The organism is Georgenia sp. 311 (assembly GCF_006151955.1).
Classification (GTDB): Bacteria; Actinomycetota; Actinomycetes; order Actinomycetales; family Actinomycetaceae; genus Oceanitalea; species Oceanitalea wutianyii.
Map to the genome: position 1 here is coordinate 38,241 of NZ_VDFS01000045.1, position 48,704 is coordinate 86,944.

General features: G+C 73.8%; 41 protein-coding genes, 2 tRNA genes and 1 pseudogene. 31 read left to right on the forward strand and 13 right to left on the reverse strand.

Translation table 11 applies throughout. The features are described 5' to 3' along the window. The first annotated feature begins 167 nt into the window (after nt 1-167). The 6 genes and pseudogenes from FHE66_RS09680 to FHE66_RS15735 form a co-directional block, all read left to right on the forward strand. Nucleotides 168-1,313, forward strand: a complete 1,146-nt coding sequence (locus FHE66_RS09680) for a TadA family conjugal transfer-associated ATPase (protein WP_139072754.1) — start codon at nt 168-170, stop codon at nt 1,311-1,313. Further along, nucleotides 1,310-2,002, forward strand: coding sequence for a type II secretion system F family protein (locus tag FHE66_RS09685; RefSeq protein ID WP_176554729.1), 693 nt, complete (start codon nt 1,310-1,312; stop codon nt 2,000-2,002). Before FHE66_RS09680 ends, FHE66_RS09685 begins: the two co-directional genes overlap by 4 nt. Continuing rightward, nucleotides 1,999-2,547: a type II secretion system F family protein gene (locus tag FHE66_RS09690; RefSeq protein ID WP_139072756.1), complete on the forward strand. Its 549-nt coding sequence runs from the start codon at nt 1,999-2,001 to the stop codon at nt 2,545-2,547. The genes FHE66_RS09685 and FHE66_RS09690 overlap by 4 nt, the downstream gene beginning before the upstream one ends. Nucleotides 2,548-2,686: 139 nt before the next feature. Further along, on the forward strand, nt 2,687-2,896 hold the full coding sequence (locus tag FHE66_RS09695) for a DUF4244 domain-containing protein (protein WP_139072757.1): 210 nt from the start codon (nt 2,687-2,689) through the stop codon (nt 2,894-2,896). 61 nt (nt 2,897-2,957) lie between these two features. Beyond that, nucleotides 2,958-3,287 (forward strand): TadE family type IV pilus minor pilin, encoded by a 330-nt coding sequence (locus FHE66_RS15730; protein WP_255303678.1) that lies wholly within the window; start codon nt 2,958-2,960, stop codon nt 3,285-3,287. Further along, a pseudogene (locus tag FHE66_RS15735) lies at nt 3,284-3,664 on the forward strand (Rv3654c family TadE-like protein); the annotation flags it as partial. The gene FHE66_RS15730 and the pseudogene FHE66_RS15735, both read left to right, overlap by 4 nt. A 70-nt stretch (nt 3,665-3,734) precedes the next feature. Here FHE66_RS15735 and FHE66_RS09710 read toward each other — a convergent pair. Beyond that, entirely contained in the window at nt 3,735-6,146 is a 2,412-nt protein-coding gene (locus FHE66_RS09710) for a DEAD/DEAH box helicase (protein ID WP_139072759.1), read from the reverse strand. A 222-nt stretch (nt 6,147-6,368) separates the two neighbouring features. Between FHE66_RS09710 and FHE66_RS09715 the strand changes: the two genes are divergently transcribed. Continuing rightward, nucleotides 6,369-8,678: a sodium-translocating pyrophosphatase gene (locus FHE66_RS09715; RefSeq protein WP_139072760.1), complete on the forward strand. Its 2,310-nt coding sequence runs from the start codon at nt 6,369-6,371 to the stop codon at nt 8,676-8,678. 64 nt (nt 8,679-8,742) lie between these two features. Here the strand turns inward: FHE66_RS09715 and FHE66_RS09720 are convergent, their stop codons facing one another. The 4 genes from FHE66_RS09720 to FHE66_RS09735 form a co-directional block, all read right to left on the reverse strand. Next, nucleotides 8,743-10,326 (reverse strand): MDR family MFS transporter, encoded by a 1,584-nt coding sequence (locus FHE66_RS09720; RefSeq protein ID WP_139072761.1) that lies wholly within the window; start codon nt 10,324-10,326, stop codon nt 8,743-8,745. Between the two features lie 136 nt (nt 10,327-10,462). Further along, a complete protein-coding gene (locus tag FHE66_RS09725) occupies nt 10,463-10,900 on the reverse strand; it encodes a hypothetical protein (RefSeq protein WP_139072762.1) in 438 nt (145 codons plus the stop codon). Nucleotides 10,901-10,920: 20 nt separating this feature from the next. Beyond that, entirely contained in the window at nt 10,921-11,829 is a 909-nt protein-coding gene (locus FHE66_RS09730; RefSeq protein ID WP_139072763.1) for a 3-methyladenine DNA glycosylase, read from the reverse strand. A gap of 75 nt (nt 11,830-11,904) precedes the next feature. After that, entirely contained in the window at nt 11,905-13,974 is a 2,070-nt protein-coding gene (locus FHE66_RS09735; RefSeq protein WP_176554730.1) for a bifunctional UDP-sugar hydrolase/5'-nucleotidase, read from the reverse strand. A gap of 112 nt (nt 13,975-14,086) precedes the next feature. Here FHE66_RS09735 and FHE66_RS09740 point away from each other — a divergent pair, with 112 nt between their 5' ends. The 11 genes from FHE66_RS09740 to FHE66_RS09785 all read left to right on the forward strand — a co-directional run bounded on the left by FHE66_RS09740 (nt 14,087) and on the right by FHE66_RS09785 (nt 25,809). Continuing rightward, entirely contained in the window at nt 14,087-15,631 is a 1,545-nt protein-coding gene (locus tag FHE66_RS09740) for a methyltransferase (protein WP_139072764.1), read from the forward strand. A 76-nt stretch (nt 15,632-15,707) separates the two neighbouring features. Further along, nucleotides 15,708-16,472 carry a YqjF family protein gene (locus FHE66_RS09745; protein WP_139072765.1) on the forward strand — a complete coding sequence of 255 codons (765 nt, stop codon included), beginning with the start codon at nt 15,708-15,710 and terminating at the stop codon, nt 16,470-16,472. 14 nt (nt 16,473-16,486) lie between these two features. Next, nucleotides 16,487-19,216 carry a type I DNA topoisomerase gene (topA, locus tag FHE66_RS09750; RefSeq protein ID WP_218013681.1) on the forward strand — a complete coding sequence of 910 codons (2,730 nt, stop codon included), beginning with the start codon at nt 16,487-16,489 and terminating at the stop codon, nt 19,214-19,216. A gap of 371 nt (nt 19,217-19,587) precedes the next feature. Beyond that, nucleotides 19,588-20,610 carry a Gfo/Idh/MocA family protein gene (locus FHE66_RS09755; RefSeq protein WP_139072767.1) on the forward strand — a complete coding sequence of 341 codons (1,023 nt, stop codon included), beginning with the start codon at nt 19,588-19,590 and terminating at the stop codon, nt 20,608-20,610. A gap of 201 nt (nt 20,611-20,811) precedes the next feature. After that, a complete protein-coding gene (tmk, locus tag FHE66_RS09760; protein ID WP_139072768.1) occupies nt 20,812-21,435 on the forward strand; it encodes a dTMP kinase in 624 nt (207 codons plus the stop codon). Beyond that, nucleotides 21,432-22,625, forward strand: a complete 1,194-nt coding sequence (locus tag FHE66_RS09765) for a DNA polymerase III subunit delta' (RefSeq protein WP_139072769.1) — start codon at nt 21,432-21,434, stop codon at nt 22,623-22,625. The genes tmk and FHE66_RS09765 overlap by 4 nt, the downstream gene beginning before the upstream one ends. Before the next feature lie 10 nt (nt 22,626-22,635). Next, entirely contained in the window at nt 22,636-24,177 is a 1,542-nt protein-coding gene (locus FHE66_RS09770) for an alpha/beta hydrolase (protein ID WP_230976492.1), read from the forward strand. 57 nt (nt 24,178-24,234) lie between these two features. Beyond that, a tRNA-Thr gene (locus tag FHE66_RS09775) sits at nt 24,235-24,307 on the forward strand. Nucleotides 24,308-24,391: 84 nt separating this feature from the next. Beyond that, nucleotides 24,392-24,565: a hypothetical protein gene (locus tag FHE66_RS15565; protein WP_176554731.1), complete on the forward strand. Its 174-nt coding sequence runs from the start codon at nt 24,392-24,394 to the stop codon at nt 24,563-24,565. An 83-nt stretch (nt 24,566-24,648) separates the two neighbouring features. Further along, nucleotides 24,649-24,993, forward strand: coding sequence for an Lsr2 family protein (locus FHE66_RS09780; RefSeq protein WP_139072771.1), 345 nt, complete (start codon nt 24,649-24,651; stop codon nt 24,991-24,993). Between the two features lie 78 nt (nt 24,994-25,071). Next, entirely contained in the window at nt 25,072-25,809 is a 738-nt protein-coding gene (locus FHE66_RS09785) for a phosphoglyceromutase (protein WP_139072772.1), read from the forward strand. A 72-nt stretch (nt 25,810-25,881) separates the two neighbouring features. On the opposite strand, the gene phoU is transcribed toward FHE66_RS09785, so the two are convergent. Further along, entirely contained in the window at nt 25,882-26,553 is a 672-nt protein-coding gene (gene phoU, locus FHE66_RS09790) for a phosphate signaling complex protein PhoU (RefSeq protein ID WP_139072773.1), read from the reverse strand. Between the two features lie 140 nt (nt 26,554-26,693). Between phoU and FHE66_RS09795 the strand changes: the two genes are divergently transcribed. Genes FHE66_RS09795 through pstS form a run of 3 tightly spaced genes read left to right on the forward strand, consistent with a single transcriptional unit; the run spans nt 26,694 to nt 29,672 of the window. Then, nucleotides 26,694-27,854, forward strand: a complete 1,161-nt coding sequence (locus FHE66_RS09795) for a cell wall metabolism sensor histidine kinase WalK (RefSeq protein WP_255303680.1) — start codon at nt 26,694-26,696, stop codon at nt 27,852-27,854. Then, nucleotides 27,851-28,549 carry a response regulator transcription factor gene (locus FHE66_RS09800; RefSeq protein WP_139072774.1) on the forward strand — a complete coding sequence of 233 codons (699 nt, stop codon included), beginning with the start codon at nt 27,851-27,853 and terminating at the stop codon, nt 28,547-28,549. The genes FHE66_RS09795 and FHE66_RS09800 overlap by 4 nt, the downstream gene beginning before the upstream one ends. Nucleotides 28,550-28,601: 52 nt before the next feature. Beyond that, nucleotides 28,602-29,672, forward strand: a complete 1,071-nt coding sequence (gene pstS / locus FHE66_RS09805) for a phosphate ABC transporter substrate-binding protein PstS (RefSeq protein ID WP_139072775.1) — start codon at nt 28,602-28,604, stop codon at nt 29,670-29,672. A 9-nt stretch (nt 29,673-29,681) separates the two neighbouring features. On the opposite strand, the gene FHE66_RS09810 is transcribed toward pstS, so the two are convergent. Continuing rightward, the gene (locus FHE66_RS09810) at nt 29,682-30,065 is read right to left on the reverse strand and encodes a hypothetical protein (RefSeq protein ID WP_139072776.1); all 384 of its coding nucleotides are present in this window, start codon (nt 30,063-30,065) and stop codon (nt 29,682-29,684) included. A gap of 253 nt (nt 30,066-30,318) precedes the next feature. Between FHE66_RS09810 and FHE66_RS09815 the strand changes: the two genes are divergently transcribed. Continuing rightward, nucleotides 30,319-30,801 (forward strand): CarD family transcriptional regulator, encoded by a 483-nt coding sequence (locus FHE66_RS09815; RefSeq protein ID WP_139072777.1) that lies wholly within the window; start codon nt 30,319-30,321, stop codon nt 30,799-30,801. 5 nt (nt 30,802-30,806) lie between these two features. Then, on the forward strand, nt 30,807-31,535 hold the full coding sequence (ispD, locus tag FHE66_RS09820; protein ID WP_139072778.1) for a 2-C-methyl-D-erythritol 4-phosphate cytidylyltransferase: 729 nt from the start codon (nt 30,807-30,809) through the stop codon (nt 31,533-31,535). Between the two features lie 8 nt (nt 31,536-31,543). Here ispD and ispF read toward each other — a convergent pair whose 3' ends face one another. Together ispF and FHE66_RS09830 are read right to left on the reverse strand one after the other, a co-directional pair. Further along, entirely contained in the window at nt 31,544-32,020 is a 477-nt protein-coding gene (gene ispF, locus FHE66_RS09825; protein WP_139072779.1) for a 2-C-methyl-D-erythritol 2,4-cyclodiphosphate synthase, read from the reverse strand. A gap of 20 nt (nt 32,021-32,040) precedes the next feature. Continuing rightward, nucleotides 32,041-33,405, reverse strand: a complete 1,365-nt coding sequence (locus FHE66_RS09830) for an MFS transporter (protein WP_139072780.1) — start codon at nt 33,403-33,405, stop codon at nt 32,041-32,043. 77 nt (nt 33,406-33,482) lie between these two features. Between FHE66_RS09830 and cysS the strand changes: the two genes are divergently transcribed. From cysS to FHE66_RS09845, 3 genes are all read left to right on the forward strand, one after another. Further along, nucleotides 33,483-34,916, forward strand: coding sequence for a cysteine--tRNA ligase (gene cysS / locus FHE66_RS09835; protein WP_139072781.1), 1,434 nt, complete (start codon nt 33,483-33,485; stop codon nt 34,914-34,916). After that, entirely contained in the window at nt 34,916-35,878 is a 963-nt protein-coding gene (rlmB, locus tag FHE66_RS09840) for a 23S rRNA (guanosine(2251)-2'-O)-methyltransferase RlmB (RefSeq protein WP_139072782.1), read from the forward strand. Before cysS ends, rlmB begins: the two co-directional genes overlap by 1 nt. A gap of 485 nt (nt 35,879-36,363) precedes the next feature. Continuing rightward, complete coding sequence (locus tag FHE66_RS09845) at nt 36,364-37,200, forward strand: DUF559 domain-containing protein (RefSeq protein WP_139072783.1); 837 nt, start codon at nt 36,364-36,366, stop codon at nt 37,198-37,200. Nucleotides 37,201-37,332: 132 nt separating this feature from the next. Here the strand turns inward: FHE66_RS09845 and FHE66_RS09850 are convergent, their stop codons facing one another. From FHE66_RS09850 to FHE66_RS09865, 4 genes are all read right to left on the reverse strand, one after another. After that, the gene (locus FHE66_RS09850) at nt 37,333-38,583 is read right to left on the reverse strand and encodes a DUF4032 domain-containing protein (RefSeq protein WP_139072784.1); all 1,251 of its coding nucleotides are present in this window, start codon (nt 38,581-38,583) and stop codon (nt 37,333-37,335) included. A gap of 67 nt (nt 38,584-38,650) precedes the next feature. Next, entirely contained in the window at nt 38,651-39,778 is a 1,128-nt protein-coding gene (locus FHE66_RS09855; protein ID WP_139072785.1) for an ABC transporter ATP-binding protein, read from the reverse strand. A gap of 179 nt (nt 39,779-39,957) precedes the next feature. Continuing rightward, nucleotides 39,958-40,815 (reverse strand): trehalose-phosphatase, encoded by an 858-nt coding sequence (gene otsB / locus FHE66_RS09860; RefSeq protein WP_139072786.1) that lies wholly within the window; start codon nt 40,813-40,815, stop codon nt 39,958-39,960. After that, nucleotides 40,812-42,233, reverse strand: a complete 1,422-nt coding sequence (locus tag FHE66_RS09865) for a trehalose-6-phosphate synthase (RefSeq protein ID WP_139072787.1) — start codon at nt 42,231-42,233, stop codon at nt 40,812-40,814. The genes otsB and FHE66_RS09865 overlap by 4 nt, the downstream gene beginning before the upstream one ends. Before the next feature lie 78 nt (nt 42,234-42,311). Here FHE66_RS09865 and FHE66_RS09870 point away from each other — a divergent pair, with 78 nt between their 5' ends. The 5 genes from FHE66_RS09870 (at nt 42,312) to FHE66_RS09890 (ending at nt 48,641) form a co-directional block, all read left to right on the forward strand. Beyond that, on the forward strand, nt 42,312-43,922 hold the full coding sequence (locus tag FHE66_RS09870; RefSeq protein ID WP_139072788.1) for a serine/threonine-protein kinase: 1,611 nt from the start codon (nt 42,312-42,314) through the stop codon (nt 43,920-43,922). A gap of 71 nt (nt 43,923-43,993) precedes the next feature. Then, nucleotides 43,994-44,473 (forward strand): hypothetical protein, encoded by a 480-nt coding sequence (locus FHE66_RS09875; RefSeq protein WP_139072789.1) that lies wholly within the window; start codon nt 43,994-43,996, stop codon nt 44,471-44,473. An 87-nt stretch (nt 44,474-44,560) separates the two neighbouring features. Beyond that, nucleotides 44,561-45,328 (forward strand): thioredoxin domain-containing protein, encoded by a 768-nt coding sequence (locus tag FHE66_RS09880; protein ID WP_139072790.1) that lies wholly within the window; start codon nt 44,561-44,563, stop codon nt 45,326-45,328. A gap of 67 nt (nt 45,329-45,395) precedes the next feature. Beyond that, nucleotides 45,396-45,471 (forward strand) — tRNA-Thr (locus FHE66_RS09885). A gap of 347 nt (nt 45,472-45,818) precedes the next feature. Continuing rightward, nucleotides 45,819-48,641 carry an alpha/beta hydrolase-fold protein gene (locus tag FHE66_RS09890; RefSeq protein ID WP_139072791.1) on the forward strand — a complete coding sequence of 941 codons (2,823 nt, stop codon included), beginning with the start codon at nt 45,819-45,821 and terminating at the stop codon, nt 48,639-48,641. The last annotated feature ends 63 nt before the right edge of the window (nt 48,642-48,704 follow it).

A 48,704-nucleotide genomic window follows, 5' to 3' on the forward strand; every position in this document is an offset into this window, starting at 1 on the left:
CTGCCCGGCGACGTCGCGGAGGCCACCGGGCTGCCGCTCGGCGCGGTGATGCGGCCCGAGCGGGCCTTCACGGCGGGCGTCGAGCGCGGGCTGTCGCCCGGCGACCAGCGCCGCGGCCCGCTCCTGGCCACGGCGCGGCGCCTCCTGCGTCCGCTTGGACTGGCCTCGTGACCACCGTCCCCGAGCTGCGCGCCGCCCTCGCCCGGGCCCCGACGCGCGGCGTGACCGTGGGCAGCGCGGTGGCGGCCAGCGCGCCGGTGGCCGCGCAGGGCTGGCGGGCGCTGCTCGACCTCGAGGCCAGGGCTCGCGCCGAGCTCGTCGGCGCCGGCCCGCTGCAGGACCTCCTCGAGGACCACAGCGTCACCGACGTCCTGGTCAACGGTCCCGGCGGCGTGTGGGTCGACCGCGGTCGCGGTCTCGTTCGCACCGGGCTCGACCTCGGGCAGGAGACCGACGTGCGGGCCCTGGCCGGCCGCCTCGCCGCGGCGTGCGGGCAGCGGCTGGACGAGGCGTGCCCCGTCGTCGACGGCGCCCTGCCCGACGGCACCCGGCTCCACGCCGTCCTGCCGCCGCTGTCCGCCGACGGCACGCTCATCAGCCTGCGCACCCAGCGCGGCCGGGCGCTGTCCGTCGGCGAGCTCGTCGCGGGTGGGACCGTCGCCCCGGCGCTCGCCGACGTGCTGCGCGGACTCGTCGCCACCCGGGCGAACGCCCTCGTCAGCGGGGCCGCCGGGGCCGGCAAGACGACGCTGCTCGCCGCCCTGCTGTCCACCGTGGGACCGCACGAGCGGATCGTGTGCATCGAGGAGGCCGTGGAGCTGCGGCCGGACCACCCGCACGTCGTCCACCTCCAGGTGCGCCGGCCGAACGTCCAGGGCGTCGGCGGGGTCGACATGGCCGACCTCGTCCGGGCGGCGATGCGGATGCGGCCCGACCGGCTCGTCCTCGGGGAGTGCCGCGGGGCGGAGGTCCGCGAGGTACTCGGCGCCCTCAACACCGGCCACGACGGCGGCTGGGCCACCGTCCACGCCAACGCCCCGGCCGACGTCCCCGCCCGGCTCCTCGCGCTCGGGTCGCTCGCCGGGCTGGGGGAGCACGCCGTGGCGGTCCAGGCGGTCAGCGCCCTCGACGCCGTCCTCCACGTCAGCCGCACCGACGGCGCCCGGCGGCTCACGGAGATCGGCGTCCTCACCCGGCGGGACGGTGACCTCGTGTGCGACACGGCGCTGCGGGTCACTCCCCGGGGCGAGGTCCGCGAGGGCCCGGCGTGGCCGGCGCTCGCCGACCGGCTCGACCGCCGGGAGCCGCCGTGAGTCCCGCCCTGGCGCTCCTCCTCACCGCGCTCGCCGTCCTCGCCCGCGTGCCGGGCCGTCCCCCGCCCGGGCGGACCCGCCCCGTGGGCCCGGTCCGGCTGCGGCGGGTGCGGCGGCGACGCCCGCCCGACCTCGCCGTCGTCGTCACCGAGGTGGCGAGCAGGCTGCGTGCCGGTGCCCCGCCGGCGGAGGCCTGGGCGCACGCCGTCGACCGTGCCCTGGGACCGAGCGGGGAGCCGGGCGACGCGCTCGTCCGGCTCGAGCGCCGGTGCGCGCGCGACCCGCGCACCGCGGGCGCCGTGCGCACCGTGGTCGCCGCCGACCGGCTCACCGAGGAGCTGGGCGCGCCGCTCGCCACCGTGCTCGACCGCTGCGCCGCGACGCTCACCGAGGCCGAGCAGGCCCGCGACGCCCGGCGGGTCGCGCTCGCCGGACCTCGCTCGACGGCCCGCATCCTCGCCGGCCTGCCGTTCCTGGGCCTGCTGCTCGGCGTGGGGCTCGGCGCCGACCCGTGGGGAGCGGCGCTGGACGGCGGCTGGGGGACGGCGAGCGTGCTCCTCGGGCTCGGCCTGCTCCTCGCGGGCCGCCGCTGGACGCGGGCGCTCGTCGGCGCCGCGGAACGGCCGTCCGGCGCGGGTGGGCGACGCGCGGCCCGCCGTGCGCGACTCCCTGCCGGGTCCCTGCCGTGAGCCCGGTGCTCCTCGTGGTCCTCGCGCTGCTCGCGGCGGCCGGGTGGGCGGCGCCCCGCCCTGGTCCTCAGCGCCCGGGGCACCGCCGCCCGCGACGGGTGGTGGCGGCCGAGGAGTGCGACCCGGCCGTCCTGCTCGACCTCCTCGACGTCGCCCTCGCCGCCGGGACGTCGGTCCCCGGCGCCCTCGAGGCCCTCGGGTCCGCGGTCGCGCCCGACCCCGCGGCCGGGCCCCTGCGCGCGGCGGGTGCCTCGCTGCGGCTCGGCGGCGGCTGGCGGGAGGCGTGGGAGCCGTGCCCGCCGCAGCTCCTCCCGCTCGCCGAGGCCCTGGAGCCGGCCTGGAGCGACGGCGTCGACCCCTGCCCGCTCGTACGGCAGGCGGCGGCGACGATCCGCTCCCGGCGCCGCCGGGACTCCCAGGAGGCTGCCGAGCGGCTCGCCTCCCGGCTCGTCCTGCCGCTCGGGCTGTGCTTCCTGCCCGCGTTCGTGCTGCTGGCGATGGCGCCGGTGCTGCTCTCCGGAGTCGGGGCGCTCCTCGGTCCGTGACGGCGCCGTTGGCCCACAGCGCGGCGCCGGGCCACCGCCGCCCACAGCAGCGGGTCCGGGCCCGGCGGGCCCCGCGCCGCGGGACACACAGTGGGCCCGAGCCGGCTGGCAGGCAGCCGACCGACGAAGGGAGACCATCATGCGTTGGGCACGAACCGCGCGACGGGCGCTGGAGACCCGCTGGCGCACGCTGCGGCGTACGGCCGAGGCAGGCATGGCGACGGCCGAGTACGCGATCGCCACCCTGGCGGCCGCGGGCTTCGCCGGGCTGCTCCTGCTCATCCTGCGCAGCAACGAGGTGCGCGGCTTCCTCCTCGGCATCATCCGCCAGGCCCTGCAGGTGGGGTGAGATGCGCGCCGGTGCGGGGCGGCGTCCGCACCGACCGCGCGCCCGGGAGGAGCGCGGCTCGGTGACCGCCGAGCTCGCGCTCCTCCTCCCCGCGGTCGTCGTCGTCCTGCTCGTGTGCCTCACCCTCGGGGCCGCGGTCCTCGGTCAGGTGAGGTGCGCGGACGCGGCGCGGGCGGCCGCCCGGGCGGCGGCGATCGGGGAGCCGGCCGCCGTCGTGGCGGCCGTGGCGCGCGAGCTCGCCGGGCCGGAGGCCGACGTCACGGTGGCCGAGGACGGCGGTTGGGTGGAGGTCCGGGTGAGCCGGCAGGTCGCCTCGGACGTCCCCGGCCTCAGCGGGCTGCGCGCGGCGGCTGTGGCGCGGGCGTGGGTCGAGCCGGGGACCGGCCGGTGAGCGCACGCCGGGGCCGGGGCCGGGGCCGGGGCCACCGGGTCCGCCCGAGGACCGCCGGGCGGCTGCGGGACGAGCGCGGGTCGGGGACGGTGCTCGGCCTGGGACTCGTCGCCGTCGTCCTCGTGCTCGTCGTCGGGGCGGCGTCCCTCGGCCGGGTGGTCGCCGCCCGCGGGACGGCGCAGGTGGCGGCCGATCTCGCCGCGATCGCCGCCGCGCAGCGGTGGCACGGCCCGGGCGGGGGCGACCCGTGCGCGCTCGCGGCCGAGGTCGTCGCCGCGCACGGTGCCCGGCTGGAGCGCTGCGACCTCGGCGGGCAGGACGTCACGGTCGTGGCCGCGCGGGAGGTCGGGCCCGGGCTCACCGCGCGCGCGGTCGCCCGCGCCGGCCCTGCCGGGCGGAGCACGAAGGCAGGTCCGCCCCGGGCGCCCGGGACGCGGTCGCCGATGGTCAGTCGGGGCAGGCGGCGACGAGGAAGCGCAGCACGCGCACCGCCGCGGCCTTGTCGAGCGGGGAGTTGCCGTTGCCGCACTTGGGCGACTGCACGCAGCTGGGGCAGCCGTCGGCGCACGCGCAGCCGGCCACCGCCCCGAGCGTCGCGCGCAGCCACTCACCGGCGGCCCGGAAGCCCCGCTCGGCGAAGCCCGCGCCGCCCGGGTAGGCGTCGTGGACGAACACCGTCGGCAGGTAGGTGTCGGCGTGCAGCGCGGTGGACAGGCCGCCGAGGTCCCACCGGTCGCACGTGGCGACGATGGGCAGCAGGCCGATCGCCGCGTGCTCGGCGGCGTGCAGCGCGCCGGGCAGCACGTCGGGACCCACCCCCACCGCGGCGAGCGCCTCGGCGTCCACCGCCCACCACACCGCGCTCGTGTGCAGCACCCGCTCGGGCAGGTCGAGCGGGTAGGAGCCGACGATGTCCAGCCCCGGTACCCGGCGCCGGTCGTAGCCGGTCACCCGCGAGGTCACCTCGACCGCGCCGCGGGACCAGCGGACGGTGGCCCCGCCCGGGTGGGACCACTCGGCGTGCTCCTGCTCGTCGATGATCCGCACCGTCGTCGAGCTGCGCGGCTTGGTCCGGTAGGAGACCTCCGGCTCGGCGTGGACGAGGGCGACGTCGTCGGCGAGCGAGTCGACGACGAACGTGCGGCCCTGGTGGACGTACACCGCCCCGGGGTGGACGGTCGCGTCGGCGCGCGAGCCGTCGACCGTCCCGAGCACCGTCCCCGTCCCGCTCTCGACGACCTGCACCGGCTGCCCGCCACCGCCGCGCAGGTCGGTGAGGGAGGAGGGGGACTCGGGACGGGCGAGGTTCCAGAACCAGCCTCTGGGGCGGCGGCGCAGGAGGTCCACCGAGACGAGGTGGCGCAGCAGCGCGTCGTCGGTGAGCCCGAAGCGCGGCAGGTCCGCCTCGGTGAGCGGCACCTCGGCGGCAGCCGCGCACAGGTGCGGGGCGAGCACGTACGGGTTGGCCGGGTCGAACGTCGTCACCTCCACGGACTGCCCGAACACCGCCTCCGGGTGGTGGACGAGGTAGGCGTCCAGCGGGTCCTCCGAGGCGACGAGCACCGCCAGCCCGTCGCGCCCCGCGCGCCCCGAGCGGCCCGCCTGCTGCCACATCGACACGCGCGTGCCCGGCCAGCCGGTCATCACCACGGCGTCCAGGCCCGAGACGTCCACGCCCAGCTCCAGCGCGTTCGTCGTCGCGAGCGCGAGGAGGTCCCCCTCGCGCAGGGCGCGCTCGAGCTCGCGGCGCTCCTCGGGCAGGTACCCGCCCCGGTAGGCCGCCACCCGGTCGGCCAGCCCGGTCCCCACGAGCTGGTGCTGGACCTGCTCGGCGACCGCCTCGGCGCCGTAACGCGAACGGACGAACGCCAGGGTGCGCGCCCCCGAGCGCACGAACCGGGCGACGAGCGCCGCGGCCTCGCTCGCGGCGCTCCGGCGCGGCCCGGCGTCGTCGATCTCGGCCTGGTCCTCGGGCAGGTCCACGCCCTCACCGGGCCACTCGCGGCCCTCGCGGGTGAGGCCCGGCTGCCACAGCGCGATCGTGCGGGTCCCGCTCGGGGCCGTGTCCTCGACGACCGCGCTCACCTCCGCCGGGTCCACCCCGATGAGCCGCGCGCCGGTCGCCGCCGGGTCGCCCGTCGTCGCCGAGGCGAGCACGACCGTCGGACGCGCGCCGTAGTGCTCGGCCACCCGCAGCAGGCGTCGCAGCACGGCCGCGACGTGCGCGCCGAGCACCCCGCGGTAGGCGTGGCACTCGTCGACGACGACGAAGCGCAGCCCGCGCATGAGGCGCTGCCAGCGCCGGTGGCTCGGCAGCATCGAGAAGTGGAGGAAGTCGGGGTTGCTCAGCACGATGTCGGCGTGGTCACGGGCCCAGTCGCGCTCGGTGAGCGGGGTGTCGCCGTCGCACGTCGTCGCCCGCACGCCGCGCAGGCCGGCGGCGGTCAGCAGCCGCTCCAGGCCGGCGAGCTGGTCGGCCGCCAGCGCCTTCGTGGGGGAGAGGTACAGGGTGGTCGGGCGCCGGGTGTAGCCGGTGATCCGGCCGGCGTCGGGTCCCGCGGCCGCCTCGGCGCCCTGGCGCACGGCGCTGATCGCCGGTAGCCAGGCCGCGAGCGACTTGCCCGAGCCGGTCGCCGTCGCGATGACCGTGTGCCGTCCGGACCAGACCGACTCCGCCGCGGTCACCTGGTGCTCCCACGGCGCCTCGACCCCCAGACGCCGGTAGCCCGCCACGAGGTCGGGATCGGCCCACGCCGGCCACGGCGCGGTCCGCCCCGGTCGCGCCGGCACCCGTTCGACGTGCAGCAGCCTCCCGTCGTCCCCGCCGAGCCGGCGCAGGAGGGGAAGGAGGTCGGTCACCTCCCCATCATCGCCGACCGGGGAGGAGGTGCGCGTCCCGGCGCGGTACCGGAGAAGGAGCCGTCCTCGTCCGAGAGCGGGATTCTGTGCGCGCGGTGCGGAAGGGGGTCGGCAGGCCGTGCCGGGATGCGTAGACTCCCGCTGTCACTGGCGACCAACGGGTCGCACGAACGTCACCGTCGCGACCGTCGTCGTGCGCCGGTGCGCTGCCGAGGAGGGCGGATGCTCGTCGAGCTGAGTACGTCAAGTCTCGTGATCGCGGGGGTGATCGCGGGGATAGCGGTCCTCGCCCTGGGCGTCGCCGTCGTCCTGCGCCGCCAGGTGCTCGCCGCGGACGAGGGCTCCCCGCGGATGCGGGAGATCGCCCAGGCGATCCAGGAGGGCGCCAGCGCCTACCTCAACCGCCAGTTCCGCACCCTGGCGATCTTCGTCGTCGTCGTCTGCGCGCTGCTCTTCCTCCTGCCGGGTGACGGCGGGATCAAGGTCGGCCGCGCCGTCGCCTTCGTCCTCGGCGCCGGGTTCTCGGCCGCGATCGGCTACCTCGGCATGTGGCTCGCCACGCGCGCCAACCTGCGGGTCGCCGCCTCCGCGCAGCACCCCGACGGCCGCCGCGAGGGCGCCCGCATCGCCTTCCGCACCGGCGGCGTCGTCGGGATGTGCGTCGTCGGCCTCGGTCTGCTCGGTGCCGCCGGCGTCGTCCTCGTCTTCCGCGGCGACGCGCCCGCCGTGCTCGAGGGCTTCGGCTTCGGCGCCGCCCTCCTCGCGATGTTCATGCGCGTGGGCGGCGGCATCTTCACCAAGGCCGCCGACGTCGGCGCCGACCTCGTCGGCAAGGTCGAGCAGGGCATCCCCGAGGACGACCCCCGCAACGCCGCGACCATCGCCGACAACGTCGGTGACAACGTCGGTGACTGCGCCGGCATGGCGGCCGACCTCTTCGAGTCCTACGCCGTCACGCTCGTCGCCTCCCTCATCCTCGGCAAGGCCGTCTTCGGCGAGCAGGGCATGATCTTCCCGCTCATCGTCGCCGCCATCGGCGCGATCGTCGCCGTGCTCGGCGTCGCCATCACCCGGGTGAAGGGCGACGAGGACGGCCTCACCGCGATCTACCGCGGCTTCTACCTCTCCGCCCTCGCCGGCGTCGCGCTCGCCGCCGTCGCCGCGTTCGTCTACCTGCCGTCCACCTTCGGGGCGATCGACGGCGTGAGCGCCGAGCTCCTCGACCACACCGGGGACCCGCGGGTCATCGCCGCCGCCGCCGTCGCCATCGGCGTCGTGCTCGCCGGCGTCATCCTCTGGCTCACCGGCTACTTCACCGGCACCACCTCCAAGCCCACGCTCCACGTCGCGAGCACCTCGCGCACCGGCGCGGCCACCGTCGTCCTCTCGGGCATCGGGGTCGGCTTCGAGTCCGCCGTGTACACCGCCGGCATCATCGCCGCCGCCATCTGCGGGGTCTTCCTCCTCGCCGGCGGCTCGGTGTGGCTCTCCCTGTTCCTCGTCGCGCTCGCCGGGTGCGGCCTGCTCACGACGGTCGGCGTCATCGTCGCCATGGACACCTTCGGGCCGGTCTCCGACAACGCCCAGGGCATCGCCGAGATGTCCGCCGAGGTCAGTGCCGAGGGGGCGCAGATCCTCACCGACCTCGACGCCGCCGGGAACACGACCAAGGCCATCACCAAGGGCATCGCGATCGCCACCGCGGTCCTCGCCGCGACGGCGCTCTTCGGCTCCTACGCCGACGCCGTGGCCACCTCGCTCCAGGAGATCACCGACTCCGGCACCGAGCTCGCCGGCGGCATCGTCACCTCGATGCTCAGCTACGAGATCATCTCCCCGGTGACGCTCGTCGGTGTCATCCTCGGCGCGGCCACGGTGTTCCTCTTCTCCGGCCTCGCGATCGACGCCGTCACCCGCGCGGCCGGCGCCATCGTCTTCGAGGTGCGCCGCCAGTTCCGCGAGCACCCGGGCATCATGACCGGCGAGGTGCGCCCCGAGTACGGCCGCGTCGTGGACATCTGCACCCGCGACTCCCTGCGTGAGCTCGCCACCCCCGGCCTGCTCGCGGCGTTCGCGCCGATCGCCGTCGGCTTCGGCCTGGGCGTCGGACCGCTCGCCGGCTTCCTCGGCGGCGCGATCGGGGCCGGTGTCCTCATGGCCGTGTTCCTCGCGAACGCCGGCGGCACGTGGGACAACGCGAAGAAGATCGTCGAGGACGGGCGCTACGGCGGCAAGGGCTCCGAGGCGCACGCCGCCGTCGTCATCGGCGACACCGTCGGTGACCCGTTCAAGGACACCGCCGGCCCGGCGATCAACCCGCTCATCAAGGTGATGAACCTCGTCGCGGTGCTCATCGCCCCGGCGGTCGTCCACATGAGCGTGCCCGCCGACGCCAACCACGTCCTGCGCATCGGCGTGGCGAGCCTCGCCGCGGCCATCGCCTTCGGCGCCGTCATCGCCTCGCGGGTGCGCGCCGCGAAGGTCGACGCGGAGAACGAGAACCGCGCACGGGTCGCCGCCAAGGCCGGCTGACCCGTCGCTCGCTGCCCCCACACCGGCGTGGGGGCAGCGTCGTGCCCGGGTGCGCCGCCGCCGCTCAGTCCTGCACGGCGGCGCCGCGGGCGACGAGACCGGCCTTGTCCGAGAGCTTGACCTGCTTCATGAGGAAGGCGATGGCGAAGCCGACGACGCCGAGGGGCACGAGGTACCAGAACGCCGGGGCGAGGGCGTCGGTGTAGGCGTTGACGACCAGCTCGTGCAGCGCCGAGGGCAGGCGGTCGACGGCCTCGGGCGTGAGGGAGTCCGCGCCGAAGCCCGGCGGGATGTCGCCCGGGGGCACGTCCTCCACCGCCCGGGACAGCCGGGTCGTGAGGTTCGTCGTGAACACCGTGGAGAACACGCTGGTCCCGACCGCAGCGCCGATCTCGCGCAGGAAGTTGTTCGTCGACGTCGCCACGCCCACCATCTCGGGGGGCACCGCGTTCTGCACCGCGATGACGATGGTCTGCATGACGAGGCCGATGCCGAAGCCGAGGACGAAGATCATCGCGCCGAAGGTCACCATCGAGATGTCGGCCGTCAGCCGGGTGAGCAGCGCCAGACCGACGGTCGCGATCGCCATCCCGAGGATCGGGTAGAGCTTGTACCGCCCGGTGCGGGTGATGAGGAGGCCGGAGCCGATGGCCGTGATCATGAGCCCCACCGTCATGGGGAGCATGAGGAGCCCGGCATCGGTGGCGTCGTAGCCGCGCGCCATCTGGAGGAACGTCGGCAGGAACGACAGGGCCGCGAACATCGTGATGCCGAGCAGCAGGGCGATCGAGACGGAGACCGAGAACGTCCGGCTGCGGAACAGGCTCAGCGGGATGAGCGGGTCGCTCGCCCTCCTCTCCACGACGATGAACGCCGCCAGCGCCACCACGGTGGCCACCGCGAGGCCGAGCAGCACGGGGTTGCCCCAGTCGTACCGGCCGTCGTCGGAGATCGTGCTCCAGCTCGTGAGGAGGACGATCCCGGCGGTGGTCGTGGCGATGAGGACCGCCCCGGCCAGGTCGAAGCGCGTGGTCGCCCGGCGCGCGGGCAGCTTGAGCCGGAAGAACGCGACGGCGAAGGCGATGATGCCGATCGGGACGTTGAGCCAGAAGCACCACCGCCAGCCGGGACCGTCGGTGAACCAGCCGCCGAGCAGCGGCCCGGCGACGGTCGCGACCCCGAAGACCGCCCCCATGGGGCCCATGTACTTGCCGCGGTCCCGGGCCGAGACGATGTCGGCGATGATCGCCTGGCTGAGGATGACGAGGCCGCCGGCGCCCAGGCCCTGGAGCGATCGCCACGTCACGAGCTCAGCGAACGAGGACGACAGGGCGGACCCGGTCGAGCCGATGACGAAGATCGCGACGGCGACGAGGAAGGGCTTGCGGCGTCCCCACAGGTCGCCGATCTTGCCGTAGATCGGCATGACGATGGCGATGGCGAGGAGGTAGCCGGTGATGATCCAGCCCTCGTGCTGGACGGCGCCGAGGTCGCCGACGATCGTCGGCAGCGCCGTGCTCACGACCGACTGGTCGAGCGCGGACAGCAGCATCGCCGCCATGAGCGCGCTGAAGATGACGAAGATCGTCCGCTGGGTGAGGACGAGCTCCTGCCCGTCCGTCCCGTTCGAGCTCGTGGTGCGGCTCATACCCGATTCCTCACTGGTGCGGGGGGTACCTGCCCTCACTCCGAGTGTCGGCCCGGCGGCGCCAGGGCGCAACGGGTGTCGGGGACGGTGCGGGACCCGACCGGCGCGGCGTCGTGCCGGCGGAGTCCGCGGCGGGTCAGTGGGTGTCGCGCGGCGCCAGGGTGGGGGTCGCGCAGCGGGTGAAGACCGGCTCGCTGCCCGCGTGGTAGGAGAACTCCCGCCCCTGCGCCGCGAGCACCAGCCGGGATCCGGGGACCTGGGCCATCGTGTAGCTCATCCCCGGCTGCGGGCAGCCGAGCGAGCCGTCGGGCCAGGTGACGTCCTGGAGGCTGACCACGACCACCTCGGCCGGGTCCACGCCCAGGTGCTCGGCGAGGTCCGCCACGGCCGCCGCGACGCCGGGCGCGTCAGTCGCCGGCGACGTCGGCGTGGCGCCCCCGGTGGGCAGCTCGAGCGACGTCGGCGTGGGCGTCGGCGTGGGCGTCGCGCTCGGCCCGGCCGGTGACGCCTCCCCGCACGCCCCGAGGACGACGACGAGCGCCACCACCGCCGCCACCCTGACGCCGGCCCGCATCTGCCGTACCCTGCACGTCCTCACAGCCCCAGCCCCTCCCCGACGTCGACGAGCCGTTCGCGCAGCGGCCGGGCTCGCTCGGCGAACCCCCGCTGGGCCGCCACGTACTCCGCGCGCCCGTCGGCGGTCTCGACCGCGACCGGCGTGAGGCCGAGTGCGGTGACGTCGTAGGGGGAGGCGCGCATGTCGAGCACGCGGATGTCGCGGGCCAGCTCGAACGCGTCGAGCAGCAGGTCGCCCGGGCAGGCCGGGCTCAGGGTGAGCGCCGCGTGCAGGAGGTCCATGTTCGCGTGCAGGCAGCCGGGCTGCTCGAGCCCGGCCTGGCTCTCCCGGGTGGGCTGCAGCCGGTTGAAGGGCCGCGCCGCAGGGGTGAAGAAGCGGAAGGCGTCGAAGTGGGTGCACCGCACGGGGTGGGACTCCACGACGGCGTCGGTGCCCTCGGCGCCCAGCCGCAGCGGCAGGTCGTGGCGGCGCTCGGCCGGCGGCTGGCGGTAGACCATCGCCCACTCGTGCAGTCCCAGGCAGCCCAGGTGCGCGGGCCGGGAGGCGGTCGCGCGCAGCACGGTGAGCAGGCGGCTCAGCGCGGGCCCCCGGTCGGCGACGAACCGGGCGGCGTCGACCTCGACGGCGCCGTCGTCGGTCGTGCGGTACCAGCGCCAGGCGGCCCGGGCGTCGAGCCGGGCGAGGTCCTCGGGCGTCGCGCCGTCGGGCGACAGGCGCACCCCGGTGCCGGGGTGCCACCGCTCCAGGCGCCCGGCGCGGAGCGTGTAGTAGTCGAAGAGGAAGTCCTCGACGGGGTGGCACTGCCCGCGGGACTGGCGCTCGCGGTGGGCGGCGGTGAGGTCGCGGGCACGACTGCGGTGCGCGGCCTCCCGCGCCGACCACTCCGCCGCCCGCAGGACCTGCGGCCCCGCCACCACCGTGCTCATTGCCCCAGCGTACGGACCGGTGGCGAGGGACGGCGACGGGCGGGGCCGCCGCAGCAGCCCCGCCCGTCGCTCGTCTCAGGCCGAGCTGTCCATCCGGCGTCGCTGGACCAGCGCTGCCGCCCCGGCCAGGACCGCGAGCACGGCCAGCCCGGCGAGCGCCGTCACCGGCGCACCCGTGCTCGGCAGCCGTCCCTCGCCCGCGCCACCGGCGGGCGGGGTGGTCGCCCCGGTGCCCGGCTGGGCCGTCGAGTCGGTCGGCGGCTGCGGCGTCGTCGGGTCGTCCACCGGGACCTCGACCGGCTCCTCGGCGGGAGGCTCGACCGGCTCCGGGGCGGCCACCGGCTCGGTGACGAGCCGCCAGTTCTCCACGAAGAACTCGCTCGGGTCGATGACGCCCCGCTCCTGGGCCCACTCGATGAGCAGCTGGCGGATCTCCTGCTGCTCGTCGTAGACCACCGGCGCCTGCGCGACGTGCGGGAACGCGCCGCCGCCGCTCTGCCGGTAGTTGTTCACCGCGAGGACGAACAGGTCGTCATCGCCCACCGGCGTGCCGTCCGGGTAGGACAGCCCGCCGATCCGCTCCCCGACGGGCTGGGAGATGTCGATGTGGTAGTCCAGGCCCGAGATCGCGTCGTAGTTGTAGTCCGGGACGCCCTCGGGGCGGTCGTCGTAGACGGCGTTGGTGCCCGTCTCCGGGTCGAACGGCGCGCCCTCCTCGACCTGGTTGAAGTACCGGGCGGAGTACTCGAGGTAGTCGCGCAGCTGGGCGCCGGTGAGCTCGACGGCGCGCAGCGTGTTCTCGTAGATGTACAGGCCGGCGATGTCACGGATCGTCACCTCGCCCTGCGGGAAGACGGCCGTCCGGGAGAACGGTGACGCCTGGGAGATCACGGTCCGCGCCGAGCGCTGGTCCGCGGTGAGGGCGGCCTCGACCGTCGTCTGCTGGACGTGGTTGATGAAGTCGATGATCGCGGTGTCCTCGTAGCGCGAGGTGCTCGCCGGGAGCTCGGTCACCGACTCGGCGACGGGGGTGTTGACGTAGTCGACCGTCGTCGCGTGCTCCGGCGCCAGCAGCGCCGACAGGCCGGGGTCCTCGGCGTGCTCGAGCCCGGTGTGGGGGACCGCGGTGGGCGCGTTGCCCTCCGACCAGTCGACCTGCCAGCCGCCGTCGGCGTCCGGGACGAGGTTGAGCGTCGTCTCGGTGACCGACCGTGCCCAGAAGTTCGGCTGGGTCATGAGGACCTGCTCACCCGCGGTGTTCGTGAAGACCCGCTCGGGGACGTTCTGGTGGCTGTGCCCGGCGACGATGACGTCGATCCCCGGGACCTGCCGGGCGATGTTGCCGGTGACGTCCTCGTGGAGGGCCGCGCGGTCGTAGGCGGCGTCGGGCACGGTGCCGTCGCCCGTGTGGGCGATGACGACGACGACGTCGGCGAGGTCGTCGACGACCGGAACCCACCGCTCGGCGGCGGTGAGCATGTCCTGGAACTCCAGCACGCCGTCGACGTACTGCTTGTCCCAGATCCGTACGCCCGGGGTGACCATGCCGATGACACCGATGGTCACCTGCTCACCGTCGATGGTCCGCTCGATGAGCTCGTACGGCTGGTGGTAGGGGTCCTCGGTGCCCGCCTCGAGCACGTTGGCGCCGAGCAGCGGGAAGTCGAGGTCCTCCTCGTAGGCGGAGAGCAGGTCGAGCCCGTAGTTGTACTCGTGGTTGCCCACCGTCTGGACGTCGTAGTCCAGGTAGTTGAAGGCCGCGGCCATCGGGTGGGTCATGTCGTCGTCGAGCACGGCCTGACGGCCGGCACCCATCCCGTAGTAGTAGGTGAGGGGAGTGCCCTGGATCGCGTCGCCGTTGTCGACGAGGACGACGGACTCCTCGCCCTTCTCGGCGCGGACCTGCGCGACGGCGGTGGCCAGGCGGGTGAGCCCCAGGGAGTCGGGACGCGAGGCGCTCGCGTCCGGGAACGGCTGGTTGCGGAAGTAGTCCCAGTCGTAGACGTGCCCGTGCACGTCGGTCGTGGCGAGGAGGGTGACCTCGAGCTGCTCGGGGTCGCTCGGCAGACCGGCGGCGGGTGACGCCGCGGCTGCCAGCAGCAGGGCCGCCGTGGTCACGGCGGGCAGTGCTCTGCGAGTGCGCATGTGGTCCTTCCGGATGGTGTCGGTGGTGGACGGAGGCGCCGCTCCGCAGCCGTGCCCCCTGCCCGAGGCTAGCGGCGACATGTGATGCCGAACACCCCCGTAGGCTCCTCGTATGACCGCGAGCCCGCCCCCGCCCCGCCTGCCCGCCGACCTCGCCGCCGGGCTGCGCGCCGACCTCGCCGCCGGCTACACGCGCGACGCGGTGGAGGACGCGCTCGGCCCGGTCGCCACGGCGGCGCTCAGCCGTGAGGAGCCCGTGCCGGCGCGGCGCGCGACGGCCCGGTCCGCGGCGCCGGCCGCCGTCCTCGCCCGGCTCCTCGTGCTCGGGCTGCCGGTGCGGCGGGCGGCGCTGGACGCCGCGCTGCCGCGCACCGGCACGGCGGGCGCCGTCGCCGCCGGACTTGTGGTCGCCGCAGGCCAGGGGCCCGACGACGAGGTCCGCGGCCTCGTCGACCTGCGCCCCTACGAGGTGTCCGACGACGCCGGCGAGACCCGCTGGTGGGTGGCCTCGGACCTCGGGGAACTCGCCACCGGGCACAGCCTGCGCGCCGACCACGTCCTGGGGATCGGCGGCGCCTCCCTCACCCTGGCCCGCACGACCGTGCGCGACCACCGCCCGCGGGTGCTCGACCTCGGCACCGGCTGCGGCATCCAGGCGCTGCACGCCCACCGGCACGCCGACCACGTCGTGGCGACCGACGTCTCACGGCGGGCCCTGGACTTCGCCGCCTTCAACGCCGCGCTCGCCGGGACCGCCTTCGACCTGCGGGAGGGGTCGCTGCTCGAGCCGGTCCGCGGCGAGCGGTTCGACCTCGTCGTGTCCAACCCGCCGTTCGTCATCACGCCGCCGGCCGCCCACGCCGCCGGGCTGCCGGTCATGGAGTACCGGGACGGTGCGAAGCCCGGCGACTCGCTCGTCGGCGACCTCGTCGCCGGGCTCGGGGACCACCTCGCGCCCGGCGGCGTCGCCCAGCTGCTCGGCAACTGGGAGCACCACTCCGGCGAGGGGTGGCGCGAGCGGGTGGGTGGCTGGCTCGCCGCGGCCGGGACCGACGGCTGGGTGGTCCAGCGCGAGGTTCAGGACCCCGCCGAGTACGCCCACACGTGGCTGCGCGACGGCGGCCTGCGTCCCGGCAGCCCGCTGTTCGACGCCGCCCTCGAGGCATGGCTCGACGACTTCGAGGCCCGCGGCGTCGAGGCCGTCGGGTTCGGCTACGTCCTCCTGCGCCGCCCTGCCGCGGCCTCGACCACGCCGTGGCGCCGGCTCGAGGAGGTCGACGCCCCGGTCCACCGCCCGCTCGGCGGTCACGTCACGGCGGTCCTCCTCGCCCAGGAGTGGCTCGCCACCCACGACGACGCCGCGCTCGCCGCCACCCACCTCGTCGTCGCCGACGACGTCACCGAGGAGCGCTACCTGCGCCCCGGCGAGCAGGACCCGCGGGTGCTCCAGCTGCGCCAGGGCGAGGGGTTCGGGCGGACCTACCGCCCCGGCACGCTCGTCGCCGGTGCCGTCGGTGCGTGCGACGGCGAGCTCACCCTCGGCCAGATCGTCGGGGGGCTCGCGGCGCTGCTCGACCAGCCCGCCGACGCCGTCGCCGCCGAGGTGCTGCCCGCCGCCCGGGACCTCCTCCTCGACGGCTTCCTGCGCCTCGCCTGACCCTGGCGCGCGGCCGCCCGGCACCTCAACGCCCGCCCGCCGGGCCGGGCGCGCAGGGCGGGGGTAGGTTCCCCGCATGGAGCGCGTCCCCCGGGCCGTCAACCTCCAGGGCTGGCACGGCCTCACCTTCCTCCACTGGAGCTACCCGCCCGCGGTCGTCCAGGCCCTGCTACCGCCGGACCTGCGGGTCGAGACGGCGCAGGGTCGCGCCTGGGTCGGGGTGACCCCCTTCGAGATGCGCGACGTTCGGGTGCCCGGGCTGCCGCCGGTCCCGCACCTGTCCTCCTTCCCCGAGGTCAACTGCCGCACGTACGTGCGTCACCCGAACGGCACGAGCGGCATCTGGTTCTTCTCCCTCGACACGCCCCGGCTGTGGATCATCGCCGCGCTGCGCGCCCTCGGCCTGCCCTACGCCTGGGCGCGGGCGGAGGTGAACGTCACCCACCGGCCGCCGGTGCACCGCGTCACCTACCGCAGCCGCCGCGTCCTGCCGCACGGGCCGGCGGAGCTGTGCGCCGTCGTCGACGTCGGCGCGCGCGTCCACCGGCCCGACCCGCTCACGGTCTTCCTCACCGCCCGCTACTGGGCCTTCACCCGCCGCGCCGGGCGGCTGTGGCAGGTCCCGGTGGACCACAGGGACTGGCCGCTGCACGAGGCCCGCACCGTCGTCGTGGACGGCGACTCCCTCCTCACCGCGGCCGGGCTGCCGGCGCCCGACGACCCGCCGCTCGTCCACTTCTCACCCGGTGTGGACACCCGGCTGGGGCCTCCGCGGCCGAGCGGGCGGCAGTGCCTCCCCTGTCCATCAGGTACCGTCACCACGACATTCCCCATCGCATGAAGGAAGGTAGGGCGGTGGCAGGTTCCCGCAAGCTCGTGATCGTCGAGTCGCCCGCGAAGGCACGCACCATCGGCGGTTATCTCGGGCCGGAGTTCGACGTGGAGGCGAGCGTCGGACACATTCGCGACCTCCCCCAGCCCTCCGAGCTGCCCGCCGACATGAAGAAGGGCCCCTTCGGCAAGTTCGCCATCGACGTCGAGGGCGACTTCGAGCCGTACTACGTCGTCGACTCGGACAAGAAGAAGAAGGTCGCCGAGCTCAAGCGCGCCCTCAAGGACGCCGACGAGCTCTACCTCGCCACCGATGAGGACCGCGAGGGGGAGGCCATCGCCTGGCACCTCCTGGACGAGCTCAAGCCCAAGGTCCCCGTCAAGCGGATGGTCTTCCACGAGATCACCAAGGAGGCCATCCAGCGGGCGCTGCAGAACACCCGCGACCTCGACGAGCGCCTCGTCGACGCCCAGGAGGCGCGCCGCATCCTCGACCGGCTCGTCGGCTACGAGGTCTCCCCGCTCCTGTGGCGCAAGGTCCGCCCGCGCATCTCCGCCGGCCGCGTCCAGTCGGTCGCCACCCGGATGGTCGTCGAGCGCGAGCGTGAGCGCATGGCGTTCCGCTCCGCCTCCTACTGGGACGTCAAGGGCACCTTCACCGGCGGGGACGCCGACGACGCCGACGGTCGCCGCTCCTTCGACGCGCGCCTCGTCACCCTCGACGGCGCGAAGGTCGCCACCGGCCGCGACTTCGGCGACGACGGGCAGCTCACCGCCGCCGCGCGCAAGGCGCAGGCGGTCCACCTCGACGAGGCCACCGCGACGGCGCTCGCCACGGCGCTGCAGGACGCGCAGGCGCGCGTCGTCTCCATGGAGACCAAGCCCTACACGCGCCGTCCGGCTGCCCCGTTCACCACCTCCACGCTCCAGCAGGAGGCCAGCCGCAAGCTGCGGATGGGGGCCCGGGAGACCATGCGCACCGCGCAGGGCCTCTACGAGAACGGCTTCATCACCTACATGCGAACGGACTCGTCGGCGCTGTCGCAGCAGGCGATCGCCGCCGCCCGCGCGCAGGCGACCGAGCTGTACGGCGCGGACTACGTGCCGGCCAAGCCGCGGTTCTACGCCCAGAAGTCCAAGGGCGCCCAGGAGGCGCACGAGGCCATCCGCCCCGCGGGTGACTCCTTCCGCACCCCGGCACAGGTCGCCGGCCAGCTCACCGGGGCCCAGTTCCGGCTCTACGAGCTCATCTGGAAGCGCACCGTCGCCTCGCAGATGGCCGACGCCCGCGGCTCGACGGCCACCGTGCGCCTGAGCGCCGACGCCGCGCTCGCCGACGGCACGCGCACGGCCGAGCTCACCGCGTCGGGCACCGTCATCACCTTCCGTGGCTTCCTCGCCGCCTACGAGGAGGGCCGCGACGCCGAGCGGTACGCCGAGTCCGGCGGCCAGGACAAGGAGACCCGGCTGCCCCGCCTCGGCGAGGGCGACCTCGTCGACACCGAGTCCGTCGTCGCCGACGGGCACGAGACCACCCCGCCGCCGCGCTACACCGAGGCCAGCCTCGTCAAGGCGCTGGAGGAGCGGGGGATCGGCCGCCCGTCGACCTACGCCTCGACGATCTCGGTCATCACCGACCGCGGCTACGTCGAGCGTCGCGGCCAGGCGCTCGTGCCGACGTGGCTCGCCTTCTCGGTGACCCGGCTGCTCGAGGAGAACCTCCCGCGCCTGGTCGACTACGACTTCACCGCCTCGATGGAGTCCGACCTCGACGAGATCGCCGCCGGGCAGGAGAACCGCGTCGAGTGGCTCTCCCGCTTCTACCGCGGCGAGGGCGATGTGGAGGGCCTGCGCGGGCTCGTCGAGGGCCTCGGCGACATCGACGCCCGCGCGGTCAACAGCATCGACATCGGCGACGGCATCACGCTGCGCGTGGGCCGCTACGGGCCCTACCTCGAGACCGCGGACGGCGAGGGACGGGCCTCGGTGCCCGACGACGTCGCCCCCGACGAGCTCACCGTCGACAAGGCGCGCGAGCTCCTCGAGGCGAGCGTCGAGGACGGCCGTGAGCTCGGCGTCGACCCCGAGTCGGGGCACATGATCGTCGCGAAGACCGGCCGTTACGGGCCCTACGTCACCGAGCTGCTGCCCGAGGAGGAGACTCCGGCGAAGGGCAGGAAGAAGCCCGCCAAGGCCCGGACGGCCTCGCTGTTCTCCTCGATGCAGCTGGAGACGGTGAGCCTCGAGGACGCGCTGCGGCTGCTGTCGCTGCCGCGGGTGGTCGGGACCGACCCGGAGAGCGGTGAGGAGATCACCGCCCAGAACGGTCGCTACGGTGCCTACCTCAAGAAGGGCACCGACTCCCGCACCCTGCCCGAGGGCGAGGACCAGATCTTCGAGATCACCCTCGAGGAGGCGCTCGAGCTGTACAAGCAGCCCAAGCGCGGACGCGGGGCGACGGCCAAGCCGCCGCTGCGCGAGCTCGGCGAGGACCCGGTGAGCGGCAAGCCCGTCGTCGTCAAGGACGGCCGGTTCGGCCCGTACGTCACCGACGGCACGACGAACGCGACGCTCCGCAAGGACGACGCCGTGGAGACGGTGACGCCCGAGCGCGCCTACGAGCTGCTCGCCGAGAAGCGCGCCAAGGCGCCGGCGAAGAAGGCGACGACGCGCAAGACCCCCGCCAAGAAGCCTGCCGCCAAGAAGCCCGCTGCCAAGAAGCCCGCCGCGAAGGCGACCAAGAAGACCACCTGACCGTCCCACCCACCCGCGACAGCCGACTTTCGCGCGAGAGCCGACTTTCTCGCGAGAGCCGACTTGTGCGCGACAGCCGACTTTCGCGCGACAGCGGACTTTCGCGCGACAGCCGACTTTCTCGCGACAGCGGACTTGTGCACGACAGCCGACTTGTGTGCGAGGGAAGGTTGACGGGAGAGATGGCCGGTCTGTTCGACACGGGTCGATCGTCGTCGGGAGTTGACGATCGCTCCCCTTTTCGGACGCAAGTGGATGATTCGGATGTCGCGAATTCGGGGCAGGTCATCCGTCACGGGTGAATAGGTGGCGCCGACCACGGTGTGACATTTCTCCGCCGGCCGCGGTGGGGCTGGTTAGGCTGCACACCCATGACCTCACCTGTCCTCGACCTGCCCGCCGCGCCCGACCCGCTGGACGCGCCGCCACTGAGGTGGGGAATCCTCGGGGCCGGTGGGATCGCCCGGTCCTTCGCTCACCAGGTGCCGACCTTCAGCAGCGGCGAGGTCGTCGCCGTCGGGTCCCGGGACGGCGCCCGCGCCGCGGCCTTCGCCGCTGAGTTCGGGATCCGGCGCTCCCACGCCGGCTACGACGACCTCGTCGCCGACGACGACGTCGACGCCGTGTACGTCGCCACGCCCCACAGCGAGCACCGCGCCCAGGCGCTCCTGGCGATCGAGGCCGGCAAGCACGTGCTCGTCGAGAAGGCGTTCACCCGCAGTGCCGCCGAGGCGCGAGAGGTCTTCCACGCCGCCCGCGACCGCGGGGTGTTCGTCATGGAGGCCATGTGGACGCGCTTCCTCCCGCACATGATCGCCATCCGCCACCTCGTGCGCAGCGGTGCGCTCGGTGAGGTCGTGAGCCTGTACGCCGACCACGGCCAGCGCCTCGACCGCGACCCGGGCGGCCGGCTGCTCAACCGCGACCTCGCCGGTGGCGCCCTCCTCGACCTCGGGGTCTACACGGTGTCCCTCGCGCACGACCTCCTCGGCACTCCCGACGCCGTCCTCGCCAGCGGCGCCCTCACCGAGACCGACGTCGACGGGCAGGAAACCGTGCTGCTGCGCTTCGGCGGGCGCGCGCTCGCCACATGCTCCTCGACACTCTGGACGCGCACCCCGTGCCGGGCGGCGATCTGCGGCACGCAGGGCATGGTCGAGATCGATGGGCCGTTCTACGCGGGATCCTCCTTCACCGTCACCATCGGCGACGACCGGCGGACGATCGACCCCGGGCACGAGGGCGGGTTCCAGTACGAGGCCGCCGAGGTCGCCAGGTGCGTGGCGGCCGGGCGGACGGAGTCCGAGACGATGAGCTGGGCGGACACGCTCGCGGTCCTCGAGACGATGGACGAGGTCCGTCGTCAGCTCGGTGTCGTCTACCCCGGCGAGTAGCGGGGCCTGCGGAAGTCGGCTGTCGGGCGGAAGTCGGCTGTCGGGCGGAAGTCGGCTGTCGCGCGGAACTCGGCTGTCGCGCGGAACTCGGCTGTCGGGCGGAAGTCGGCTGTCGCGGGGGTGGGGGCGGGGGCGCGGGGCAGGCGGGGGCGGGTGGGGACAGGGGGCGGGGGAGGGGGCTCGGCTCGTTAGGCTGGGGTGGTGACGACAGCGCCTCTGTTCATCGCCCTCGAGGGCGGGGACGGCTCCGGCAAGAGCACCCAGTCCCACCTCCTGCGCGACTGGCTCACCGCCCGCGGCCGTGAGGTCGTGCTCACCCGCGAGCCGGGTGGCACCGACCTCGGACGCACGCTGCGCCGCGAGGTCCTCCACGGTGAGGACCTCGACCCGCGCACCGAGGCGCTCCTGTACGCCGCGGACCGCGCCCACCACGTCAACACCCTCGTGCGCCCCGCCCTCGCGCGCGGCGCCGTCGTCCTCACCGACCGCTACATCGACTCCTCGGTCGCCTACCAGGGCGCGGGACGGGGTCTGGGACGCGACGAGATCCGCGAGCTGTCCCTGTGGGCCACCGACGGCCTGCTGCCCGCCCTCACCATCGTGCTCGACCTCGACGCCGCCACCGCGGCGGCCCGGCGCGGCGGGGAGCCGGACCGGCTCGAGCGCGAGCCGAGCGCCTTCCACGAGGAGGTCCGCGCGACCTTCCTCAGCCTCGCCGCCGCCGACCCGGTGCGCTACGCCGTCCTCGACGCGAGCCTGCCTGCCGACGAGGTCCACCGCGCCGTCGTCGAGCGCGTCGAGCCGCTGCTGGGGGCCGCCCGGTGAGTGTGTGGGACGACGTCGTCGGACAGCCGGAGGCGGTCGCCGTGCTCCGGTCGGCGGCCGAGGCGGCGCGGGACATCGCGACCGGCGGTGACGCCCGCGGCACCGGCATGACGCACGCCTGGCTCATCACCGGCCCGCCCGGCTCGGGTCGGTCGGTCGCCGCCCGCGCCTTCGCCGCCGCTCTCGCCTGCACGTCGCCGGACGAGGTGGGCTGTGGCAGGTGCCACGGCTGCACGACGACGCTGCTCGGCACCCACGCCGACGTCCAGCTCATCGCCACCGAGCGGGTGAGCTTCCGCATCGAGGACATGCGCCCGATCGTCTCCGACGCCCAGCAGGCGCCCTCCCAGGGCCGCTGGCGGGTCATGCTCATGGAGGACGCCGACCGGATGGTCGACCGCACCTCCAACGTCCTGCTCAAGGCGATCGAGGAGCCGCCGCCGCGCACCGTGTGGCTGCTGTGCGCCCCGAGCCCGCGGGACCTCATCGCCACGATCCGCTCCCGCTGCCGTGTCGTGTCCCTGCGGGTGCCGGCCGCGGAGGACGTCGCCGCGCTGCTCGTGCGCCGCGACGGCATCGACCCCGCGGTGGCGATCACCGCGGCGCGCGCGGCCCAGAGCCACGTCGGCGTCGCGCGCAGGCTCGCGACCGACCCCGACGCGCGCGCCCGGCGCCGCTCGATCCTCACCGTGCCCAGCCGCATCCGCGGGGTGGGCGACGCCGTCCTCGCGGCCGCCGACCTCGTCGAGCTGGCCCAGGCCGAGGGCAAGGCCGCCACCGAGGAGCGCGACGCCGCCGAGCGCGCCGAGCTGCTGCGCACGCTCGGGGCAGAGGGGGAGACCCGCCTGCCCCCCGCGGTCCGCTCGCAGGTCAAGCGGCTGGAGGACAACCAGAAGAGCCGCGCGACCCGGGCGCAGCGCGACGTCCTGGACCGGGCGATGGTCGACATCCTGTCCCTCTACCGCGACGTCGTCGTCGTCCAGCTCGGCGCCGACGTGCCGCTCGTCAACGTCGACCTCGAGAACGAGGTGCGAGCGCTGGCCGCCGACTCCACCCCGGAGCAGACGCTGCGACGGATGGACGCCGTCGCCACGGCGCGCACCCGGCTCGCGGCGAACGTCGCGCCGCTGCTCGCCGTGGAGGCCATGATGGTCGGCCTGCGCCCGCAGGCCGGGGGAGCCCGCTTGTAGAGTGGTCCCGGTGAGCCGGACCCTGCGCGCAAGCCTCGCCCTCGCGACCGTCGCGGCCCTCGTCGCCTGCACCGCGGCCGAGGAGCCCGACGACGACGCCACCACGACGGCGGGGGAGACGCGGAGCCCCCGGCCCGAGGAGACGATGCCGGCGGTCCCCGACGGCCTGGCCGCCTTCTACGACCAGGACGTCACCTGGGAGGAGTGCGGCAACGGCTACGACTGCACCGACGTCACGGTGCCGCTCGACTACGCCGAGCCCGACGGCGAGACGATCACCCTCGCGCTCAAGCGGCGCGCGGCCGGCTCGGCCGACCCCGTCGGCTCCCTGCTCGTCAACCCTGGCGGCCCGGGCGGCTCGGGCATCCAGCTCGTCGAGGCGGCCGACCTCCTGTTCTCCTCCGAGCTGCTCGACGGCTTCGACATCGTCGGCTTCGACCCGCGCGGGGTCAACGAGTCCACCCCCGTGGACTGCGTGGACGACGCCGAGCTCGACGAGATCCGCTCGGCGGACTACGACTCCACCGAGGAGGGCCTGACCGGGCTCGCGAGCGCGGCCGAGGAGCTCGCCGCCGCGTGCGCACAGAACTCCGGCGAGCTGCTCGGGCACGTCGACACCGAGAGCGCGGCGCGTGACCTCGACGTCCTGCGGGCCGTCCTCGACGAGCCGCGCCTGGACTACCTCGGCTACTCCTACGGCACCTACCTCGGCGCGATCTACGCCGACCTCTTCCCCGAGCACGTCGGGCGCATGGTGCTCGACGGCGCGCTGGACCCCTCGCTGAGCAGCGCCGACATCGTGCGCGGTCAGGCTGCCGGGTTCGAGCAGGCGCTGCGGGCGTACGCCGAGGACTGCCTCGCGAGCTCGGGCTGCCCGCTCAGCGGGGACGTCGACTCCGCGGTCGGCCAGGTCCAGGACCTGCTCGAGCTCACCAGCCGCACCCCGCTGCCCACCGGCACCGACCGCGAGCTCACCGCGCCGCTCGCGTTCTCCGGCATCATCATGCCGCTGTACGACGACGCCTACTGGATGCTCCTCACCTCCGCGCTCGACGCCGCGATGCACCAGAACGACGGCTCGCAGCTGCTCCTCCTGGCCGACCTGTCCGCCGAGCGTGAGCCGGACGGCACCTACGCGACGAACTCCACCGAGGCGAACATCGCCATCAACTGCCTCGACTACCCGGTCGAGGGCGACCTCGCCGACTGGCGGCAGCAGGCCAAGGAGCTGGAGGAGATCTCCCCCACGTTCGGCTCGGCGCTCGCCTTCGGGGACGTCACGTGCGCGGCGTGGCCCGTGCAGTCCACGGTCGAGCGCGGCCCGGTGAGCGCCGACGGCGCGCCCCCGATCGTCGTCATCGGCACGACCGGTGACCCCGCCACGCCCTACGAGTGGTCGGTGCAGCTCGCCGACCAGCTGAGCTCGGCCGTCCTCGTCACCTACGAGGGCGAGGGGCACACCGCCTACGGCCGCGCGGGGGAGTGCGTCACCACCGCGGTGGACGACTACCTGCTCGACGGCGTGGTGCCGGAGGACGGCCTCGTCTGCTGACTTTGGTCCACGGGCCCTGCCCCGGTACAGTTGTCCGCGCTGCCCCGCGTGGGCCGCGCCGCCTTAGCTCAGTCGGCAGAGCGTCTCACTCGTAATGAGAAGGTCGTGGGTTCGATTCCCACAGGCGGCTCAGACAGCCCGGACCCACGGCGTGGGCCCGGGCTGTGGCACGTCAGGGCATTGGCGCCCCCGTGGGCGGCCGTACGATGGGCGCATGGACTTCGTCGTGGCGTTCGTTCCCTCGATCGGCCTGGGAATCATATTCGTGGTAATCATGCGGGCCATTCTGCTCGCGGACCGGCGGGAGCGCGCCGCATTCCGGAAGTTCGAGATGCAGGAGAACGCCGGGCAGGCTGACGGGCGTGACAATACGGAATCAATTAATTAGTCTGTGCGCATCGCTATTCCTCGTGAACGGCGATATGGAGGTCCGCTGAACGGGTGGGCCGGAAGCCACAGGAAGAGAAGCACATGGCGCAGAAGGTTCAGGTCACGCTCATCGACGATGTCGACGGGGCACCCGCGGACGAGACAGTTCTTTTCAGCCTGGACGGCGTGAGCTACGAGATCGACCTGACGACCGAGAACGCCGCCAAGCTGCGCGACGCCCTCGCCCCCTGGGTCGGCCACGCGCGTCGCGCCGGCGGACGCCGCACCCCCGCCCCCCGCCGCTCCGGCCGCAGCTCCGGCGCCTCCCGCTCGGGTTCCGGCGACGCCGCCAAGATCCGCGAGTGGGCCCGCGGGAACGGCTACACGGTCTCCGACCGCGGCCGCATCCCCGCCGAGGTCACCGAGGCCTACGCCAAGGCCAACTGACGCGCGCGCGGGACCTGGGGCGTCTCAGGGTGCCCCAGGTCCCGCGACGTCACCCCGGCCATGGGAGACAATGGCCTCATGACCTACACCCTTGTCCTGCTCCGCCACGGCGAGAGCGACTGGAACGCGAAGAACCTGTTCACCGGCTGGGTCGACGTCCCGCTGTCCGAGAAGGGCACCGAGGAGGCGCTGCGCGGCGGAGACCTGCTCCGTGAGGCCGGCGTCGCCCCCGACGTCGTCCACACCTCGCTCCTGCGGCGCGCGATCTCGACGGCGAACCTCGCTCTCGACCGCGCGGACCGTCACTGGATCCCGGTGAAGCGCCACTGGCGCCTCAACGAGCGCCACTACGGTGCGCTCCAGGGGAAGAACAAGAAGGAGATCCGCGAGGAGTACGGCGACGAGCAGTTCATGCTCTGGCGCCGCTCCTACGACGTCCCGCCGCCGCCGATCGAGGCCGGCTCGGAGTTCTCCCAGGACGCCGACCCGCGCTACGCCGGTGAGCCGATCCCGTCGAGCGAGTGCCTCAAGGACGTCCTCGAGCGCGCCCTGCCGTACTGGGAGTCCGACGTCGTGCCGGACCTCAAGGCCGGCAAGGTCGTCCTCGTGGCCGCGCACGGCAACTCGCTGCGCGCGATCATCAAGCACCTCGACGGCATCGACGACGAGAGCATCTCCGGGCTCAACGTGCCGACCGGCATCCCGCTGCTCTACGAGCTCGACGAGGACCTCAAGCCCATCACCCCCGGCGGTCGCTACCTCGACCCCGCCGCCGCGGAGGCTGCCATCGCCGCCGTGGCCAACCAGGGCAAGTAGCCCCTGACGCACGAAGAACCCCGCCCGTCGAACGACGGGCGGGGTTCTTTCTGTGCCGGGGCCGGCGCCGGGTCAGGAGCGCTCGGGCAGCGGGGCCACGGAGTTGCTGAGGTCGCCGGTGACGAGGTAGCTCGTGCGGCGCGCGACCGAGACGCCGTGGTCGCCGAAGCGCTCGAAGTACCGGCCGAGGAGGACGCCGTCGACCATCTGCTGACGGGTCATCTCCACCGCCGGGTCCAGGAGGATGGTGAAGGTGTGCTTGTGGAGTGCGTCGAGGGTGTCGTCGTCCCGCTCGACGCCGGCGGCGAGCTCGAGGTCACGGGTCTCGAGCAGGCGGCTCACCTGGTGGGCGACCTTCGTGGCCGCGGCGCCCATCTCGGTGAAGACCTCGCGCATCGAGGGGGCAGGGGCGACCTCGGGGTAGCGGCCGCGCGCGACCAGGGCGATGTGCCGGGCGAGGTCACCCATCCGCTCGATGGTCGCCGACATCCGCAGCGCGGCGATGACGACGCGCAGGTCGGTGGCGACCGGTGCCTGGCGGGCGAGCAGCGAGATGCACTGCTCGTCGAGGCTGCGCTCGATCTCGTCGATCTGCTCGTCGGCCCGGATGACGTTCTCGGCCAGCTGGAGGTCGGCGGTCTGCAGGGCGGTGGAGGCGTTCTCGATCGCGTCGATGACGAGCAGGCTCATCCGGTGGAGGTCGGTGCCGACCTGCTCCAGCTCCTGGTTGAAGATCTCTCGCACTCGTTCCTCCAAAGCTCGACGGTGACACCAACGGTATCGTTCCAGCCCCTGGTGAACGACTGATGACTCACCGGTGAACACTCGGCGGCCGGGCAGAACGGGCGGCGTGCCGAGTCCCGCGTGGGCATACGCTCGGGTTCGTGGAAGGCATCTGGGCGTTCGTCGTCGTCGCTGCGCTCGCGCTCGCCGCCGGCTTCCTCCTGCGGGGCTTCCTCCCCCGGCGGGCGGGCGAGCCGGCCGTCGAGGAGGCCGGCGTCGGGGTCAGCAAGGACACCCGCCAGCTCCTGCGCGCGCTGCGCTCCACCGCCCTCGTCCTCGACCCGAGCGGCGAGGTGCTCATGGCCAGCCCGTCGGCCTACAGCTACGGGTTCGTGCGCTCGGGCGCGGTCGTCTCGGGGCCCGTCAAGGACCTCGTCGCGGAGGCGCGCGCCGCAGGGCGCCCCCGGGAGCGCGAGCTCACCGTGCCGCGCGGCCCGCTCGCCGGCGCCGGGCAGATGATCTTCGAGATGAGGGTCGTGCCGCTGAGCGACGGCCGCGTGCTCGTCGTCGCCGACGACCGGACCGCGGCGCGGCGCCTGGACCAGGTCCGCCGTGACTTCGTCGCCAACGTCTCCCACGAGCTCAAGACCCCGGTGGGTGCGCTCGCGCTGCTCAGCGAGACCCTCGCCGACGCCGCGGACGACCCGGAGGCGGTGCGTCGTTTCACCGGCCAGATGAAGCGCGAGTCCCGCCGACTCACCGCCCTCGTCCAGGAGATCATCGACCTGTCCCGCCTGCAGGAGCCCGACGCGCTCGTCGACTCCGAGCTCGTCGCCCTCGACGACGTCGCCGCGGAGGCCGCCGACCGCGTGCGGGTGGAGGCCGAGGCGCGCCGCATCACGGTCGCCGTCGGCGGGGAGAGGGGCCTGTACGTCCACGGCGACGCGGACCTCCTCACCACCGCCGTGCGCAACCTCCTGGACAACGCGCTGCGCCACTCCGACACCCTGGGCCGGGTCTCGGTCGGCATCGCCCGGGACGGCGACAAGGTGCGCCTGGCCGTCGTCGACCAGGGTGAGGGGATCAGCCCCGAGCAGCAGGAGCGCATCTTCGAGCGCTTCTACCGCGGCGACCCCGCGCGCGCCCGGCGCACCGGCGGCACCGGCCTGGGGCTGAGCATCGTCAAGCACGTCGCCGCCGACCACGGCGGGGAGGTCGAGGTGTGGTCCAAGCCGGGCGCCGGCTCCACCTTCACCCTCGTCCTTCCGCTCGCCGACCCGCCCACCCCGCCCGACACGACAGGAGCCACGACGGAGCCATGACGACGATCCTGCTGGTCGAGGACGAGGAGTCCTACCGGGAGCCGCTCACCTACCAGCTCGAGCGGGACGGGTTCGACGTCGTCGCCGTCGACACCGGGTCCGGTGCGCTCGCGGCCTACGAGCGGACCCACCCGGACCTCGTCCTCCTCGACCTCATGCTCCCCGGCATGTCCGGGACCGAGGTGTGCCGCGAGCTGCGCCGCCACGGCAACACCCCCGTCATCATGCTCACCGCGAAGGACGAGGAGTTCGACAAGGTGCTGGGCCTGGAGCTCGGCGCGGACGACTACGTGACCAAGCCCTACTCCTACCGCGAGCTCCTCGCGCGCATCCGGGCCGTCCTGCGCCGCGGTGGGGAGCCGGCGGAGGGGGAGCCCACCGGCGTCCTGGAGGTCGGGCACGTGCGGATGGACCTCGGGCGCCACGAGCTGTTCGTCCGCGGCGAGCCCACCCGCATCCCGCTGCGGGAGTTCGAGCTCCTCGAGGTGCTCATGCGCAACGTCGACCACGTCCTCACCCGCGGCCAGCTCATCGACCGGGTGTGGGGGGCGGACTACGTCGGGGACACCAAGACCCTCGACGTCCACGTCAAGCGCCTCCGCGCGAAGATCGAGGCCGAGCCCTCGCGCCCCGAGATGCTCCTCACCGTCCGGGGGTTGGGGTACAAGCTCGTGACTCCCGGCAACACCCCGTAACCTGGATCTGCCCGTCGACCCGCGCGGGCGGATCTGACTGAGGAGTTACGGGATGTCGAAGGTCGGGCGGCGACACCGCGTCGCAGCCGGGGTGGCCCTCCTTGCGCTCGCGGCCGCGGGCTGCGGCACGCACACCGCGACGGTGGCCGGAGCGGGCGCGTCCTCCCAGGAGATCGCCATGCAGGCCTGGCTCGCCGGGCTGTACGACGAGTACCCCGACATCCTCGCCTCCTACGACCCGGCGGGCTCCGGGGCCGGCCGGGAGATGTTCATCACCGGGGCCGTCGACTTCGCGGGCTCGGACGCCGAGCTCGACGACGAGGAGCTGGAGCAGGCCGCCGGCCGCTGCGGCGACGGCGAGGTCATGGAGCTCCCGCTCTACATCTCCCCGATCGCCGTGGCCTACAACCTGCCCGGGCTCGACGTCGAGCACCTCAACCTCGAGCCGGAGACCATCGCAGGGATGTTCGACGGCCAGATCACGCGGTGGGACGACCCGGAGATCGCCGCGAGCAACCCCGGCGTCGACCTGCCCGACCTCCCGGTCATCCCGGTCAACCGCTCCGACGACTCGGGCACCACGGAGAACTTCACCGAGTACCTGGCCGAGGCCGGCGGGGACGCCTGGCCCCACGAGCCGAGCGGCACGTGGCCGCGCAGCGGCACGCAGTCGGGCCAGCAGAACGCCGGCGTCGTCTCCACCATGGAGGCCGCCGAGGGCACGCTGGGCTACCTCGACGCCTCCCAGGTGACCGACGAGCTCAGCACCGCCGCCATCGGGGTGGGCGACGGGTTCGTCCCCTTCTCCCCGGAGGCGGCCGCCGCCGTCGTCGACGCCTCGCCCCCCGCGGAGAGCGCGAGCGACACGCGCCTGACGATCCACCTCGACCGGGACACCGACGCCGACGGCGCCTACCCGCTCGTCCTCATCTCCTACACGATCGCGTGCACGAAGTACGACACCGCCGAGAAGGCCGACGCCGTCCGGGCGCTGCTCACCTACATGGCGAGCGAGGCCGGCCAGGAGCGGGTGGCGGCCCCCGACGTCGCCGGGGCCGCGCCGATCTCACCCGAGCTGCGCGCGCGGGTGATGGAGGTCGTCGACCAGATCAGCGGGCCGTAGCCCGGCCCGTCAGCCGGCGTACTCCTCGTACTGCGGCAGGGTGCCGTCGAGCACCGGGACGAGCACCTCGAAGACGCCGTAGCCGGAGACCTCGACGACGGCCTCGACCATGCCACCGGGGGCCGCGGGGGTCTGCGGGATGACGACGAGCTCCTCGCTGCCGAGGAGCACCGAGCCGTCGGGCAGGACCGGCAGCTGGATGCCACCGTCACCGATGGCCACGGACATGAGGACCTCCTCGGCGGAGTCGTTGACGAGCGCCCCGAACACCAGGCCCTCGCCACCCTCCCCGTCGGTGAGGACCATGAGGTTCTCCACCCGGACGTCGTCGGACACCTCGACCCGCACGCCGTCGCCGGCGTTGTAGAGCTCGGCGGTCTGGATCGGGGTCATCGCGCTGCAGCTTGCGACCAGCAGCGAGGCGCCGATCACAGCGGCCCCCCGGAGCAGGCGGTGGGAGCGGGCCAAAACGATCTCCTTCGTCAGTTGTCCTGGTCCCAGGCTACCGGCCCGCGGGCGTGGTATGCGCCGTCACGGGGCTCCGAAGGGGCCCGTCGGGGAGGTCCCACGACCGTGCCACATCTCCGGAATGGCGGCATTTCACCGTGCTAAAATCGGAACCTCGCGACCAAGGAGCCTTGCCACCATGACCTTCACCGTCGGTGAGACCGTTGTTTACCCCCACCACGGAGCAGCCCTGATCGAGGCAATCTCGAAGAAGGTCATCAGAGGCGAGGAGAAGCTCTACCTCAAGCTTCGCGTCGCCCAGGGAGACCTCACCATCGAGGTCCCGGCCGACAATGTCGACCTCGTGGGCGTGCGTGACGTCGTGGGCAAGGAAGGCCTGGAGCGGGTGTTCGAGGTGCTGCGCGCGCCGTACACCGAGGAGCCGACCAACTGGTCGCGCCGCTACAAGGCGAACGTCGAGAAGATCGCCTCCGGTGACGTCATCAAGGTCGCCGAGGTCGTCCGGGACCTGTCCCGTCGCGACCAGGACCGCGGCCTGTCCGCCGGTGAGAAGCGCATGCTTGCCAAGGCCCGCCAGATCCTCGTCTCCGAGCTCGCACTTGCCGAGCGCACGGAGGAGGAGAAGGCCGAGGCCATGCTCGACGACGTCCTGGCCTCCTGACCCAGGTGCGCTGCGCCGCGGTCCTCACGGCTGCCGGCTCCGGCACCCGCCTCGGGCACGCGCTGCCCAAGGCCCTCGTCCCGCTCGCGGGGACCCCGCTCGTCGTCCGCGCCGCGCACGGGCTCGCGGCCTCCGGCGTCGTCGACGGCGTCGTCGTCACCTGCCCGGGTGACCACCTCGACCAGGTGCGCGGACTCTTCCCCGGTGGACGCGTCCCCGGCACCGAGGTGCCCGTCGAGGTCGTCACCGGCGGCCCCACCCGGCAGGCCTCCGTCGCCGCCGGCCTGGCCGCGCTCGACGACGTCGCGCCGGGCGCCGGGCTCGTCCTCGTCCACGACGCCGCCCGCTGCCTCGCCGGGCCCGGGCTCGTGCGCCGCGTCGTCGCCGCCCTCGAGGACGGCAGCCGGGCCGTCGTGCCGGGCGTGCCCGTCGCCGACACGGTCAAGCGCGTCCTCGCGCTGCCGGACGGCGGGGAGGTCGTCGTCGAGACGCCGGACCGCGCCGCGCTTCGGGCGGTCCAGACGCCGCAGGGCTTCACCCGCGACCTGCTCGAGCGGGCGCACCGCGCCGCCGCCGACCGGGCCGGCGACGAGCGCACCGCCGTCTCCGACGACGCCGGCCTCGTCGAGCTGCTCGGCGAGCAGGTGCACGTCGTCCCGGGCGAGGACGCGGCGCTGAAGATCACCACCCCAGCCGACCTCGACCGCGCAGAACGGCTGCTCGACCGCTCCTGAGGTACGGCTCAGCGCGCGACGAGCGCGGTGGCGATCGCGAGCAGACCCTCGCCGCGGCCGGTGAAGCCGAGGCCGTCCGTCGTCGTCGCCGAGAGGCTGACCGGGGCACCGAGGGCCGCCGTCATCGCCGCGGCCGCCTCCTCGCGCCGCGGCCCGATGCGCGGCCGGTTGCCGACGACCTGAACGGCGACGTTCCCGATGGTGAACCCGGCCTCGCGCACGAGCCGGGCCGTCTCGGTGAGGAGCTGCGCGCCCGACGCCCCCGCCCAGCGCGGCTCGGCGGTGCCGAAGTGCGACCCGAGGTCCCCCAGGCCGGCGGCCGAGAGCAGCGCGTCGCACGCCGCGTGGGCCGCGACGTCGCCGTCGGAGTGGCCCTCGAGGCCCACCTCGCCCGGCCACTCGAGGCACGCGACGAACAGCGGGCGCCCGCTGCCGGCGGCGGCGAAGGCGTGGACGTCGGTCCCGATCCCGGTGCGTGGCAGCATGCCCGTCAGCGTAGTGCGGCTCAGGTGAGCGGCGGCTCGCGCAGAGCGCTCTCGCTACGCAGCGTGACCTTCACGGGCAGGAGGAGCGCGAGGCCGACGGCGAGGACGAGGCAGATCCCGAGGATGCCCCAGTGGTCCGCGTCCCCGACGGGCACGCCCGAGACCGCCGCGCCCAGCGTGATCGCGAGGGAGAACATCGCCGGCGCCAGGAAGCTCACCGCCCGCCCCGTCGTGGCGTAGAGGCCGAAGAGCTCGCCCTCCTTGCCCTTGGGGATGAGGCGGGCGAGGAAGGTCCGCGAGGCCGACTGCGCGGGGCCGACGAACACGCACAGCACCAGGCCGAGGCTCCAGAAGACGACGGCGCCGCGGTCGTGGAGGAGGAAGACGCCGAGCCCGGCGACGATCATCGCGACCAGCGCGCCGATGATCACCCGCTTGGGGCCCAGGAGGTCGTCGAGCGCACCGAACGCGATCGTCGCCACCCCGGCGACGAGGTTCGCGGCGACGCCGAAGATGATGATCTCCCCGGCGGCGAAGCCGAAGACGGTCCCGGCGATGACGCCGCCGAAGGTGAACACCCCGGCCAGGCCGTCGCGGAAGACCGCGCTGGCGAGCAGGAAGTAGACCGTGTGGTGGTCCTCGCGCCACACCCGACGCACCGAGGTGACGAGCAGCTTGTAGGAGCCGGTGACACCGAGGCGGGGAAGCGTGCCGCGGGCGGACTTGTCGTCGCGCACGGTGAGCAGCACGGGGACGGAGAACACGAGCGTCCACACCGCGCAGACGAGCGTCGTCACCCGCACGTCCATGCCGTTCTCCGACGTGATCCCGAAGACGCCGACGTCGGGCTCGATGAGACCGAAGTAGACGATGAGGAGCAGGACGATGCCCCCGATGTACCCCAGGCCCCAGCCGAGCCCCGACACCCGGCCCACGGTCGACGGCGTCGACAGGTCGCCGAGCATCGCGTAGTAGTTCACCGACGCGAGCTCGAAGAAGATGTTGCCCGCGCCGAGGAGGATGAGACCGAGCCACAGGTAGCCCGGGTCGGGCTGGACGAGGAACATCGCCGCGGAGATGACGACGACCGCCATCGTGTTGAACCCCAGCCAGAACGTCCGTCGTCCGGAGCGGTCCGAGCGCAGGCCGGCGACCGGGGCGCAGATCGCCACCAGCGCGCCCGCCCCGGCGAGCACCCAGCCCAGCTTCTGCGCGGCGCCCGCACCGAAGAGGTCCTTGTTCGTGAGGTAGACGGTGAACACGAACGTCGTGATGACGGCGTTGAACGCCGCCGAGCCCCAGTCCCACAGGCTCCAGGCGTAGACCGGCCAGCCGAAGCGACGGCGCGCGGGGCGCGGGGTCGAGGTCACCGACGATGTGCTCACCCGCGAACGGTAGCGCCCCGTGGCCCCCGGAACTCGGTCCTTCCGGCCCTGGGGCGCCGCGCCGGTAGCCTGGGGGCGTGAGCCTGCGACTTCATGACTCCGCCACCCGGTCGGACCGCGAGCTGGTGCCCCTCGTCCCCGGACGGGTGAGCATCTACCTGTGCGGTGCCACCGTCCAGGGCGCGCCGCACGTGGGCCACCTGCGCTCCGCCATCGCCTTCGACGTCCTCGTCCGCTGGCTGCGTCGTCGGGGGATGGAGGTGACGCTCGTGCGCAACGTCACCGACATCGACGACAAGATCCTCGCCAAGTCCGCCGAGGCCGGCGTGCCGTGGTGGGCGTGGGCCTACCGCTTCGAGCAGGAGTTCACCGCCGCCTACGACGCCGTCGGCGTCCTGCGTCCGACCTACGAGCCGCGCGCCACCGGCCACGTGACCGAGATGGTCTCCCTCGTCGAGCGCCTGGTCGAGCGCGGGCACGCCTACCGGGGCGAGGGCGCGAACGTCTACTTCGACGTCCGCTCCTTCCCCGAGTACGGCGCCCTCACCCGCCAGCGCATCGAGAACATGTCGACCGTCGAGGAGGAGGAGGCCACCGACAAGCGCGACCCGCGCGACTTCGCGCTGTGGAAGTCCTCCAAGCCCGGTGAGCCCGAGTCTGCCGCGTGGGACACCCCCTTCGGGCGCGGGCGGCCCGGCTGGCACCTCGAGTGCTCCGCGATGGCCCACCGCTACCTCGGGGAGTCCTTCGACATCCACGGCGGCGGCATCGACCTGCGCTTCCCCCACCACGAGAACGAGCTCGCCCAGTCGCGGGCCGCCGGTGACGCCTTCGCCCAGCACTGGATGCACAACGCGTGGGTCACCGTCGGCGGGGAGAAGATGAGCAAGTCCCTGGGGAACTCGCTCGTCGTGGCCAACGTGCTCCGCCAGGTCCCCGCCGTCGTGCTCCGCTTCGCCCTCGGCACCGTCCACTACCGCTCCACCGTGGAGTTCTCCCAGGCCTCCCTCGCCGAGGCGAGGAGCACCTGGGAGCGCATCTCCGGGTTCGTCGCCCGCGCCGTCGAGCGGGTCGGGGCGGTGGGCGCCGAGGAGGTCACGAGCCGTCCGCTCTCCGCCCTCCCCGAGGCCTTCGTCGCCGCGATGGACGACGACCTCAACGTCTCCGCGGCCCTCGCCGTCGTCCACGAGCAGGTGAAGGTGGGCAACAACGCACTCGTCGCGGGGGAGGACGGCGTCGTGCGGGAGGCCCTGCTCCAGGTACGCTCGATGCTCGACGTCCTGGGCCTTGATCCGCTGGCGGCCCCCTGGGCCACCTCGAGCGGGCCCGACGACACGGCGCGAGCAGCCCTCGAGGCGCTCGTGCCGGCCGTGCTCGCCGAGCGCGCCGAGGCGCGCCGCACCAAGGACTGGGCACGGGCCGACGCCCTTCGCGACCAGCTCCAGGACGCAGGGATCATCATCGAGGACTCGCCGGACGGTGCCCGGTGGCAACTAGGAGGGACGCGCTGATGGCAGGCAACTCCAAGCGTCGTGGCGCGGTGCGCAAGGCAGGGTCGAAGAAGGGCCCCCAGGTCGGCAGCGGCGGGCAGCGGCGACGCGGCCTCAAGGGCCGCGGACCCACGCCCAAGGCGACCGAGCGCGAGTACCACCCGGCGGCCAAGCGGGCCGCAGCGGCGGCCAAGCGTGACGAGCGTCAGCCCAGGCGCGCCCAGCCGCAGCGGCAGACGACGCCCGACCTCGAGCTCGTCACCGGGCGCAACGCCGTCCTCGAGGTCGTGCGCGCCGGGACGCCGGTCGAGCGGGTCTACCTCGCCGCCCGCGCCGAGTCCGACGACCGGCTCAGCGAGGTACTGCGCACCGTCACCGCGCGCCACCTGCCGCTCGTCGAGGCGACCAAGGGCGAGCTCGACAAGCTCACCGACGGCGCCAACCACCAGGGCATCGCCATCCAGGTGCCGCCCTACGAGTACACCGACCCGGCCGCGCTGCTCGACCGCGTCGCGGGCGGCCCGCCGCTCATCGTCGCGCTCGACGGCGTCACCGACCCGCACAACCTCGGCGCCGTCCTGCGGTCCGCCGGGGCGTTCGGGGTGCACGGCGTCGTCGTGCCCGAGCGCCGCGCGGCCGGCGTCACCGCCACCGTGTGGAAGGTGTCCGCCGGAGCCGCGGCCCGCGTGCCCGTCGCCCGGGCGACGAACCTCGTGCGGGCGCTGCAGGACTACAAGAAGGCCGGCTGCTTCGTCGTCGGCCTCGACGGGCAGGCGTCCACCTCGGTGAGCGACCTCGAGCTCGCCACCGAGCCGCTCGTCGTCGTCGTCGGCTCCGAGGGCAAGGGGCTGTCCCGGCTCGTGCGCGAGACCTGCGACGCGATCGCCGGCATCGAGATCTCCTCGCGCGTGGAGTCCCTCAACGCCGCCGTCGCCACCGGCATCAGCCTCTACGAGATCGCCCGCATCCGCGCCACCCGCTGACGCGGCCCGTGCCGCGTGCCGGCGGCCTCCGGCTGTCACGGCCCGTGCCGCGTGCCGGCGGCGTCCGGCTGTCGCGGCCCGGCGGCGTCCGGCGCGCGTTTTCCTGCCACAAAGTCGGCGACGCGCCAGCGACACACCGCCGAGGGAGCGCTTCCCCGGCCTGGTGAGACGACTTCGTGGCAGGTTCTGCCGCCGGTCAGGCGGACTCGCCCCTCCACGTGCGGGCGGAGCGCGCCGGACGCCCCGTGCCGCGTGTTCTGCCACAAAGTCGGGGACACGCGCGCGACACGCCGCCGGGGGAGCGCTTCCACGGCCTCCGAGGGTGACTTGGTGGCAGGTTTGGGGCGGTCGGACGGCGCCGCGGTGTCGTAACTGCGGCGCCCCGGGGTGCCGGGGTGCTGCACCGGGGCCCGTTCGCGGCGAGGGGCACACAGGGAGGGGCGCGCGCGACCCGGCTCCGGGCGCGCCGGTCGCACCATCGGGTGATGGACGTGACGGACCGGATCTGGCACTTCGGGGGCGCGGCCAAGCGGTCCCAGCTCGTGCGCACCGCGGCCGACCGCCGTGCCCTGGCCGACGGGCTTGCCACCGGCGTCCTGCGTGAGCTCGGCGCAGGCTGGCTCGCGACGGCCGGCGCGGACCCGGCCGTGGTGGCCGCCCGCCGCCTCGGCGGCACGGTCACCTGCGTGAGCGCCGCCGCGTTCTACGGCCTGCGGGTCATGCACCCGCCCGAGCGCCGCCACGTCGCCCTGCCCAGGGCGCGCGGCGTACGGCAGGTCGCCCTTCCCGCTCGTGTCCACCGCGAGCGCTGGTGGTCGGCGCCGCCAGACCTCGGACTGCCCCTCGCCCCGCTCGACGTCGTCCTCGCCCGCGTGCTGCGCTGCCTGCCGGCGGACCTGGCGGCCGTCACCGTCGACTCCGCCCTCACCAAGCGGCTCGTCACCACGGACGAGGTCGCCCGTGCGGTCACCGGGCCCGGGAGTCCGGCGGCGCTCGCGGCGCTGGCGCGGTGTCGTCCGGGCAGCCGGTCGGGCATCGAGACACTCGCCCGGCTGGCGCTGGAGGAGGCCGGTCTGCGGGTCGACCCGGCGGTCACCATCGCCGGGGTGGGGGAGGTCGACCTCGTCGTCGAGGGGCACGTCGTCGTCGAGTGCGACGGCTTCGCCTACCACTCCGGGCGGGTGGAGTACCGGGAGGACCGGCGCCGCGACCGGGTGCTCATCGCGAAGGGGTACCTCCCCCTGCGGTTCACCTACGAGGACGTCATGACCGACAGTGCGACGGTCGTCCGCGCCGTCCTCGAGGTGCTCGGCCGGGCGTGACGGCGACCGGAACCTGCCACCAAGTCCGCCGCCGGAGCGCGGGAAGCGCTGCCCCAACGGTGTGGCGGCGGCGTGTCGGTGACTTGGTGGCAGGATCGGCGCGGGCAGGCGCCCGGGACGCGCTACGGAGGGCTAGAACTCGATCCGGGGGATCGTCTCCGTGTCGGCGCCGGGGTCGAGGACGGCGCGCTCGTCTGGCCGGTGGCGCAGGACGTTGTCGATGTAGGAGGCGACGGCGTCGGGCAGCGGGACGTCGCGCTGCTGCTGCTGGGAGATGAACCAGCGGTGCTCGAGCACCTCGTGGAACACCTCGGCCGGCTCGAGCTTCCCGCGCAGCTCGCGCGGGATGGCCCGGACGGTGGGCTCGAAGACACGGGCGAGCCAGTCGTGGGCGACGAACTCCTCTTCCTCCCCCTGCCGGTCGGTCGCGGCGCGGAAGGCGTCGAGGTCGTTGAGCATGCGGCGCGCCTGGTTCTCCTGGACGTCCAGGCCGGTGAGTCGCATGAGGCGGCGGTGGTGGTGGCCGGCGTCGACGACCTTGGGCTGGATCTGGATGCGGGTGCCGTCGACGTCCGTGGTCATCGACAGCTCCCCGACGTCGTACCCGAGCTCGTTGAGCCGGTGGATCCGGGCGGACACACGCCAGCGCTCGCCGTTCTCGAAGGACTCCGAGGAGGTGAGCTCCTGCCACAGGGCGGTGTACCGCTCGACGATCCGGTTGCCGACCTCGATGGTGTCGACCTCCTCGGAGACGAATCCGCCGGCCTGGAGGTCCATCAGCTCGCCGATGATGTTCGTGCGTGCGAGGTCGAGGTCGTACTCGCGCTGGCCGACGGTGAGCGTGGGCTGGAACTCGCCCGTCTCGGCGTCGACGAGGTAGGCGGCGAAGGCGCCGGCGTCGCGGCGGAAGAGCGTGTTCGACAGCGAGACGTCGCCCCAGTAGAAGCCGAGCAGGTGCAGCCGCACGAGGAGGACGGCGAGCGCGTCGATGAGCCGGGTCGCGGTGTCGCGCCGCAGGTACTGGGAGAACAGCGCGCGGTAGGGCAGGGAGAACTGGAGGTGCTCGGTGACGAGCACGGAGTCCAGCGGCTCGCCGAGCGGCGTGGACCGGCCGGTGATGACGGCGAGCGGCTGCACCGAGGGAGCCTGCAGCCGGTTGAGGTTGCGGAGCATCTCGTACTCGTGGAACGCGACGGTCTCCCCGATCTCCTTGATCGCGATGACCCGGCCGGACAGCCGCACGAAGCGCACGACGTGACGGGAGATGCCGCGCGGCAGCGCCGCGAGGACCGACTCGGGCCACTCCTCCAGCGGGATCTCCCACGGGAGGTCGAGGAGGGCGGGATCGAGCCGCGCCGCGGTGATCTCAAGGGAGGTAGGCATCGTGCTCCTCATGATGCAGGGGCGGACCCGACGCTACGGGCCCGCCCCTGCATGTGCGACTTTCGGGTCAGTCGGGAAGACGCTCACCCGTGGTGACGGCGAAGTTGTGCTGCTCGCCGGGACGGATGCGGGCGTAGACGGTCTCGCCCTTCATCGGCACCTCGCGCGGGTCGATGCGGACGATGATCTGCGCGTCGCCGGCGCCCGAGGAGATGTGCTCGGCCAGCTCCTTGGAGCCCGCGAGGCGGCCGTAGACGAACGCGTCGGAGCCGAGCTCCTCGACGAGGTCGACGGTCACCGGGATCGCGCCCTCGGTGCCCGCGGACACGCGGTCGAGGGACTCGGGACGGAAGCCGACGATGACCTCGCCCTTGCTGTCGGCGCCCATCGCGTCGATGGTCGCGCGGCTCAGCGGGACGCGGGCCTCACCGAGCACGGCGGCGCCGTCCTGGATGTGGAAGGTGCCGAGGTTCATCGCGGGGGAGCCGATGAAGCCGGCGACGAACACGTTGGCCGGGCGGTCGTACATGTCGCGCGGGGTGCCGACCTGCTGGAGGACGCCGTCCTTGAGGACCGCGATGCGGTCGCCCATGGTGAGGGCCTCGGTCTGGTCGTGCGTGACGTAGACGGTCGTGACGCCGAGGCGGCGCTGGAGCGAGGCGATCTGGGTGCGGGTCTGGACGCGGAGCTTGGCGTCGAGGTTCGACAGCGGCTCGTCCATGAGGAACACCTGCGGCTGGCGGACGATCGCGCGGCCCATGGCGACGCGCTGACGCTGACCACCGGAGAGCGCCTTCGGCTTGCGGTCGAGGTACTCGGAGAGGTCGAGGATCTTGGCAGCCTCCTCGACCCGCTGGCGGATCTCGGCCTTCGGCTTGCCGGCGATCTTGAGCGCGAAGCCCATGTTGTCCGCGACGGACATGTGCGGGTACAGCGCGTAGTTCTGGAACACCATCGCGATGTCGCGGTCCTTGGGCTGGATGTCGGTGACGTCGCGGTCACCGATGAGGATGCGCCCGGAGTTCACGTCCTCGAGCCCGGCGAGCATGCGCAGGGAGGTGGACTTGCCGCAGCCGGAGGGGCCCACGAGGACGAGGAACTCGCCGTCGGCGATCTCCAGGTCGAGAGCGTCCACCGCCGGGCGCTCGGTGCCCGGGTAGGTGCGCGTGGCCTTGTCGAACGTCACTGATGCCATCGTTGGTCGTTTCCCTTCACCGGCAGGTACGTGCCGGACGATCCGTTGTGAAGAGTGTCAGGTGTCTGCCTTGACACTGGTCCGGCCCCGCCGACCGGTGGTCGCCGGGTCCGAGCCGTCATCAGTGTCGCACAGGCGGGAAAGTGGCGACGTGGCCTAGGTCCCGCCTGTGCGGTGGGTCACACCGACTCGCGCAGCTCCAGGAGGCGCAGGAGGACGGCGGCGAGCTCGTCCGGGTCGGCCACCCGGTACTGCGCCGCGGTCGGCCCGTCGCCCACCTTGATGCCGACGTCGTCGGGGCCCAGGACGGCGAAGGCGTCCTCGTCGGTGACGTCGTCGCCCGCGAAGAGGACCGCGGACGGGGCGACGTCGGCGCGCAGCTCGGCGATCGCGTCGCCCTTGGTCGTGTGGAGCACGGCCATCTCGACGACGTCCTTGCCGTGCTGGACGCGCAGGCCCGGCCGGGTGGCCGGCCCGGCGAGCACCTCCTCGGTGAGGGCGGCGGCGTCCTGCGCGCCGGCGAGCCGCGAGTGCACGACGACGGAGACCGGCTTGACCTCCACCCAGGCACCCTCGTAGCGCTCGGCGAGGGTGCGCGCCTCGCGCAGCACGGCGGCGTGCAGGGCCTCCTGCTCGGCGGTGAGCACGAGCGGCTCGGCGACGAGCTCGCGGGTCTGCTCGGCCGTCATCCCGACGTGTCCGCGCTGGGCGCCGTGGCTGCCGACGACGCGCGTCCCGGCGGGCACCTCGGCGATCGCGACGAGCCCGGTCGCCTCGCGCCCGGAGACGAGCGCGAGGTGGATGCCGGGCAGCGCGTCGAGGCGGGCGAGCGCCTCGGCGGCGGCGGGCACCACCTGGGACCGGGAGGGGTCGTCGACGAGCGGGGCGAGCGCGCCGTCGAAGTCGAGGGCGACGAGGACCGAGGGGTGCGCGGCGAGTCGGCGCAGCGCCTGGTCGAGCTCCTCGGCGAGGTGCTGGACGAACAGGGGGGCGTCGACGCCGGGGCCGGGGACCCCGGGGTCTTCGGTCGGGCTCATGACTCGCTCCTTCGGGCAGACAGTGCGTCGAGGAAGTCCCCCGCCCAGCGCTGGACGTCGTGCTCCAGCACCCGGCGGCGCAGCGCGCGCATCCGACGGCGACGCTCCCGCGGCTCCATGCCGATGGCCCGCATGATCGCGGTCTTCGTGCCGTCGATGTCGTGGGGGTTGATGAGCAGCGCCTGGCCGAGCTCGTCGGCGGCGCCGGTGAACTCGCTGAGGACGAGGACGCCGCCGAGGTCGCCGCGGGCGGCGATGTACTCCTTGGCGACGAGGTTCATCCCGTCGCGCAGCGAGGTGACGAGCATGACGTCGGCCGCGAGGTAGAGGGCCGCCATCTCCTCGGCGGGGTAGGAGTGGTGCATGTAGTGGATCGCCGGCTTGCCGAGGACGCCGTAGTCACCGTTGATCCGCCCGACGGTCACCTCGATCTCGTCGCGCAGCTGGCGGTACTGGTCGACGCGCTCGCGCGAAGGGCTGGCGATCTGGACGAGGGTCGTCTCCGGCGGCGTCACCCGGCCGTCGGAGAGCAGCTCCCCGAACGCCTTGAGCCGGTGCCGGATGCCCTTGGTGTAGTCGAGGCGGTCGACGCCGAGGAGCAGGACGTCGGGGCTGCCGAGCTCGTTGCGGATCTCGACGGCGCGGCGCTGCACCGGCTCGCTGGCGGCCAGCGCGTCGAAGGACTTGGTGTCGATGGAGATGGGGAAGACCCCGGCGCGCACCTGGCGCTCGGGACGCGACCAGCGGGCACCGACCGTCACCGTGTTGCCCTTGGTGGTGAGGGGCGTGAGGCGGCGCACGGCGCGCATGAAGTTCGCGGCGTCACCGGCGCGCTGGAAGCCGATGAGGTCGGCACCGAGCAGACCCTCGACGACCTGCCGACGCCACGGCAGCTGGGTGAAGATCTCCACCGGCGGGAAGGGGATGTGGTTGAAGAACCCGATGCGCACGTCGGGGCGGAGCATGCGCAGCACCGACGGGACGAGCTGGAGCTGGTAGTCGTGCACCCACACGGTGCCGCCCTCGGCGACGGCCTCGGCGGCGGCGGCCGCGAAGCGCCGGTTGACCGCGACGTAGGCGTTCCACCACTGCCGGTGGTACTCCGGCGGGACGATGACGTCGTGGTACAGCGGCCACAGGGTCCCGTTGGAGAAGCCCTCGTAGTACTGGTTGACCTCCTGCTCCGTCAGCGTCACCGGCCACACCCGGATCCCGTCGGAGTCGAACGGGTCCAGCGAGAGGTCGGGGCTGCCCGCCCAGCCGACCCAGGCGCCCTCGTGCTCGCGCATGACCGGCGCCAGTGCGGTGACGAGCCCGCCGGGTGAGCGGGTCGCCTCGACGGAACCGTCGGGGGCGAGGGAGATGTCGACCGGGAGGCGGTTGGCGACGACGACGATCTGGTGCTCACCTGCTGGCATGTGAAGTTTCATCCTCCTGTGGGGGTCGTTCCCGAGGCTACCCAGTGATGTCGCGGCGCGCCTGGGTAGGTTGAGGTCATGCAGGGGATCGAGGGCTACCGGCTCGTGCGGCGCATCGGCGCCGGCGGCATGGGCACGGTGCACGAGGCGCTGGACGCCGACGGGCGCCGGGTCGCGGTCAAGGTCCTCCACGAGGCGATCGCCGCGGACCCCGCCGCCCGGGAGCGGCTGCGCCGCGAGGTCGAGCTGCTCCACCGCGTCCGGGGCCGCGGCGTCGCGCGCGTGCTCGACGCGGAGGCCGACGCCGCGACCGCGTTCGTCGTCACCGAGCTGATCGACGGGCCGACCCTCGAGGACGACGTCCGCGAGCACGGCCCGCTCACCGAGGACGAGCTCGCCGAGCTGGCGCACGGGCTGGCCGAGGGCCTCGACGCGATCCACGCCGCCGGTATCGCCCACCGCGACCTCAAGCCGGGCAACGTCATGCTGTCCGCCGACGGGCCGGTGATCATCGACTTCGGGATCGCCCAGGTGGCCGACGACGTCCGGCTCACCCAGACCGGCATGGTCACCGGGACGCCGGGCTACCTCGACCCCGACGTCCTCGCCGGGGGAGATCCCGGCCCGGCTGGGGACTGGTGGGCGTGGGCGGCCGTCCTCACCTACGCCGCCACCGGTCGCCCGCCGTTCGGGCGCGGGGGCATGCAGGCGGTGCTCGGGCGGGTGAGCACCGGCGTCGTCGACACCGACGGGCTGCCCGACCGGCTCGCGGCGGTCCTCGGGGCCGCGCTCGACCCGGAGCCGGCCCGCCGCCTGCCCCCGGGCGACGTCCTCGCCGCGCTCGACGGCGACTGGGACCGCCCGGCGCTGCGCGCGCTGCTCGCCTCGCCCCCCGACCCGGTGACCCGCACCGACGTCCTGCCGCCGTCGGTCCCGCCGGCGCACACCCGGGCGCTGCCGGCGCAGGAGCCCTGGTACCCGCCGCCTGTGGTGGCGCAGACCTACGAGGCACCGGCCGTCGAGCCGTGGGACCGGCAGGCGCCCGAGCAGTGGGCGCCGCAGCCCGTGGCCGGGACGGCCGTCGCCCCGGCGGGGTGGGGCCTCACGCCGCAGGAGGTGCCCCCGTGGGCGGTGCCCCCGCGCCGCCGTGGCGGCACGCTCGCCGCGCTCGGCCTGGGACTGACGGCGCTCGCGATGCTGGCGCCGGGCGCGTGGGCCGTGGGGGTCCTCGCGCTCGTCGTCGTCCTCGGCGCCGTGGGGCGCGGTGCGGTGCGGCTGCGCACCGGGAGGCTGCGGCGCGGCCTGCGCCGCGGTGACACCGCGCGGGCCTGGCTCGCCGCGCCGGTCCACCTGCTCGGGGCGGCGCTCGCGACCGTCCCCGGCCTCCTGCTCGCCGCGCTGGTCGCCGGGGTGGGCGGGTGGGCGGTCCTCACCTTCACCTCCCCGCCCGCCGACGTCCGCCCGTGGCTGTTGTGGTGCGCGGCGGCCCTCGCGCTGTGGGCGCTGTGGAGCGTGCCGCCGGCCGAGGGGACGCGGGAGGGGGCGCGCGTCGTCCTCGGCGCCCTGCCGCGGCAGGCCCGCGTCGGCCTCGTCCTGCTCGGGCTCGGGACGGCGGCCGTGCTCGCGACCCTCGTCCTCACCGGTGCGCCCCCCGACCCGGTGTGGTCGCCGCTGCCGTCCCCCGCCTGAGCACCCGTCCGGATCCCGGGATCCCCGGCGGATCGTCGCCAGGCGGGCAGGGCGCCGCGTACGCTGACCCGGTGCGCCGCTCCCGCCTGGACGTGCGGCCCGGCCTCGTCGTGGCCGTGGCCGCGCTGCTGCCTGCGCTCGCGGCGGTGCTCAGCGGCGCGGTCCAGGTGACCCGGTGCGTCTCGGTGCCCGGCGGGGTGGCCCGCATCGGCATCGACCTCGCGCTCCTGCGTCACTCCGAGGAGTGCCCGACGACGGGCCTCGCGCTCGGCGGGGAGAGCGACCGCGTGCTCGCGGTCGTCGTCCTCCTCACGGCGCCGATGCTGCTGCTCCACGCGGGCGTCCTGCTCGGCACGTGGGGGGCCGGCGCCGCGCTGCGCCGCTCCCTGGCCCGGCTCGCCCGGCTGACCCCGTGGCGGCGGGTGCCTCGGCCCCGGCTGCTCGTCGTGCCTGCCCGGCGCGCCGCCGTCGGCCGTCTCGCCTCCTTCGTCTCGCGCGCGCACGTCGCCGTCCCACTCCTCCGCGGACCCCCGGCACCGCTGCCGGCCTGAGTGGTGCTCGCCCGCACGGGCGCGCACCGACGGTCACGCGACCACACCCCGAGGGCGCCGTGCGCCCGCGACAACCAGGAGCCATCCATGTCCAACGCCAAGGTGAACAAGCAGGAGCGGCGCGACGCCGCCCGTGAGCAGGCGCGCAAGCTGCGTGAGGCGCAGAAGCGCCGCGAGAAGCGCAACCGCCTTCTCATCATCGCCGGTGTCGTCGTCTTCATCGGCATCGTCGCCGCTGCGCTGTTCACGATCATCAGCAACGCCAACCGCTCCCCGCTCGAGGGCGTGGACGCCGAGCCCGCGGGCGTCAACGCGAGCGGCGCGATCCAGGTCGGCGCCGACGGCGTCGGGTCGGTCAACGAGGGCGCTCCCGTCGTCGACATCTACCTCGACTACCTGTGCACCTACTGCGCCCAGTTCGAGGAGCTCAACGCGGGCGTCCTCGACGAGCTCGCCGCGAACGGTGAGGCGACGGTGAACTACCACCCCGTCACCTACATCGGGGCCTCCGACTTCAACCTCCGCGGGGCGAACGCCCTCGGTGAGGTCGCGACGCAGTCGCCCGAGCACTTCAGCGCCTTCAACGAGCAGCTCTTCGCCGCCCAGGGCGAGGGCGGGGCCACCCCGCTCAGCGACGAGCAGATCGCCGAGGTCGCCCGCGAGGTCGGCGTGCCCGAGGAGGTCATCGAGACCTTCGGTGAGGGCCGCTACAACGACTGGGTCGCCGCCGTCACCGAGCAGTCCCGCCGTGACGGCGTCGGCGGCACGCCGACCGTCCTCATCGACGGTGAGGAGTTCACCGGCTGGCAGCAGGAGGGCGCGCTCGCCCAGGCCGTCGCCGACGCCGGGGCCTGACACCTGGCAGACTTTGCCGGGGCGGGACCGCACGGTCCCGCCCCGGTGCCGGTGAGTCCGGCACCCCGCCGCCTTAGCTCAGCTGGTAGAGCACCCGCCTTGTAAGCGGACGGTCGTCGGTTCGATTCCGACAGGCGGCTCCACGTTGTGCTCGCCCGCGCCCGGCGCCGTCGTCCGCGGGCGGCGCTTCTGCCCCGTCGCTCCGCCCGGGACTCCGGCACCGGCGGCCTCCCGGTGTGCCCAGGCCGGCCGCGCGTCCGGCCGTTCCCGACGGGTATCGCCGAGGAGCGTCGCGCTGTACCGTCCTCGGCATGGCGCCGACGGCGCGCCCACGGCCCGAGCTCGTCGATGAGGAGGGTGGTCCGGACGACTCGGGGCCGGGCGGGGGAGGACGAGGAGGACCTCGTCGAGGGGGAGAGCCTTGTCTCGGCTCACCCTCGGTCGCCCGGGTGGGCAGAGACGACTGCGAAACGCAAGGGAGCGTATCCAGATGGAGAAGCGAACCGGGATGCGCGGGCGTAGGCCCGTGACGTCGTTGCTTGCACTGCTGCTGTTGGTCGCGTCCGCTCTGGCCCTCGGGCCGGCCGCGGTCGCGCAGGTGTCGCCGATGGTGGAGGGGCCGACCGTCACGGCGGACCCGAGCTCGCCGACGGGGTACACCGTGACGTTCGTCTATCACAACCCCGATGCCACCCAGGTGCGCCTTGCCGGCGACCTGACCCTGCTCGACGTCGACACCGGCCGCACCACCCGGTACCAGCCGGAGGAGTGGGAGCCGGGGCGCTACCACGCGGGTGGGACGGAGTTCCTGCGGGACATGACGAAGGACGAGAACGGCTACTGGTCGGTCTCCGTCCCCCTGCACGCGGGGGGCCTGAGCTACTGGTACCGCGTCTGGGACCCGACGCAGGGGTGGGAGAACAAGCGCATCTGGGACCCCGCCTCCCCGCACCCGCGGCCCCCGGGCGACTCCTCCTTCCGGGTGAGGAACAACGACGTGCTCGACACGGTGTACGTGCCGTACGCGCCGGTGCAGGACGACCCGGTCCTCGAGGCGCGGGCCGCCTACGAGCTGCCGGCGGCCGACCCGGCGCAGCGGGGGACCGTCCAGTACGTGCCCTACACGACCATCCTCGGCGACGAGGGTCACCACCTCGGCGTCTACCTGCCGGCCGGCTACGACCCGGACCGGGCGGAGCCGTACAAGGTCGTCTACCTCTCCCACGGCATCTTCGGTGACGAGACCGACTTCATGGTCCCCGTCAACGTCCCGAACATCCTGGACAACATGACGGCGCGCGGCGAGATCGAGCCGACCGTCGTCGTCACCATGGGCAACCACTTCACCGGGACCGACCTCGGCTTCGGCTCCTACGACCGCCTCAACGCGGCGAACAACCTGGTCGAGGTCATCCTCCCGTTCGTGGAGGAGCGCTACAACGTCTCCGACGAGCGTGAGGGGCGAGCCTACGGCGGGTTCTCCTACGGCGGGTCGACCGGCGGCTTCGTCATCGCCAACCACCCGGCGGCCTTCGGGTACTTCGGGTTTTTCTCCGGCAACCCCACTCTCACCGAGGCGAACTACGACGACCTCGAGGCTGCGGTCGGCACCGGGGACCTCACCGTGTTTCTCGGCAACGGGGTCTTCGAGGGCGGGCCGGACGCGCACAACGCCATCGCGGAGAGCTTCCGCTCCCGGGGGTTCACCGCCGCGACCGCCCAGGTCCCCGGTGCCCACGACGGGATGACGGCGGGCCAGCTGTTCACGATCTTCGCCAGGGACCACCTGTGGAAGCAGGAGACGCCCGGCGGCGCGGTGGACGTCTCCCTCGAGACCGACACCCGGTGCGTGGTCGGGCGCGCCGTCCAGGTGGTCCAGGTGACGAACGGCTCCGACGCGCCCGCCCAGGTCACGCTGTCCTCGGCCTACGGCTCGCGGACGGTCACGGTGGGGGCCGGACGGTCCACCGCCGTCACCTTCAGCACCCGGCTCGCGTCGGTGCCCGCGAGCGAGGTGACGGCGACCGCCGTCGCGGACGGGTACGAGGGGACGACGGTGACCGCGCCGTACGCCGCCTACGACTGCGGGCTGCAGCACGGGATCCAGGGGGTCGTCCCCATCACCGAGATCCTCGCCTACGGGCAGAAGGTCACGGCGGTGGCCGTGGAGTACTCGGTCGACGTCGACCCGCGCGGGCTCGACCTCGACACCTTCACCGTCTCGGACAGCCTGTACAACTTCCGGTTCAACCCCATCGCCGACCTCACCGACCCGACCAAGAGGGCCGACCGGACGATCACGGCGGTCTACACGAACGACACGCCGTCGCTCGAGGCCGACCAGGAGTCCGACCGCGGCCGCTACGTGATCATCGAGCTGGACCCGATGGACCCGGGCGGCAGCACGGTGATGGCGTGGCAGGGCGGCGTACGGGTCAACCCGGACCTGCAGACCCGCGTCCTGCAGAACGAGGCCGTCCACGTCTGGGCAGCGGATGGCGACGGGCAGGGTGCCGTGCTGGCCCGGGCGTCGGACGTCGCGCGCGCGCCCACCCAGCCCGCGGTGAACCTGCTCTACGACGACTTCGTCCACGAGCGCTTCACGACGAGCACCGGTACCGAGGTGCCCTACGCCTACTGGCTGCCGGAGGACTACGACGCGACCAAGGAGTACCCCGTCGTGGTGATCCTGCCGGGGCACGGGCAGGGGTACATCGAGAGTGCCGACGGCACGAACAACGAGGGGGTCCAGATCGCCTCCGACATCCCGGCCGTCGCGTGGCTGCAGGAGGAGTGGACGGAGTCGGAGGAGGACGTCGTCGTGCTCGCCGTGCAGAACCGGCGGACCGGCAGCGGCACCGACCAGGCAGAGGCGATGGTCGAGGTCGTGAACGCGTTCGTGGACGAGTTCTCCGTGGACCCCGACCGCATCTACGGGTCGACGGTGTCGTACGGGTCGGTCCTGGCCTGGGCCGCCCTGACGGACCACCCGGGGCTGTTCGACGCCATGCTCGTCACCGGAGGCTTCGGTGCGAGCGAGGAGCAGGCGGCCGCGATCGCGGCGTCGCGCACTCCGGTGTGGGTCACCCACGGCACCGGTGACCACCTGCTCAACGTGGTGACCACCGGTCAGGCGTCGTTCAACCGGATCTGGAACGCCTACATGGCAGCGGGCCTGACCCCCGCGCAGGCGACCGCGCTCGTCAAGTACACCGAGTACCCGCTCTCGGCGTTCTACGAGCCGGACCAGCACCTGGCTGCGGCGCCGACCTACGAGGACTCCTCCATCCTGAGGTGGCTGCTCGACCAGTGACCGGCAGGGCGCACGCATGAGGGGCCCCCGGCGGGTGACGGACGGACACCGTCCGTCACCCCG

Bases quoted from the DNA above. Each gene is read 5' to 3' on its own strand.
- FHE66_RS09695 (WP_139072757.1), top strand. From the start codon at position 2,687: ATGCGTTGGGCACGAACCGCGCGACGGGCGCTGGAGACCCGCTGGCGC.
- FHE66_RS09715 (WP_139072760.1), top strand. From the start codon at position 6,369: ATGCTCGTCGAGCTGAGTACGTCAAGTCTCGTGATCGCGGGGGTGATC.
- FHE66_RS09720 (WP_139072761.1), bottom strand. From the start codon at position 10,326: ATGAGCCGCACCACGAGCTCGAACGGGACGGACGGGCAGGAGCTCGTC.
- FHE66_RS09725 (WP_139072762.1), bottom strand. From the start codon at position 10,900: ATGCGGGCCGGCGTCAGGGTGGCGGCGGTGGTGGCGCTCGTCGTCGTC.
- FHE66_RS09730 (WP_139072763.1), bottom strand. From the start codon at position 11,829: ATGAGCACGGTGGTGGCGGGGCCGCAGGTCCTGCGGGCGGCGGAGTGG.
- FHE66_RS09735 (WP_176554730.1), bottom strand. From the start codon at position 13,974: ATGCGCACTCGCAGAGCACTGCCCGCCGTGACCACGGCGGCCCTGCTG.
- FHE66_RS09740 (WP_139072764.1), top strand. From the start codon at position 14,087: ATGACCGCGAGCCCGCCCCCGCCCCGCCTGCCCGCCGACCTCGCCGCC.
- FHE66_RS09745 (WP_139072765.1), top strand. From the start codon at position 15,708: ATGGAGCGCGTCCCCCGGGCCGTCAACCTCCAGGGCTGGCACGGCCTC.
- FHE66_RS09755 (WP_139072767.1), top strand. From the start codon at position 19,588: ATGACCTCACCTGTCCTCGACCTGCCCGCCGCGCCCGACCCGCTGGAC.
- FHE66_RS15565 (WP_176554731.1), top strand. From the start codon at position 24,392: ATGGACTTCGTCGTGGCGTTCGTTCCCTCGATCGGCCTGGGAATCATA.
- FHE66_RS09780 (WP_139072771.1), top strand. From the start codon at position 24,649: ATGGCGCAGAAGGTTCAGGTCACGCTCATCGACGATGTCGACGGGGCA.
- FHE66_RS09785 (WP_139072772.1), top strand. From the start codon at position 25,072: ATGACCTACACCCTTGTCCTGCTCCGCCACGGCGAGAGCGACTGGAAC.
- FHE66_RS09800 (WP_139072774.1), top strand. From the start codon at position 27,851: ATGACGACGATCCTGCTGGTCGAGGACGAGGAGTCCTACCGGGAGCCG.
- pstS (WP_139072775.1), top strand. From the start codon at position 28,602: ATGTCGAAGGTCGGGCGGCGACACCGCGTCGCAGCCGGGGTGGCCCTC.
- FHE66_RS09810 (WP_139072776.1), bottom strand. From the start codon at position 30,065: ATGACCCCGATCCAGACCGCCGAGCTCTACAACGCCGGCGACGGCGTG.
- FHE66_RS09815 (WP_139072777.1), top strand. From the start codon at position 30,319: ATGACCTTCACCGTCGGTGAGACCGTTGTTTACCCCCACCACGGAGCA.
- ispF (WP_139072779.1), bottom strand. From the start codon at position 32,020: ATGCTGCCACGCACCGGGATCGGGACCGACGTCCACGCCTTCGCCGCC.
- rlmB (WP_139072782.1), top strand. From the start codon at position 34,916: ATGGCAGGCAACTCCAAGCGTCGTGGCGCGGTGCGCAAGGCAGGGTCG.
- FHE66_RS09845 (WP_139072783.1), top strand. From the start codon at position 36,364: ATGGACGTGACGGACCGGATCTGGCACTTCGGGGGCGCGGCCAAGCGG.
- FHE66_RS09850 (WP_139072784.1), bottom strand. From the start codon at position 38,583: ATGCCTACCTCCCTTGAGATCACCGCGGCGCGGCTCGATCCCGCCCTC.
- FHE66_RS09855 (WP_139072785.1), bottom strand. From the start codon at position 39,778: ATGGCATCAGTGACGTTCGACAAGGCCACGCGCACCTACCCGGGCACC.
- otsB (WP_139072786.1), bottom strand. From the start codon at position 40,815: ATGAGCCCGACCGAAGACCCCGGGGTCCCCGGCCCCGGCGTCGACGCC.
- FHE66_RS09865 (WP_139072787.1), bottom strand. From the start codon at position 42,233: ATGCCAGCAGGTGAGCACCAGATCGTCGTCGTCGCCAACCGCCTCCCG.
- FHE66_RS09870 (WP_139072788.1), top strand. From the start codon at position 42,312: ATGCAGGGGATCGAGGGCTACCGGCTCGTGCGGCGCATCGGCGCCGGC.
- FHE66_RS09880 (WP_139072790.1), top strand. From the start codon at position 44,561: ATGTCCAACGCCAAGGTGAACAAGCAGGAGCGGCGCGACGCCGCCCGT.
- FHE66_RS09890 (WP_139072791.1), top strand. From the start codon at position 45,819: ATGGAGAAGCGAACCGGGATGCGCGGGCGTAGGCCCGTGACGTCGTTG.